At 59.7% G+C, this 57145-nt stretch carries 56 protein-coding genes and 1 pseudogene (1 of these 57 cut by a window edge); 35 read left to right on the top strand and 22 right to left on the bottom strand.

Going from position 1 to position 57145, the window contains the following annotated elements; genetic code table 11:
- Positions 1-350: 350 nt before the first annotated feature.
- From urtA to cho, 10 genes and pseudogenes are all read left to right on the top strand, one after another.
- A complete protein-coding gene (urtA, locus tag ACL2XG_RS21635; RefSeq protein ID WP_413721289.1) occupies positions 351-1619 on the top strand; it encodes an urea ABC transporter substrate-binding protein in 1269 nt (422 codons plus the stop codon).
- 145 nt (positions 1620-1764) lie between these two features.
- Positions 1765-3351: an urea ABC transporter permease subunit UrtB gene (gene urtB / locus ACL2XG_RS21630; RefSeq protein ID WP_413721290.1), complete on the top strand. Its 1587-nt coding sequence runs from the start codon at positions 1765-1767 to the stop codon at positions 3349-3351.
- On the top strand, positions 3351-4427 hold the full coding sequence (gene urtC / locus ACL2XG_RS21625; RefSeq protein WP_410013801.1) for an urea ABC transporter permease subunit UrtC: 1077 nt from the start codon (positions 3351-3353) through the stop codon (positions 4425-4427). The genes urtB and urtC overlap by 1 nt, the downstream gene beginning before the upstream one ends.
- On the top strand, positions 4424-5221 hold the full coding sequence (gene urtD, locus ACL2XG_RS21620) for an urea ABC transporter ATP-binding protein UrtD (protein ID WP_410013800.1): 798 nt from the start codon (positions 4424-4426) through the stop codon (positions 5219-5221). The genes urtC and urtD overlap by 4 nt, the downstream gene beginning before the upstream one ends.
- A gap of 85 nt (positions 5222-5306) precedes the next feature.
- Positions 5307-6005 carry an urea ABC transporter ATP-binding subunit UrtE gene (gene urtE, locus ACL2XG_RS21615; protein ID WP_410016740.1) on the top strand — a complete coding sequence of 233 codons (699 nt, stop codon included), beginning with the start codon at positions 5307-5309 and terminating at the stop codon, positions 6003-6005.
- A 78-nt stretch (positions 6006-6083) separates the two neighbouring features.
- Positions 6084-6482, top strand: a pseudogene (nikR, locus tag ACL2XG_RS21610) (nickel-responsive transcriptional regulator NikR); the annotation flags it as partial.
- Positions 6483-6807: 325 nt separating this feature from the next.
- Positions 6808-7887 (top strand): cobalt transporter CbiM, encoded by a 1080-nt coding sequence (cbiM, locus tag ACL2XG_RS21605; protein ID WP_413721291.1) that lies wholly within the window; start codon positions 6808-6810, stop codon positions 7885-7887.
- A gap of 3 nt (positions 7888-7890) precedes the next feature.
- Positions 7891-8754, top strand: a complete 864-nt coding sequence (gene cbiQ / locus ACL2XG_RS21600) for a cobalt ECF transporter T component CbiQ (RefSeq protein ID WP_413721292.1) — start codon at positions 7891-7893, stop codon at positions 8752-8754.
- Between the two features lie 29 nt (positions 8755-8783).
- Entirely contained in the window at positions 8784-9569 is a 786-nt protein-coding gene (locus ACL2XG_RS21595) for an energy-coupling factor ABC transporter ATP-binding protein (protein ID WP_413721293.1), read from the top strand.
- 105 nt (positions 9570-9674) lie between these two features.
- A complete protein-coding gene (cho, locus tag ACL2XG_RS21590; RefSeq protein ID WP_413721294.1) occupies positions 9675-10538 on the top strand; it encodes an excinuclease Cho in 864 nt (287 codons plus the stop codon).
- Here cho and ACL2XG_RS21585 read toward each other — a convergent pair.
- Positions 10535-11050, bottom strand: a complete 516-nt coding sequence (locus ACL2XG_RS21585) for a DUF1097 domain-containing protein (protein ID WP_413721295.1) — start codon at positions 11048-11050, stop codon at positions 10535-10537. The two genes, cho and ACL2XG_RS21585, sit on opposite strands and share 4 nt — an antisense overlap.
- A 433-nt stretch (positions 11051-11483) precedes the next feature.
- Positions 11484-11945 carry an Lrp/AsnC family transcriptional regulator gene (locus ACL2XG_RS21580; RefSeq protein ID WP_410013794.1) on the bottom strand — a complete coding sequence of 154 codons (462 nt, stop codon included), beginning with the start codon at positions 11943-11945 and terminating at the stop codon, positions 11484-11486.
- 150 nt (positions 11946-12095) lie between these two features.
- Here ACL2XG_RS21580 and yedA point away from each other — a divergent pair, with 150 nt between their 5' ends.
- Complete coding sequence (gene yedA / locus ACL2XG_RS21575; RefSeq protein WP_410013793.1) at positions 12096-13043, top strand: drug/metabolite exporter YedA; 948 nt, start codon at positions 12096-12098, stop codon at positions 13041-13043.
- A 143-nt stretch (positions 13044-13186) separates the two neighbouring features.
- On the opposite strand, the gene ACL2XG_RS21570 is transcribed toward yedA, so the two are convergent.
- On the bottom strand, positions 13187-14743 hold the full coding sequence (locus ACL2XG_RS21570) for a methyl-accepting chemotaxis protein (RefSeq protein ID WP_413721296.1): 1557 nt from the start codon (positions 14741-14743) through the stop codon (positions 13187-13189).
- A gap of 256 nt (positions 14744-14999) precedes the next feature.
- Here ACL2XG_RS21570 and ACL2XG_RS21565 point away from each other — a divergent pair, with 256 nt between their 5' ends.
- A complete protein-coding gene (locus ACL2XG_RS21565; RefSeq protein ID WP_410013791.1) occupies positions 15000-15761 on the top strand; it encodes a GntR family transcriptional regulator in 762 nt (253 codons plus the stop codon).
- Here the strand turns inward: ACL2XG_RS21565 and ACL2XG_RS21560 are convergent.
- Both ACL2XG_RS21560 and ACL2XG_RS21555 read right to left on the bottom strand, forming a co-directional pair.
- Positions 15719-16669, bottom strand: a complete 951-nt coding sequence (locus tag ACL2XG_RS21560) for an ROK family protein (protein ID WP_413721297.1) — start codon at positions 16667-16669, stop codon at positions 15719-15721. The two genes, ACL2XG_RS21565 and ACL2XG_RS21560, sit on opposite strands and share 43 nt — an antisense overlap.
- Before the next feature lie 2 nt (positions 16670-16671).
- A complete protein-coding gene (locus ACL2XG_RS21555) occupies positions 16672-17355 on the bottom strand; it encodes an N-acetylmannosamine-6-phosphate 2-epimerase (protein WP_413721298.1) in 684 nt (227 codons plus the stop codon).
- A gap of 372 nt (positions 17356-17727) precedes the next feature.
- Here ACL2XG_RS21555 and ACL2XG_RS21550 point away from each other — a divergent pair, with 372 nt between their 5' ends.
- The 7 genes from ACL2XG_RS21550 to speG all read left to right on the top strand — a co-directional run bounded on the left by ACL2XG_RS21550 (position 17728) and on the right by speG (position 24022).
- Positions 17728-18741, top strand: a complete 1014-nt coding sequence (locus ACL2XG_RS21550) for a Gfo/Idh/MocA family protein (RefSeq protein WP_410013788.1) — start codon at positions 17728-17730, stop codon at positions 18739-18741.
- 34 nt (positions 18742-18775) lie between these two features.
- Positions 18776-20041, top strand: a complete 1266-nt coding sequence (locus tag ACL2XG_RS21545; RefSeq protein WP_413721299.1) for an ABC transporter substrate-binding protein — start codon at positions 18776-18778, stop codon at positions 20039-20041.
- Between the two features lie 19 nt (positions 20042-20060).
- Positions 20061-20921: a carbohydrate ABC transporter permease gene (locus ACL2XG_RS21540; protein WP_410013786.1), complete on the top strand. Its 861-nt coding sequence runs from the start codon at positions 20061-20063 to the stop codon at positions 20919-20921.
- A complete protein-coding gene (locus tag ACL2XG_RS21535; protein WP_413721300.1) occupies positions 20914-21741 on the top strand; it encodes a carbohydrate ABC transporter permease in 828 nt (275 codons plus the stop codon). The genes ACL2XG_RS21540 and ACL2XG_RS21535 overlap by 8 nt, the downstream gene beginning before the upstream one ends.
- A 33-nt stretch (positions 21742-21774) precedes the next feature.
- Positions 21775-22890 (top strand): ABC transporter ATP-binding protein, encoded by a 1116-nt coding sequence (locus tag ACL2XG_RS21530; RefSeq protein ID WP_410013784.1) that lies wholly within the window; start codon positions 21775-21777, stop codon positions 22888-22890.
- A gap of 194 nt (positions 22891-23084) precedes the next feature.
- Positions 23085-23414 carry a DMT family transporter gene (locus ACL2XG_RS21525; protein ID WP_410013783.1) on the top strand — a complete coding sequence of 110 codons (330 nt, stop codon included), beginning with the start codon at positions 23085-23087 and terminating at the stop codon, positions 23412-23414.
- Between the two features lie 62 nt (positions 23415-23476).
- Complete coding sequence (gene speG, locus ACL2XG_RS21520; protein WP_410013782.1) at positions 23477-24022, top strand: spermidine N1-acetyltransferase; 546 nt, start codon at positions 23477-23479, stop codon at positions 24020-24022.
- Positions 24023-24114: 92 nt separating this feature from the next.
- On the opposite strand, the gene ACL2XG_RS21515 is transcribed toward speG, so the two are convergent.
- The 3 genes from ACL2XG_RS21515 to glgX all read right to left on the bottom strand — a co-directional run bounded on the left by ACL2XG_RS21515 (position 24115) and on the right by glgX (position 28011).
- Positions 24115-24585, bottom strand: a complete 471-nt coding sequence (locus ACL2XG_RS21515; RefSeq protein ID WP_413721301.1) for a GNAT family N-acetyltransferase — start codon at positions 24583-24585, stop codon at positions 24115-24117.
- A gap of 20 nt (positions 24586-24605) precedes the next feature.
- Complete coding sequence (locus tag ACL2XG_RS21510) at positions 24606-25439, bottom strand: hypothetical protein (RefSeq protein WP_413721302.1); 834 nt, start codon at positions 25437-25439, stop codon at positions 24606-24608.
- Between the two features lie 274 nt (positions 25440-25713).
- On the bottom strand, positions 25714-28011 hold the full coding sequence (glgX, locus tag ACL2XG_RS21505; RefSeq protein ID WP_413721303.1) for a glycogen debranching protein GlgX: 2298 nt from the start codon (positions 28009-28011) through the stop codon (positions 25714-25716).
- A 332-nt stretch (positions 28012-28343) separates the two neighbouring features.
- On the opposite strand from glgX, the gene ACL2XG_RS21500 reads away from it, so the two are divergent.
- The 3 genes from ACL2XG_RS21500 to ACL2XG_RS21490 all read left to right on the top strand — a co-directional run bounded on the left by ACL2XG_RS21500 (position 28344) and on the right by ACL2XG_RS21490 (position 30299).
- Positions 28344-29159, top strand: coding sequence for a shikimate 5-dehydrogenase (locus ACL2XG_RS21500; RefSeq protein WP_410013778.1), 816 nt, complete (start codon positions 28344-28346; stop codon positions 29157-29159).
- A gap of 193 nt (positions 29160-29352) precedes the next feature.
- Positions 29353-29829, top strand: coding sequence for a hypothetical protein (locus ACL2XG_RS21495; RefSeq protein ID WP_413721304.1), 477 nt, complete (start codon positions 29353-29355; stop codon positions 29827-29829).
- 44 nt (positions 29830-29873) lie between these two features.
- Positions 29874-30299, top strand: a complete 426-nt coding sequence (locus ACL2XG_RS21490; RefSeq protein WP_162366696.1) for a hypothetical protein — start codon at positions 29874-29876, stop codon at positions 30297-30299.
- Here ACL2XG_RS21490 and ACL2XG_RS21485 read toward each other — a convergent pair.
- Entirely contained in the window at positions 30289-31296 is a 1008-nt protein-coding gene (locus tag ACL2XG_RS21485; protein WP_410013776.1) for an alpha/beta fold hydrolase, read from the bottom strand. The genes ACL2XG_RS21490 and ACL2XG_RS21485 overlap by 11 nt on opposite strands.
- A 159-nt stretch (positions 31297-31455) precedes the next feature.
- Between ACL2XG_RS21485 and ACL2XG_RS21480 the strand changes: the two genes are divergently transcribed.
- Positions 31456-32091: a TetR/AcrR family transcriptional regulator gene (locus tag ACL2XG_RS21480; RefSeq protein ID WP_413721305.1), complete on the top strand. Its 636-nt coding sequence runs from the start codon at positions 31456-31458 to the stop codon at positions 32089-32091.
- A 73-nt stretch (positions 32092-32164) separates the two neighbouring features.
- Here the strand turns inward: ACL2XG_RS21480 and ACL2XG_RS21475 are convergent, their stop codons facing one another.
- The 12 genes from ACL2XG_RS21475 to ACL2XG_RS21420 all read right to left on the bottom strand — a co-directional run bounded on the left by ACL2XG_RS21475 (position 32165) and on the right by ACL2XG_RS21420 (position 44419).
- On the bottom strand, positions 32165-32590 hold the full coding sequence (locus tag ACL2XG_RS21475) for a VOC family protein (RefSeq protein WP_413721306.1): 426 nt from the start codon (positions 32588-32590) through the stop codon (positions 32165-32167).
- 21 nt (positions 32591-32611) lie between these two features.
- Positions 32612-33598 (bottom strand): PDR/VanB family oxidoreductase, encoded by a 987-nt coding sequence (locus ACL2XG_RS21470; RefSeq protein ID WP_413721307.1) that lies wholly within the window; start codon positions 33596-33598, stop codon positions 32612-32614.
- Between the two features lie 91 nt (positions 33599-33689).
- Positions 33690-35048: a type III glutamate--ammonia ligase gene (gene glnT / locus ACL2XG_RS21465; protein ID WP_410013772.1), complete on the bottom strand. Its 1359-nt coding sequence runs from the start codon at positions 35046-35048 to the stop codon at positions 33690-33692.
- 38 nt (positions 35049-35086) lie between these two features.
- Positions 35087-36073 (bottom strand): aldo/keto reductase, encoded by a 987-nt coding sequence (locus ACL2XG_RS21460; protein WP_413721308.1) that lies wholly within the window; start codon positions 36071-36073, stop codon positions 35087-35089.
- Positions 36074-36116: 43 nt separating this feature from the next.
- Entirely contained in the window at positions 36117-37280 is a 1164-nt protein-coding gene (locus ACL2XG_RS21455) for an aromatic ring-hydroxylating oxygenase subunit alpha (protein ID WP_413721309.1), read from the bottom strand.
- Between the two features lie 55 nt (positions 37281-37335).
- Positions 37336-38394 (bottom strand): LLM class flavin-dependent oxidoreductase, encoded by a 1059-nt coding sequence (locus ACL2XG_RS21450; RefSeq protein ID WP_413721310.1) that lies wholly within the window; start codon positions 38392-38394, stop codon positions 37336-37338.
- A 47-nt stretch (positions 38395-38441) separates the two neighbouring features.
- Positions 38442-39350, bottom strand: a complete 909-nt coding sequence (locus ACL2XG_RS21445) for an amino acid ABC transporter permease (RefSeq protein WP_410013768.1) — start codon at positions 39348-39350, stop codon at positions 38442-38444.
- A gap of 184 nt (positions 39351-39534) precedes the next feature.
- Positions 39535-40317 carry an amino acid ABC transporter ATP-binding protein gene (locus tag ACL2XG_RS21440; protein ID WP_410013767.1) on the bottom strand — a complete coding sequence of 261 codons (783 nt, stop codon included), beginning with the start codon at positions 40315-40317 and terminating at the stop codon, positions 39535-39537.
- Between the two features lie 13 nt (positions 40318-40330).
- Complete coding sequence (locus ACL2XG_RS21435; protein WP_410013766.1) at positions 40331-41104, bottom strand: SDR family NAD(P)-dependent oxidoreductase; 774 nt, start codon at positions 41102-41104, stop codon at positions 40331-40333.
- Positions 41101-42831, bottom strand: coding sequence for an FAD-dependent oxidoreductase (locus ACL2XG_RS21430; protein ID WP_413721311.1), 1731 nt, complete (start codon positions 42829-42831; stop codon positions 41101-41103). The genes ACL2XG_RS21435 and ACL2XG_RS21430 overlap by 4 nt, the downstream gene beginning before the upstream one ends.
- An 11-nt stretch (positions 42832-42842) precedes the next feature.
- Positions 42843-43739: an ABC transporter substrate-binding protein gene (locus tag ACL2XG_RS21425; RefSeq protein ID WP_413721312.1), complete on the bottom strand. Its 897-nt coding sequence runs from the start codon at positions 43737-43739 to the stop codon at positions 42843-42845.
- Between the two features lie 344 nt (positions 43740-44083).
- Complete coding sequence (locus ACL2XG_RS21420) at positions 44084-44419, bottom strand: DUF2002 family protein (RefSeq protein WP_410013763.1); 336 nt, start codon at positions 44417-44419, stop codon at positions 44084-44086.
- 272 nt (positions 44420-44691) lie between these two features.
- On the opposite strand from ACL2XG_RS21420, the gene ACL2XG_RS21415 reads away from it, so the two are divergent.
- From ACL2XG_RS21415 to mprA, 12 genes are all read left to right on the top strand, one after another.
- A complete protein-coding gene (locus ACL2XG_RS21415; RefSeq protein ID WP_410013762.1) occupies positions 44692-45006 on the top strand; it encodes a YqjD family protein in 315 nt (104 codons plus the stop codon).
- Between the two features lie 326 nt (positions 45007-45332).
- On the top strand, positions 45333-45572 hold the full coding sequence (nrdH, locus tag ACL2XG_RS21410) for a glutaredoxin-like protein NrdH (RefSeq protein WP_410013761.1): 240 nt from the start codon (positions 45333-45335) through the stop codon (positions 45570-45572).
- A gap of 6 nt (positions 45573-45578) precedes the next feature.
- Positions 45579-45992 (top strand): class Ib ribonucleoside-diphosphate reductase assembly flavoprotein NrdI, encoded by a 414-nt coding sequence (gene nrdI, locus ACL2XG_RS21405; RefSeq protein ID WP_410013760.1) that lies wholly within the window; start codon positions 45579-45581, stop codon positions 45990-45992.
- The gene (gene nrdE / locus ACL2XG_RS21400; RefSeq protein WP_410013759.1) at positions 45974-48124 is read left to right on the top strand and encodes a class 1b ribonucleoside-diphosphate reductase subunit alpha; all 2151 of its coding nucleotides are present in this window, start codon (positions 45974-45976) and stop codon (positions 48122-48124) included. Before nrdI ends, nrdE begins: the two co-directional genes overlap by 19 nt.
- A 20-nt stretch (positions 48125-48144) precedes the next feature.
- The gene (gene nrdF, locus ACL2XG_RS21395) at positions 48145-49116 is read left to right on the top strand and encodes a class 1b ribonucleoside-diphosphate reductase subunit beta (protein ID WP_410013758.1); all 972 of its coding nucleotides are present in this window, start codon (positions 48145-48147) and stop codon (positions 49114-49116) included.
- Positions 49117-49593: 477 nt separating this feature from the next.
- Positions 49594-50796 carry a glycine betaine/L-proline ABC transporter ATP-binding protein ProV gene (gene proV / locus ACL2XG_RS21390; RefSeq protein ID WP_413721313.1) on the top strand — a complete coding sequence of 401 codons (1203 nt, stop codon included), beginning with the start codon at positions 49594-49596 and terminating at the stop codon, positions 50794-50796.
- Positions 50789-51991, top strand: a complete 1203-nt coding sequence (gene proW, locus ACL2XG_RS21385; protein ID WP_413721314.1) for a glycine betaine/L-proline ABC transporter permease ProW — start codon at positions 50789-50791, stop codon at positions 51989-51991. The genes proV and proW overlap by 8 nt, the downstream gene beginning before the upstream one ends.
- An 80-nt stretch (positions 51992-52071) precedes the next feature.
- On the top strand, positions 52072-53073 hold the full coding sequence (gene proX, locus ACL2XG_RS21380) for a glycine betaine/L-proline ABC transporter substrate-binding protein ProX (protein ID WP_413721315.1): 1002 nt from the start codon (positions 52072-52074) through the stop codon (positions 53071-53073).
- A gap of 126 nt (positions 53074-53199) precedes the next feature.
- Positions 53200-54399: an MFS transporter gene (locus tag ACL2XG_RS21375; protein ID WP_413721316.1), complete on the top strand. Its 1200-nt coding sequence runs from the start codon at positions 53200-53202 to the stop codon at positions 54397-54399.
- Positions 54400-54479: 80 nt separating this feature from the next.
- Entirely contained in the window at positions 54480-55220 is a 741-nt protein-coding gene (locus ACL2XG_RS21370) for an AzlC family ABC transporter permease (RefSeq protein WP_413723490.1), read from the top strand.
- A 3-nt stretch (positions 55221-55223) separates the two neighbouring features.
- Positions 55224-55559, top strand: a complete 336-nt coding sequence (ygaH, locus tag ACL2XG_RS21365; protein WP_410013753.1) for an L-valine transporter subunit YgaH — start codon at positions 55224-55226, stop codon at positions 55557-55559.
- A 94-nt stretch (positions 55560-55653) separates the two neighbouring features.
- A complete protein-coding gene (mprA, locus tag ACL2XG_RS21360; protein WP_410013752.1) occupies positions 55654-56172 on the top strand; it encodes a transcriptional repressor MprA in 519 nt (172 codons plus the stop codon).
- Between the two features lie 118 nt (positions 56173-56290).
- Here the strand turns inward: mprA and ACL2XG_RS21355 are convergent, their stop codons facing one another.
- A protein-coding gene (locus tag ACL2XG_RS21355) for a tRNA/rRNA methyltransferase (protein ID WP_413721317.1) crosses the window boundary here: on the bottom strand, positions 56291-57145 show its 3' portion. It continues 261 nt past the right edge of the window; 855 of the gene's 1116 nt are visible here — the last part of the coding sequence; its start codon lies beyond the right edge, outside the window — the gene reads right to left on this strand; it ends in the stop codon at positions 56291-56293.

Here is a 57145-nt window from a genome sequence, read left to right as displayed (position 1 = left end):
AACGCGCCAGTGACATGGCTATAAATTGAGCGAAGCGCGCAAACCCCGCGCACGTCTTGCCTTCGCTCCGCGGCATGCGCGCGCAAGGTCGCTAAGAAAGGACTCTGCACGGTTTTGGCGATCCCTGCCGCCCTGAAATAATCCTGAACGTGCGTGATCAGCCTGAAAAGGCGCCAGGCGCCCCGCCATGCCGCACGCGCGCCCGTATTTGGTGCAAGGCGCCGCCGCCGGCGCGGGAAAAGCCGGGCAAACGCCGCCGGGCCGCGACGCCGCAACTGGCACGGGGATTGCTTTGAACCATTCTGTCCCGCCGGCCATTGTTAATCCTCATAAATTCAGGAGTGAATTGCATGCAACGACGTAAATTACTGAAAGCCTTCGCCCTCTCCGCCACGGTTATCGGCATGGGGATCAGCTGGGGGGCGCTGGCTGCCGACACGATTAAAGTCGGCGTGATGCATTCCTTATCCGGCACCATGGCTATCTCGGAAACGCCGTTAAAAGACGTGGCGCTGATGACCATTGACGAAATCAATGCCCAGGGTGGGGTGCTGGGTAAAAAGCTGGAGCCGGTCGTGGTTGATCCGGCGTCGAACTGGCCCTTGTTCGCGGAAAAGGCCCGGCAGTTGCTGACCCAGGACAAGGTGGCGGTGGTGTTCGGCTGCTGGACCTCGGTCTCGCGCAAATCGGTGTTGCCGGTATTTGAGGAGCTGAACGGCCTGCTGTTTTACCCGGTGCAATATGAAGGCGAGGAAATGTCGCCCAACGTGTTTTATACCGGCGCGGCCCCCAACCAACAGGCTATCCCGGCGGTGGAATACCTGATGAGCGATGACGGCGGCGGCGCCAAGCGCTTCTTCCTGCTCGGCACCGATTATGTTTATCCGCGTACGACCAATAAAATTCTGCGGGCCTTCCTGCATTCCAAGGGCGTGGCGGATAAAGATATCGAGGAAGTCTATACCCCGTTCGGATATAGCGATTACCAGACCATCGTGGCCAATATCAAGAAATTCTCCGCCGGCGGTAAAACCGCGGTGATTTCCACCATCAACGGCGATTCCAACGTTCCTTTTTATAAAGAGCTGGCCAACCAGGGCATCAAGGCGACCGATGTGCCGGTAATAGCCTTTTCGGTGGGCGAGGAGGAACTGCGCGGCATCGACACCAAACCGCTGGTCGGCAATCTGGCGGCCTGGAACTATTTCCAGTCGGTGGATAATCCCACCAATAAGAAATTCGTCGCGCAATGGAAAGCCTACGCCAAGTCCCACCATCTGCCCAACGCCGATACCGTGGTCACCAACGACCCGATGGAAGCCACCTATGTCGGCATCCATATGTGGGCGCAGGCGGTGGAGAAGGCCAAGTCCACCGATGTGGATAAGGTGCGCGCGGCGATGGCCGGGCAAACCTTCGCCGCACCGTCCGGCTTTACCCTGACCATGGATCAGACCAATCACCATCTGCATAAACCGGTGATGATTGGCGAGATCGAGTCCGACGGCCAGTTTAACGTGGTATGGCAAACCGAAGGGCCGGTGCGCGCGCAGCCCTGGAGTCCCTTTATCGCCGGCAACGATAAAAAACCCGATCATCCGGTCAAAAGCACCCAGTAAAAGGGCTTACGGATAGGGCGGGCCAGGTGTAAACACGGGAAACGGGGCCGGGCCGCGCTTTACTCTTCGCGCCCGCCCTACCCGCTTCAAACGCCTGGGCCGGCGAAGGCGCCCTCTGTTTTTGACGCAGCACGGGATGAAAAATATGCGCTATCTATCATTATTATTGCGAAGGTTCGGCCTCGGCGTGGCCTTATGCCTATGCCTGCCGGCCTGGGCTCTGGCCGGCCCAGCCGCCGATTTTGCGGCGGCCAGCCGCGCCGATCAGGCGAAATTACTCCAGGCGTGGTCAAGCGCGCCGGATGCCGCCCGTCTGCCGCTGCTGCAGGCATTGCGCCAGGAGACCATGGTGATCGACGCCGCCGGCAAACCCTTTATCCAGCAGGGCGCCACGCTGACGCCGATGGAAGGCGACGCCGCGCCCACCGGCGGCATCAAGAAAGTCTGGCTGAATAACCGCCTGCGCAACCTTATCGCCACCGCCTTGTCCGTTCACCAGTTGGTCAGCGACGATGCCCGCATACGGCTACAGGCCGCCACTGCGCTCCAGCGCGAAGCGCAGGCCGACCAGTTGCCGCTGCTGCAGGCCCGTTTACCTCTGGAAAAAGACCCGCGGGTGCATGACGCGCTGCAGATTGCCCTGGCCAATCTGCAACTGGCCGATCCCCGGCCCGAGGTGCGGCTGCAGGCGGTCACGCTGCTCGGCGAATCGGGCGATCCCGATGTCCAGGTACGTCTGCAGGCGCTGACGCAGGAGAGCGCCGAACCCGAGGCCCAAGTACGCGCGGCGGCGCTGAAAAGCCTCAAGCAGGTTCAGCGCCGGCTGATGATAGGCGACCTGCTCGGACAGGCGTTTACCGGCTTGTCCCTGGGCTCGATACTGCTGCTGGCGGCGCTGGGCCTGGCCATTACCTACGGCCTGCTGGGGGTGATTAACATGGCGCACGGCGAGATGCTGATGCTGGGCGCCTACGCCACTTATCTGGTGCAGCAGCTTATGGAGCACTACGCGCCGGGACTGCTGCCGCTCTACCCGCTGGCGGCCCTGCCGGCGGCCTTCGCCGTTACCGGCGTTATCGGCATGCTGCTTGAACGCACCGTAATCCGTCATTTATACGGTCGCCCGCTGGAAACGCTGCTGGCGACCTGGGGCATCAGCCTGGTGCTGATCCAGGGGGTGCGCATGCTGTTCGGCGCGCAAAACGTCAGCGTCGCCAACCCCGGCTGGCTCTCCGGCGGCATCCAGCTGCTGCCTAACCTGGTGCTGCCCTACAACCGCCTGGCGGTCATCTTGTTCGTGCTGTGCGTGCTGGCGCTGTGCTGGCTGCTGCTGAATACAACCCGGCTGGGCATGCATATCCGCGCGGTAACCCAGAACCGGGCCATGGCCGCCTGCTGCGGCGTGCCGACCGGCCGGGTGGATATGCTGGCCTTCGGCCTGGGTTCCGGCATTGCCGGCCTGGGCGGCGTGGCGTTGTCCCAGCTTGGCAACGTCGGCCCCGAGCTGGGCCAGGGATATATTATCGATTCGTTCCTGGTGGTGGTGCTGGGCGGGGTCGGCCAGTTGGCGGGCACCGTGGCGGCGGCGTTCGGGCTGGGCATCGTCAACAAAATCCTCGAACCCGAAATCGGCGCCGTGCTGGGCAAGATCCTGATCCTGGCGCTTATCGTGCTGTTTATCCAAAAACGTCCCCAGGGACTGTTCGCCGTCAAAGGCAGGGTCATTGACTGATGAGCCAACCCTTAACCCTCACCGGCCTGCAAAAGGCGCCCCGCACCGCCATGATCCTGGGCGCGCTGGTTTTTATCGCGCTGGTTATCCTGCCGCTGCTGGCCCTGCTGCCCGCGGCGCATCCGCTGAATATCTCCACCTATACCCTGACCCTGGTGGGCAAAATCCTGTGCTACGCCGTGGTGGCCATCGCGCTGGATCTGGTCTGGGGTTATGCCGGGCTGCTGTCCCTCGGGCATGGGCTGTTTTTTGCCCTCGGCGGTTACGCCATGGGCATGTACCTGATGCGCCAGGCCGCGGGAGACGGCCTGCCGGCGTTTATGTCCTTTTTATCGTGGAGCGAGCTGCCCTGGTTCTGGGCCGGCACCCAGCACTTTGCCTGGGCGTTGTGCCTGATTATGCTGGCCCCCGGCCTGCTGGCGTTGGTGTTCGGCTACTTTTCCTTTCGCTCCAAAATCAAAGGGGTCTATTTTTCCATTATGACCCAGGCGCTGACCTATGCCGCGATGCTGCTGTTTTTTCGCAACGAAACCGGCTTCGGCGGCAATAACGGTTTTACCGGTTTTACCACCTTATTGGGATTCCAGGTAACCGCCACCACCACCCGGGTGGGCCTGTTCCTGGTCACCGTGCTGCTACTGGCGGCGAGCCTGCTGCTGGGATTCGCCCTGGCGCGCAGTAAATTCGGCCGGGTGCTGACGGCGGTGCGCGATGCGGAAAACCGGCTGATATTCTGCGGCTACGACCCGAAGGGGTTCAAGCTGTTCGTCTGGACGCTGTCGGCGGTGCTGTGCGGCCTGGCGGGCGCCCTGTACGTGCCGCAGGTGGGTATCATCAACCCGGGTGAAATGTCGCCAACCAACTCCATCGAGGCGGCCATATGGGTGGCGCTGGGCGGCCGCGGCACGCTGGTGGGGCCGCTGCTCGGCGCCGGCATCGTCAACGGCGCCAAGAGCTGGTTTACCATGGCCATGCCGGAGTACTGGCAATTGTTCCTGGGGCTGATGTTTATCCTGGTGACGCTGCTGTTGCCGCAGGGCGTTATCGGCCTGCTGCGCAAAAGGCGGCCCGAATGAACGCGCCGGACGACCTGCTGACGCAGGCCTATCCCGCCGATATCCATCGCCTGCGGCGCGATCCGGTGTTGACGCTGGACAATATCAACGTCAGCTTCGACGGTTTCCGCGCCCTTACCGACCTGTCGCTGCAGATAGGCGTGGGCGAATTGCGCTGCATTATCGGCCCCAACGGCGCGGGAAAAACCACCCTGATGGATGTGATTACCGGTAAAACCCGTCCGCAGAGCGGCAGCGCCATTTACGATCAGCATATCGACCTGGCGCGGCTTAGCCCGGTGCAAATCGCCCAGGCCGGCATCGGCCGTAAATTCCAGAAGCCGACGGTATTCGAGGCGCTGACGGTATTTGAAAACCTGGAGCTGGCGCTGAAAACCGATAAATCGGTTTGGGCCTGCCTGCGCCATAAGCTGAGCGATGAACAGCGCGATCGCATCGACGCCATGCTCGCCACGCTGCGTCTCGCACCGCTGCGCCGGCGCCCGGCGGGCCTGCTGTCCCACGGCCAAAAACAGTTTCTTGAAATCGGCATGCTCTTGGTGCAAGACCCGCACCTGCTGCTGCTTGACGAGCCGGCCGCCGGCATGACCGATGCTGAAACCGCCTATACCGCCGAGCTGTTCCGCTCGCTTGCCGGTAAACATTCGCTCATGGTGGTGGAGCATGATATGGGTTTTGTGGAAACCATCGCCGATCATGTCACCGTGCTGCACCAGGGGCAGGTGCTGGCCGAGGGGTCGCTGCGCGAAGTGCAGGCCAACGAGCAGGTGATTGAAGTCTACCTGGGGCGGTGAGCTGATGAGCGTGATGATGCGCGGGAGGATATCGCGCATCGGCGCCGGTTATCAGGCCAGGGTTACTCATACGCAGGGGAACATAATGCTACAGGTGGAAGAGTTAAATCAGTTTTACGGCGGCAGCCATATCCTGCGCGGCCTGTCGTTCGAGGCGCAAATCGGTCAGGTAACCTGCCTGCTCGGGCGCAACGGCGTCGGCAAGACGACCCTGCTCAAATGCCTGATGGGCCTGCTGCCGGCCAAAACCGGCCGCATTCGCTGGCAGGGAGAGCTTATCAACCAGCGCCGCCCCCACCAGCGTGTGCAGGCCGGTATTGCCTATGTGCCGCAGGGACGGGAAATATTTCCGCGCATGACGGTGGAGGAAAATATCCTGCTCGGCCTGTCGCGTTTTTCCGGCGCGCGCGCCAAAGCGCCGCCGGCCTCGGTCTACGAGCTGTTCCCGGTGCTGGCGCAGATGAAAAACCGGCGCGGCGGCGATTTGTCCGGCGGCCAGCAGCAGCAGTTGGCGATTGCGCGCGCGCTGGCCTGCCAGCCGCAGTTGCTGATCCTCGACGAACCTACCGAAGGCATCCAGCCGTCGGTGATCAAGGAGATCGGCGTGGTGATCAAAACCCTTGCGGCGCGCGGCGATATGGCGATCCTGCTGGTGGAGCAGTTTTATGATTTCGCCGCCGCCCTGGCGGACAGCTACCTGGTGATGTCGCGTGGGCAGATCGTGCAGCGTGGCCTGGGCGCGGATATGGAAACCGACGGGGTGCGCGGGCTGGTGACTATCTGAGGCTAAACCTGCCGATATCCTTTGCCTGGCGGTAAAAATGTTCCACACTGTGGTTTTCCCCGATACCCGGAATGCCCTATGCAGCGATTAACCATTTCCCTCGACGACCGGCTGGCGGCCGAGCTGGACGAACTGATGCGGCTGCGCGGCTACAGCAGCCGCTCGGAGGCGTTCCGCGATATGCTGCGGCGCGACCTGGGCCAGCAGGCGGCCACCGCCAACCCCGGGGCGGCCTTTATCGCGGTGCTCAGTTACGTTTACGATCACCATGAGCGGCAACTGGCCACCCGCCTGACCGAACTGCAGCACGATCATCACGAACTGACCGTATCCACCATGCATGCCCATCTCAGCCACGACGAGTGCGTGGAGACCGCCATCCTGCGCGGGCCGCTGGGGGTATTAACCGATTTTGCCCAATCGGTGATCGCCCAGACCGGGGTGCGCCACGGCAGCATTAACCTGATACCGCTGGACGCCGCCGCCACGCAAAACGCCGCAATGATCCCGGCCGATGCCGTGACAACCGCCGATCACCGTCATGCAAGCGGCCATGATCATGATAAAGATCACCGGCATCCCCATAAACACGTTTAGGACAGCCTTCCGGTTTAGGGTAGGGAACCGTGGCGGGCGCTTAGCGGCCGGCGGGAAAGTTGACGGTTAATTGTGCTCGATCAATGAACCCGGTATGATTTTTTATGGAAAAGTATGAACGGCGGAGGCATACTGATTTCCACGAAAGTTTTGCCCCCCGGCCGCCCTGTTCGCTATGCGCGCGGCCTGAACACAGGGTTATCCGATGCATATTCCCGATGGTTATCTCAGCCCGTCCACCTGCGCCGTTGCCTTCCTGATCGCCGCCCCTTTCTGGTGGGTGGCGCAAAAACGCGTGCAACGCCTGCTGCATACCCGCCTGGTGCCATTGCTGGCGGTGGTATCGGCGTTTTGTTTTGTCATCATGATGTTTAACCTGCCGCTGCCGGGCGGCACCACCGGGCACGCGGTGGGCATGGCGGTGGCGGCCATCGTGCTGGGTCCGTGGGCGGCGGTACTGGCCGTCTCGATGGCGTTGTTTATCCAGGCGGTATTTTTCGGCGACGGCGGTATTACCGCGCTCGGCGCCAATTGCCTGAATATGGCCATCGTCGGTCCGCTGGCGGCCTACGGCCTTTACCGCCTGATTGCCGCCGGGTCGGCCATTACCGCCCGGCGGCGGGTGGTGGCGGCCACGGTGGCCGGCTACTGCGCCATTAATATCGCCGCGCTGCTGGCGGCGGTGGAGTTCGGCATCCAGCCCCTGCTGTTTACCGACGCCGCCGGAGCGCCGCTGTATGCGCCCTATCCGCTGTCGGTGGCGGTGCCGGCCATGCTGCTGGGTCACCTGACCTTTGCCGGTCTGGCGGAAGCCGTGGTGACCGGCGGTATTGTCGCTTATCTGCAAAAAGCCAACCCCGACCTGCTGCGCGCCACCGCCGGCGGCGCGTGCGTGCCCGCGCGCCTTTCCGGCTGGCGGCCGGTGCGCGCGCTGTGGCTGGGCATGGCGGTGGTGATGATCATCAGCCCGCTCGGCCTGCTGGCCGCCGGCACCGCCTGGGGGGAATGGGGCGCCGCCGACTTCCAGGATGCCGGCGCCAGGGCCGAAATCACCCGCGCCTCGGGCAATATCGCCCCGCCGCAGGGCGCGCCGGCCGGCATGCAGCGCCTGGAGGCGCTCTGGTCAGCGCCGATGCCGGACTATGCCCCGGCATTTATGCAAAACGCCCGCGTCGGGTATGTGCTGTCGGCCATTATGGGCAGCGGGCTTATCCTGCTGGCGTTTTATCTGCTGGCGCGCCTGACGCGCGCCGCGGCCTGGCGGCCGTCCTCGGGTCACCGTTAAACGGTGCGCGAACCCTCCTTCAGCCACCGGCGCGCGCCGGGAAGCCGGCATTTTATCGCGCGCCTGCTGGCGGGCCTGCTGGCGGCCATGGCGCATGCCGATGACGCCCAGACAATGGCCGACCGGCCGGGCTGGCTGCAACGACTGGACCCGCGCGTGAAGCTGATGGGCCTTGGCGCGCTGATTATCACCGCCGTCGCCGTGCATTCGCTGCTGGCCCTGGCCGGCCTGCTGCTGGCGGCGACGATCATGGCGCGGCTTTCGGCGCTATCGCTGGCCAGGCTGCTGCGCCAGGTATGGCTCGGCGTTTTGCTGTTTACCGGCGTGCTGGCGCTGCCGGCGCTGTTTATGGTACCCGGCGCGCCGCTCTTCGCCCTGCCCTTCACGTCGCTTACCGTCACCGCGCAAGGGCTGCGCGTGGCCCTGCTGCTGATCGGCCGGGCGGAAACGTCGGCCACCCTGGCGCTGCTGCTGGTATTGACCACCCCCTGGCCCCGCCTGCTCAAGGCCTTGCGATCGCTGCGGGTGCCAAAAGTGGCGGTGATGATCCTCGGCATGACCCATCGCTATATTTTTGTGCTGCTCAGCGGCGCGGTCGCCCTGTTTGAAGCGCGCGCCAGCCGGATGGTCGGCCCCCTGCCCGCCGGCGAGCGCCGCCGGCTGGCGGTCAATGCGGCCGGCAGCCTGCTGGAGCGCTCGTTGTATCTCAGCCAGGAGGTTCATCTGGCCATGCTGTCGCGCGGCTTTCGCGGTGAAATCAGGCTAATGGACGATTTGTGTCTGCAAAAACAGGACTGGCGCGCGGTGCCGGTGTTTATGCTGCTGGCGCTGGCCGGATTTAGCTGCCAGTGGCTGCGGCTACCCTGAATGACGCCCCGGGAACAGGAGCAATACGCATGAACCAGGCCCCATCGTTAACCACGCCGCCGGTCTATGATTTACAGCAGGTCAGCTATGCCTACCAGTCGCTGCCCGCGCTACGGGAGATCACGCTTCAGGTCCGGGCGGGCCAGCGTATCGCCCTGCTCGGCGCCAACGGCTCGGGCAAGTCCACCCTGCTGCGCCTGCTGGACGGGCTTTATTTCCCCAACGCGGGCAGCGTGCGCGCGTTCGGCCGGGCGCTCGATGAACCCGCCCTGCGCGGGGACGAGGAGGCTTACGCCTTCAGGCGCCGGGTGGGACTGGTGTTCCAGAATTCCGATGTGCAATTGTTTAACCCGACGGTCTATGACGAGCTGGCCTTCGGCCCGTTGCAACTGGGGTGGGATAAACCGCGCATCGCCGGGCGTATCGACGCCATGCTGGAGCAATTCGGCATCACGCATCTGCGCCACCGTTCGCCCCATCGGTTGTCCGGCGGCGAAAAAAAACGCGTCGCCCTGGCGTCGGTATTGATTATCGAACCCGAGGTGTTATTGCTCGACGAACCCTGCAGCGGCCTGGACCCGGCAAGCCAGGGCAATATGGTGCAATTCCTGCGCGAGAGCCGCGGGCGTACGCTTATCACCGCCACCCACGATCTGGCCATTGTCCCGGACATCGCCGATCGGTGTTTTGTGCTGCGCGAAGGGCGTCTTGCGGCCCAGGGGCCGACCGCGGACATTTTAGCCGACCGGCAACTGCTGCGGGAATGTCATTTGCTCCGTCACCGGCAGGAGGATGATCACCTTCACCGGTTATAACCCGCATAATGCCGCATAAAATAACGATCAGACGTTATTTTGCGCTGTCGTGTTAAAAAATAACCTGTTATGCTGTATAAAACAACAGTAATAAGAGTTCAGTCAGTGTATAAGCGTCTGTCCGCCACCCGCAGGGAGTTCGACCCCGCCGAGGCCTATCAGTATCCCGAACATTTGCGTCAGTATATCGACGGCCTGCCCGCCGCGCCCGGCGTGTATGTCTTTCATAGCGACAGCGACGTGATGCCGCTGTATATCGGCAAAAGCGTCAATATCCGCAGCCGGGTCATGTCGCATCTGCGCACCGCCGAAGAAGCGCGCATGCTGCGGCAATCGCGGCGCATCAGCTACCACCTCACCGCCGGGGAAATCGGCGCCCTGCTGCTTGAGGCCCAGATGATCAAGGCGCTCCAGCCGCTGCACAATAAACGGCTGCGGCGCAGTCGCCAGCTGTGCTCGATTCACCTGGCGCGCGGCATGCCCGTCATCGTCTCGGCCAAGGAGATCGATTTTGCCCGCACGCCGGATTTGTACGGCCTGTTTTCCAGCCGCCGCGCCGCCCAGCAAACCCTGCTGGATATCGGCGACAGCGAATTATTATGTTACAGCCTGCTCGGCCTGGAAAAACTCAGCCACGGACGCGCCTGCTTCCGGTTCCATCTCGGGCGCTGCGCGGGCGCCTGCTGCGGTAAAGAAAGCCCGGGGGAACACCAGCTGCGCCTGATGGACGCGCTGCAGCAGATGCGCATCGTGGCATGGCCTTACGCCGGCGCTATCGGCCTGGTGGAACACAGCGGCGATCGGCGGCAAATCCACGTGGTCAACAATTGGTTCTATCTCGGTTCGGTGGCAAGCCTTGGCGAAGCGGCGGGCCTGAGCACCGTGGCGCAGGGGTTCGACCGCGACGGCTATAAAATTCTCAGCGGGCCGATATTAAGCGGCCGCCATGAGATTATCGAACTGGGCTAAGGGATAAACCAGGCCGTGTTCCAACGCCGGTGCAGCGCCTGGCAAGCCCAACCGGCGAACCCGCCGATGGCGGATGCGCCGCACAGATCCCTAAACATGCCGGGCGCCGGTTCCAGCCCGGAGGCATAGAACGTGACCATGCCGAGGAACCAGGCCAGCGTGTTATCGACGATACGGGTCGCGCGCAGGCTTACGATAAGTATGGCCACCCAAAATACCACCAGCGGCAACGCCAGCGGATCCAGCGCCGGCGACAACGCCGGCAGTATTATCTGGGTAACGGCCCCCAGCCCAATTCCCAGCCACAGGCAGATCATGGCGCACAGCCCGGCGCGCCAGGACGTCGGGCGCGTGAACCAGGTGATAAGGCCCGCGAACATCACCCAGACCTCCAGCGCAAGCGTCGCGCTGCCCCAGGCGGCCAGGGACGCGCTCGCGGCGGCGATGACGGTGTAAAGAATAAACTGCCCGGGGGTTTGACGCTGGACAGGTTGCGTGCGGCGGGTGTTCACGGCCGGTCTCCTTACGCGCGATGACTCTTGCTTTCAAGATAGGCGCTGGGGGAGAGGCGGTCGATGTCGTAAAATCTATAGTATCTTTGCCTGCGTCGCCGGGCCGGTATGGCGGCAGGCGAAAGCGGCTATCTCAGGCGGGCGCTTGTCTGCCTGCAACGGCAGACGGCCCTGAAAAGGGCCGTCTGGGATAAAGAGGGCGGGCGGCGCATCGGCAACACCGGATGAGGCCCCCGGGGCATGCGCCACGCTTAATACAGGCTATATTTAGCCGCCTGTGCGTGGATATTGCCTTGTTCTTTCAAAAATTTGTTAAGTTTACGTATAATTTTCATTGCTGATTCCTCACATTGATCCGACATTAATGTGATGTTCATCACACTTTTCGCAGTTTAGCAAAATGAGCCGCCGTGTCAATTTTTTGTGAAGCCTATCACGCTTTTCTTAACGTCTCCGCAACCATCAGCGCCGGCGGCGCGATACGCTCCACCGGCGCCGAGAGAATGATCGACGTTTTGGTGGCGCCGAATTGGCTTACCCGCTCGATAAAGGCTTCCATCGCCGCCATATCCCCGACCGCGCCGCGGACAATCACACAGGCTTCGCCGGTTACCCGGTAGCATTGCAGGATTTCGGGGATCTGCGTCAGCATTTTCAGCGTATTTTGCCAGTGGTTATGGTTAAGGCGCAGCTCGACGATAAAGGTGATCGGCAAGCCGAGTTTTTCCAGGTTGACGTGGGCGTGGTAGCCGGTAATGACTTTTTTGGTCTCGAGCTTCGCCACCCGCTCCGCCACCGCCGGCGGCGAGAGATTAACCCGGCGCGCCAGCTCGGCATAGGTTAGCCTGCCGTTTTCCACCAGCGCCTGCAGTATCAGTTCATCATATTTATCCATAGCTTTCCCCGTTGCGCCCGCTGTTGAATCGAAGGTGTTATACGGCTATTTTCGTTGTTTAACTGGAGGATTACGACAAAAAGAATATATTAACAGCCATAAAAAAAGGTTTACTAATCATCCGAACGTTTAGGCTTAAAAGGCAGCTACATGCAATTACGCGATTCAAACGGACTGAAGCTGGTCCTGGCGCTGTTTACACTCTACATCATATGGGGTTCGACCTATTTTGTTATCCGCGTCGGGGTGGACAGCTGGCCGCCGCTGTTGATGGCCGGCGTACGGTTTTTAACGGCCGGCATTATCCTGTTCGCCGTGCTGCGCCTGAAAGGCGAGTCCCTGCCCTCGCCGCGCCAGGCGCTGAACGCGGGCATGATCGGCATCCTGCTGCTGGCGATTGGCAATGGCCTGGTAACGGTGGCCGAACATAGGCAGGTGCCGTCCGGCATTACCGCGGTGATTGTCGCCACGGTACCGCTGTTCGCCGCCTGTTTCGGCAGTATCTGGGGACTGCGCGCCACGCGCCTGGAGTGGTTCGGCATTGTTCTCGGCCTGGCCGGCATTATTTTACTCAATACCGGCGGTAACCTGACCGGCAACCCGCTCGGCGCCCTGCTGGTGATCGTGGCCTCCGTCAGTTGGGCGTTCGGCTCCATCTGGAGCTCAAGGCTTGATCTGCCCAAGGGCATGATGGTCGGGGCGGTGGAAATGATCGTGGCGGGTGCGGTGCTGCTTGTCGCCAGCCTGCTTACCGGCGAGCGCCTGACGCGGATGCCGGATACCGCGGGGCTGCTGGCCATCGGCTATCTGATCGTGTTTGGCTCGATTATCGCCATCAACGCCTATATGTTCCTGCTCTCCCACGCCCGTCCGGCACTGGCCACCAGCTATGCCTATGTCAATCCGGTGGTGGCGGTGCTGCTCGGCATGGGGTTTGCCGGCGAGCGCCTTAATCCCATCGAGTGGCTGGCATTGGGCATCATTATCCTGGCGGTGGTGATCGTCATGGTCGGCAAAACCTTCAGCGGTTCCGGCAAAGCCGGCGCGGCCGGCGCCGTTAAATCGCCCGCCGGGGCGGCCCGCTCCTCCGATGGATAAAGACGGGCGGTTTTATCCCATGACGATGTCTTACGCCAAAGCCGGCGAAAATAGGGAAAGCATGCCCAAGCGCCATAAAAAAACTCCCGCCGGCTAAAACCCTCTCCAGGTCTTAGCCGCGGGAGCGTGTTACGCCGACGGCATCAGGCGGTTTGGAAGAAACTCACCGCCCGGCGCAGCTCCTGGCCTTGTTCGGTCAGCGAACGGGCGGCGGCGGCGGCCTGCTCCACCAGCGCCGCATTTTGCTGCGTAACCTGGTCCATCTGGGCCACCGCCTGTCCCACTTCCTGGATGCCCATATGCTGTTCGTTACTGGCGGTGGCGATTTCGTGGATGATGGCGGCCACCTTGTCCACCGAGTCGACGATTTCGGTCATCGCCTTGCTGGCGTTATCCGCCCGTTCAGATCCGGCGCTGATTTTGTCCACCGTGCCCTCGATCAACGATTTGATTTCCTTGGCCGCGTCGGCGCTCTTCTGCGCCAGCGTGCGTACTTCGCTTGCCACCACGGCGAAGCCCTTGCCCTGGGTGCCGGCCCGCGCCGCCTCGACGGCGGCGTTAAGCGCCAGCAGGTTGGTCTGGAAAGCAATGCCCTCGATAACGGCAATGATATTGACGATTTTTTTCGAGCTTTGGGAAATATCGCGCATATGCGTCAGCATTTCCGCCACGATTTTACCGCCCTGGGTGGCGGTACGCGAGGTAGCGACCGCCAGTTCGCTGGCTTCCTTGGCGTTATCGGCGTTGTGGTGTACGGTCTGCGTGAGTTGCTGCATATTGGCCGAGGTCTGGATTAACGACGCCGCCTGCTCTTCGGTGCGCTGCGACAGGTCGGTATTGCCCTGGGCGATTTGACCGGAGGCCACCGAAATGGATTCGCTGCCGCTGATGATGCCGCTGATGGTATCGCGCAACTGTTGGCTCATGGCGTTGAGCGCGGCCAGCAGGCTGCTGCTGTCCTTGGCGCTCAGCTTAATGCCGGTGGTCAGGTTGCCGGCGGCGATTTTACGCATAATCGACGTGGCATAGGCCGGCTCGCCGCCCAGCTGGCGCCACAGATTACGGGAAATCACCGTGGCCAGCAGTCCGGAGATCAGCAGGGCGAACAGCGACAGGCCCATCAGGCTGTATTTGGCGATATCATAGCCCCGGGCCGCCTGTCTCGCCGCCTCCTGGCTACCGCCCACTTCCCGGTCGACCATGGTGGCCAGGTCGGCCATCAGCTGGGTGCGGTATTTGCGCGAGGTATCGCCGCTGATGCGGATGGCCCCGGTGACATCATTTTCCGACATGGCCGCGATCATCTTATCGTTCGCCAGGCTGAACTGATTGAAGTTGGCCATGATCTGACTGAATAACGGCGTGGAGCTTAAGGGCGTATTCAGCGCCAGGTAGGCATTCTGGGCGCGGAGGAAGTTCGCCACCGCCTGCATCAGTTCCAGCCGGTGTGACTCCCGATCCTGGTCCGTCGGAGAAGAAATATATTGTACCTGCTGCAAACGCAGTTCGGCTAGCGTACCGCGCATCTCCAGGGTATAGCGCACCCCGGGCAGCCAGTTATTGCGATAGGCGTCGATGTGGTCATTATTGGCGCTGAGCTGGTAGAGGGACACGCCGCCCAGGCAAAGCATCAACGCGATAATAATAGCGAAGCCGCTGAATAGCTGCACCATAAAGGGTAAATGGAGTAATTTTTTCATGACCTTAGCCATCTAAAAAGAGAAGTAAGGGTTTATCGGCACGCAGAGGACGATAATGAGACTGCGCAGCGGGTTTAGTTGCGTTTCGTGATCAACCTGTCATTTTTGAACGCAAAGCTATCGTACCAATTCGCCCCGGCCTTTCACCCCAGGGGATATTCGCCGGACAGGACAATGCCGGGTAAGGGTATGCGCCCGCGGCGGCTTCGATTACAATCAGTGAACATCGTTAAACACGCACCAGCGGCCCGCCCTTATGGATGATAAGTTAATCGAGTTACTGAAGACCTATTGCAACGAGCGCAACCAGAGCGGCGGAGCCTTGTACCAGCGGCTGGAAAAAGGTTTCAGGGAACTGGTGGCCGGCGGCCTGATCAAAGGCGGCTATACCATCCCCAGCGAACGCGAGCTGTCGGAATACCTGGCGGTATCCAGGGTGACGGTGCGGCGGGCATTAAGCCAGCTGGCCCAAGACGGGGTGATTATCCAGCGGCGCGGCGCCCGCAGCCAGGTTGCCGGCCGGCTGGAAAAACCCTTATCGTCGTTAACCAGCTTCAGCGAGGACATGCTGTCGCGCGGCCATCAGCCGGGAGCCATCTGGCTGGAGCGCGAGCTGATCCAGTCCTCGCCGTCGGAAACCATTGCGCTGAATCTCTCTCCCGGCGCGCTGGTCTACCGCCTTAAACGGCTGCGCACCGTGGACGGACGGCCGATGGCGGTGGAAATCGCCGTCATCCCCCAGGGTTTCCTGCCGTCGCTCGACGGGCTTGGCGACTCGCTGTACGCGGTGTTGCAACGCAGCGGCCATATGCCGAAACGGGCGTTGCAACGAATGCGCGCGGAACCGTTATCGGCCGAAAATGCGCTGCTGTTGGAGCTGCCGCCGCAAAGCGCGGCGCTGCATGTGGAACGCCACTGTTATCTTGAGGACGGACGCCCGATTGAATATACCCATACCTGGTATCGGGGCGACAGTTATGATTTTGTGGTGGAACTGCAGCGCGACGGCCTGTACTGACGGGCGGCAGACGCCGGGAACAGCCGGCGGGCATTAACCGGCGCCGCGCCGCGCCCAGCCGGCGGCGCCCATAAGCCCAGCGCGGCGCCTGATACCGCGACCCGGCCCAGCGGCGGCAACGCGTCCTGCGCCTGGCGGATCCTGTCCAGCATGCCCGCCGCCAGCCCGACGCTGCCGCCAATCACCACCTCATCAATATCCAGCAGCATATGCGTATTGGCGATGGCCTCGGCCACCGCCGCCGCCGCGTTGTCGATGATATCGTTTGCCCGCGCGCTCGTGGCAGCCAGCGCAAACAGCGCGCGACTGTCGATGGCCCGCCCGAACAGCGCCCCGGCCTGGCGCGCCAGCGCGGTGCCCGAGGCAACGGATTCCAGGCAACCGTAACGGCCGCATCCGCACGGCCCCCCGCGGCCGGGCATCACATCGGCCGGCGGGCGGCTCACCGTGGCATGGCCGAGATGTCCGGCCAATCCGTGCCCGCCGGTGCGCAGTTCGCCGTCAAGCACCAGGCCGCCGCCGACGCCGGTGGACAACGTCATAAACAGCAGGTTGCGCACCCGTCCCTGCCGGACGCTATACTCGCCCCAGGCGGCGGCCTGGGCATCGTTCATCAACACTACCGGACAGGAATACAGTTGGCGCAGCGCCGTTTCCAGCGGGAATCCGCGCCAAAAGGGGATGGTGTCCAGATTGACCGAATAAACCCGCCCGGCGCGCACGAAACCGGTGGCGGCTACCGCGATCATGCCGGGCGTGACGCCAAACGCGGTCACCTCGCGCAGGGCGGTGATAAACCCGGCCTCGTCAAAACGCATCGGCGTTTGCCGCCGTTCCACGCAGCGCCCCTGCTCCACCCTGGCGGCGGAGATTTTGGTGCCGCCGATATCCAGCGCGATAGTCGCCATAATCAGCTCCGGGTTGCGGCCTGTGCCAGCGCCTCGATAAACCATTGGGTAATATGCTCAACGCGCGTAACGGCCGAGCCGACGGTTACGGCGAACGCGCCCTGCGCCAGGGCGGCGGCGGCATGATCCTGCGTGCGGATGCGCCCTTCCGCCATCACGTTATAACCCCGCGCCGCCAGGGCGGCAATCAGTGCCAAATCGGGGCGCGCCATCGGCTGATCGGCGGTGCCGGCCGTATAGCCGGACAGCGTGGTGCCAATCAGATCGCAGCCCAGACCTGCCGCCGCCACGCCGTCCGCCAGGCAGGCGCAATCCGCCATGATAAGGCGTTGACACGCCCGCGCCGCCCGGTAGAGTTCCGCCACCGGCACGGGCCTGACCCGGTCGGTGGCGTCAAAGGCGATAATCGACGCGCCCGCCCGCGCCAGATCCTCCACATCCGCTATAAAAGGTGTGATACGCACCGGTGAATCGATTAAATCACGTTTTACGATGCCTATCACCGGGATGGTCAACGCGGCGGCCACCCGACGCACATTCTCCACGCCCTCGATCCTTACCGCGGCCGCGCCGGCCGACTGCGCGCTTTGCGCCATGGCGACGATAATCTCCGGCCGGTCCATCGGTCCGCCGGTCACCGGCTGGCAGGATACCACCAGGCGGTGCTTAAGTTCATTCAGGGTCATCTGCGTCGTTTTCCTTAAAAAATAACCTCGGCACCGCCAGCTAACCACAACAATACCAAATATGTAAACTGGTATTTTATTTTATCGAGCAACGCACAAAAAAGGTGCTTAAAGCTATTCAAATGCACAATAATTGTGCTAATAGTTATGCGTAGCGTGAGATTAACAGCCTGATACTCAGGAATAAAAACGCAACAGTTTCGTTAAGTTAATAATATAGAACCCTTTTAAGCATCTGGCTCTAATCTGGACTTAAACTGGCATGCTTATTGTATTGCTTATCCTATAAAAACCAATAGCGACAGCGGCGGACCGCGGCCCCGAAGCCACCCGGCCGGGCCGCCGCCCAACAAAAAACCAAGAGGCCAGTCGATGAAAGACGGAACACTGAAAGTCGCCGTGGTGGGCGCGGGATTTATGGGCACCATGCATGCCAGGGTGTTCAGCCAGCTCTACGGCGTGGAAGTGATCGCCATCGCCGATCCGGATCCGGCGCGCTGCGAGGCGGTAAAGGCGTTTATTCCCGGCATCCAATGTTTTAGCGATTATCAGGACATGCTGACGCTTGAGGGATTGGATATCGTCAGCATCTGCACCAAGGATGATTTCCATCTGGCGCCGGCCCTGGCCGCCGCCCGGGCCGGCAAGCATATCTTCCTGGAAAAACCCATCGCCGCCGCCCTGGCCGACGGCGAGGAGATTGTCGGCGCGGCCCATGCCGCCGGCGTCAAGCTCGGCATCGGCTTTTTGCTGCGTTTCGACCCGCGCTATTCACGGGCGCGGGACATCATTGAAGCCGGCGAGGCGGGAGAGATCAGCCATATCGCGGCGCGGCGCAATAGCCCGGCCATTGAGGGACCGGCGCGCTACGGCGGCAGCCTGCCGCTGCCGCTGCATGTCACCGTGCACGACGTGGATATGGTCCTCTGGCTGTTGCACCGCACCAAACCGGTGAGCGTTTACGCCCAGACCACCAATAAGCGCCTCGGGCATTTGGGGACCGAGGACGCGGTTTTCGCCATTATCCGCTTTGCCGACGGCGCGGTGGTCAATCTGGAAAGCGCCTGGGCGCTGCCGGCGGGTTCACGGACCCTGCTGGACGCCAAGATGGAAATATTGACCACCGCCGGCCTGTTTGAAATCGAGTGCGGCGAGTCCGGCCTTTATCATGCATCCGAAACCGCCAACCGCTATATCGATACCCAGCACTGGCCGCTGAGCCAGGGCGAAATCAAAGGCGACCTGCGCGAGGAACTGATGGCCTTTATCAGCGATATCCGCAGCAACCGTACCACGGTCGCCACGGGAGAAGAGGCCAACGAGGCGTTACGGATTACGCTTGCGATCATGGCATCCGCCCGTACCGGTCAGGTCGTTGCCGTCTGATCGCCTCATTTATCCACTGAATAAGGATTTACGCATGAAAACGACGCTCTCCCGGTTTACCGCGCTCGTCTGCGCCTGGCTGTTCTGCGCCGGCGGCGCCCACGCGCAGGATACCCTGCGCGTATTGCTGGAAGGCCATAGCACCAGCGACTCCATCAAGGCCATGCTGCCGGAATTTGAAAAGGCGACCGGCATCAAGGTACAGGCGGAAATCGTCCCCTACGCCGATCTGACGTCCAAGGCGCTGCTGGCCTTTTCCTCCAAAAGCGGCCGCTATGACGTCGTCATGGACGACTGGGTGCATGGGGTGGGCTACGCCTCGGCGGGTTACATCGCCCCGCTCGACCCGCTGATGAAAGCCGACGCGGGTTTTGATCGCGCGGACTTCGTCAAAAGCTATGCCGATACGCTGCGCTATAAAGACCGTTATTACGGCGTGCCGGTGTACGGCGAAAGCACGTTTCTGATGTACCGCAAGGACCTGTTCGCCCAATACGGCATCGCGGTGCCGACCACCTTTGACCAACTGCTGGCGGCGGCCAAAACCCTCAAGGAAAAAAGCGGCGGCCACATGGCCGGCATCACGCTGCGCGGCGGCCAGGGCATCCATAACACCTTCTCCTGGGCGGCATTCCTGTGGGGCTATGGCGGGCAATGGATCAAGGACGGCAAATCCGCCGTCGACAGTCCCGAAGCCATCGAGGCCACCAAGGCCTACGTTAATATCCTGAAGAATTACGGCCCCATCGGCGCGGCCAATTTCGGCTGGCAGGAAAACCGCCTGGTGTTCCAGCAGGGCAAAGCGGGCATGATTATCGATTCCACGGTCAACGGCGGCTATAACGAGGACGCCCGGGAATCGACGGTGGTCGGCAAGGTCGGCTACGCCCCGGTTCCGGCGCAGCCGGGCAGTCATCCCGGCGGCAGCTCGGCGCTGCAGGTGCATGGCCTGTACCTGGCCAGCGCCAGCAAGCACCAGCAGGCGGCATGGCAATTCATCAGTTGGGCCACCAACAAGCAAACGCAGATGAAATCGGTGGAGCTTAATCCCAACGCGGGCGTCAGCTCCCTGAGCGCCATTAACAGCGAGGCCTTCGTGCGTAAGTACGGCGCGTTTAAGGACGGCATGCTGGCGGCGCTGAAAAACGGCAATCCCAACTACCTGCCCACGGTGCCGCAGGCCACCATTCTGATCAATAACACCGGCATCGCGCTGTCCCAGGCCCTGGCCGGCACCCTGTCCGCCGAGGACGCCATGGCGGCGGCAAACCGCCAGAACGATAAAGCCCTCGCGCGGTGAAACCGGGACCGGAGTCAACATGAAAGCAACGTTTACACGTTGGGCGTTTACGGTGCCGCTGCTGGCGGCACTGATGGCGGTGTCGGTCTACACGCTGGGCTATTCGCTGTACCTGGCGCTGCACGATATCGACATGATGGCGCCGCCGCCGTTTGGGTTTGTCGGGCTGGCCAATTTTATCGACGTGCTGCAGCAGCCGCGCCTGTGGTTTTCGCTGTGGCATACGCTGGTGTACGTGGCGGCGGCAACGCTTATCGAGCTGGCGCTGGGATGCGCCGTCGCCCTGTTTATCAGCCGCGATTTTCCCGGCCGCAAACTGACGCGGGCGCTGCTGCTGCTGCCGATGATCGTCACGCCCATCGTCGGCGGCCTTATCTGGCGCATTTTTTACGATCCCAACGCCGGCTTGTTTAATTACCTGGCCGGCCTGCTGGGCATCGCCCCCGTCGACTGGCTCGGCAATCCGTCCTATGCCATGGCGTCGCTTATCGTCGCCGACGTCTGGCAATGGACGCCGTTTATCATCCTGCTGGTATCGGCCGGCCTGGACTCGTTGCCGCAAGAGCCGCTGGAGGCGGCGGAACTGGACGGCGCGCGCGGCTGGCGCCTGCTGGCCTATATCAAACTGCCGATGCTCAAGCCGATTATCCTCATCGCCCTGTTCCTGCGCATGATTGACGCCTTTAAGTCGTTCGATCTGATTTATGTCATGACGCGCGGCGGGCCGGCGCTGGCCACCGAAACCACCAACATGTTCGCCTACCTGACCGGCTTTCAGGATTTTCGCATCAGCGAAGCGGTGGTGATCGCCATCATCAACACGCTGCTGGTTATCCTGGTGCTCTCCATGGCAAGCAACCGGATTATGAAAGATGCCTGATTCTCTGAAACGCACCGGCCGCTGGGCGGGGTTTTATGCTCTATTAGTGCTTATCCTGGCATTTTTCCTGCTGCCGATTTTCTGGCTGGTGTCGATGTCGTTCAAAACCTATATCGACGCGTTCGCCATGCCGCCCAGGCTGTTTTTTACGCCCATCCTGGACAACTACGCCACCGTACTCGGTAACAGTGATTTTATCCGCGCCTTCTTTAACAGCGTGGTGATCTCCCTGGCCGCCACCTTGCTGTGCCTGCTGCTGGGGGCCTTGTTCTCCTACGGGCTGGTGTTTTTTGTCATCAAGAAGGCGCGCGCCAAGCAATTTATCATGAGCCTGCGTTTTGCCCCGGTGATCATGCTGGTGCTGCCGGCCTACTACCTGGTGACGTCCCTCGGCCTGACCGACAGCTACCTGGTGCTGATTGCGGTCTATACCCTCGCCAACGTGCCCTTCACCATCCTGATGATCACCACGTTTTTCGAGGATATTCCGCCGGAATTACGCGAGGCGGCGCTGGTGGACGGGGCCAGCGAATGGCAGGTCTTCGCCCGGATCATTCTTCCCCTGGCCCGTACCGGGCTGGCCGCGTCCGGGGTGCTGACGCTGTTTTTTATCTGGAATGAGTTCCAGATCGTGCTCACCCTGTCCGGCGAATCCACCCAGACCCTGCCGGTGGCCATCACCTCGTTCCTCACCTTCCAGGGCACCGAATGGGGGCCGCTCACCGCTGCCGGCACGCTGGTTATGCTGCCGATGCTGGTGCTGGGACTGCTGGTGCAAAAACATCTGGTCCGGGGTTTAACCATGGGCGGCGTGAAATAACGCCCGACCACCCTACAACAGGAGAGCCGGACGATGGCTGCCATACGCTTACGCAATGTCTTTAAAAGTTATCACAACACCCAGGTCATCAACGGGGTCAACCTGGATATCGAGCATGGGGAGTTCTGTGTGTTTGTCGGCCCCTCGGGCTGCGGCAAATCCACCTTGCTGCGCATGATAGCCGGGCTGGAAACCATCAGTTCGGGAGATATTATTATCGGCGACCGGGTAGTCAACCGCCTGCCGGCTTCGGAGCGCGGCGTGGCCATGGTGTTCCAGAGCTATGCCCTGTACCCCCATATGTCCATTTTCGACAATATGGCCTTCAGCCTGAAGCTGGCCAAGGTCGACAAGCGGGAGATAGCGCGGCGGGTGCACGACGCCGCCGGCATCCTTCAGCTTGACCCGCTGCTCGACCGCCTGCCGAAGGCCCTGTCCGGCGGCCAGCGCCAACGCGTGGCCATTGGCCGCGCCATCGTGCGCGACCCGGAGGTCTTTTTATTCGACGAGCCGTTATCCAACCTGGACGCGTCGCTGCGCGTCGCCACCCGGGTCCAGATTGCCAAACTGCATCATGAGCTGGGCAACAGCATGATTTATGTCACCCATGATCAGGTGGAGGCCATGACGCTGGCTGATAAAATCGTATTGCTCAACAGTGGCGCCGCCATGCTCAGCCAGGGTTCCATTGCCCAGGTCGGCCATCCGCTGGCGCTGTATCACCACCCGGTCAATCGCTTTGTCGCCGGTTTTATCGGGTCGCCCCAAATGAATTTCCTGGCGGCGAGGTTAACCGGCGCCGGGGCCGACCGGGCGACGGTCACCCTGGACGGAACCGACGCCGTCGAGCTTTGCGTCGACGCCAGGCTCGCCGACGGCGACGACGTCTGTGTGGGCATCCGTCCCGAGCACCTGCGACTGTGCGCGCCGCAGGACCGGCAGCTGTCGGGGCGTATCCAGCACATTGAACATCTGGGCGAAGCGGCTTATTTATACATTGCACTGCCGGACCGCGAGCCGGTGATACTCCGGCACGGGGAAGACCGGCGCCTGGCATTGGGCGATACGGTGGATCTCGCCATCCCCGCCGACAAGGCGCACCTGTTTGACGGCGCGGGCAACGCTTTCCGGCGCACCGTGGATATTTAGCCTGCGGCGGCGTGGGCGGCGGCGTGGGTGGCGGCTTCCCCCGCGCCCATCCGTTACCGTTGCCCGTAACACGTCCGCGTTAGAGCAATGATTACAGAGATTATTCACTGAATTTGTCATAATATTGCCAATTTTCTTCTGCAGGCGGGCTATGATAATATCAGTAGCCATTTAGAAACCGAAAGAATAATCTTATGACCTATCTGTACCTGTTAATAGCAATAATTTCTGAAGTCATAGCCACAAGTTCGTTAAAAGCCTCCGCGGGTTTTACCAAAATGTACCCTTCCATTATCGTTATTGTCGGGTATTGTATTTCTTTTATATTGCTTTCCCAAGTACTCAAAACCATGCCCGTGGGCGTCGCTTATGCGGCATGGGCAAGCTTAGGCATTGTATTTGTTGCCGTTTCAGGTTATTTCTTTTTTGACCAAAAGCTCGATATCTATGCCATACTCGGTATGTTCATGATCATTGGTGGTGTTTTGGTCATGAATGTTATTTCTAAAACCACTAATCATTAATTAGCTTATAATATCATTCTTTTTATTATGGGGAATATAATCAAGCATGCCTGGCAGCCATCATGATTGTGGAAAATGAAATATCGCATAGTTATAATATTAAGCTTCGTCCATTAGAACGGGAAGATCTGCATTTCGTTCATCAGCTGGATAATAATGAAACTGTCATGCGTTATTGGTTCGAGGAACCTTACGAGGCTTTTGTCGAACTTAACGACCTTTATGACAAGCATATCCATGACCAAAGCGAACGGCGGTTTATCATTGATAAAGAAGGTGTGGGCATCGGCCTGGTGGAACTGGTTGAAATCAATCATATCCATCGCCGCGCCGAGTTCCAGATCCTGGTCGACCCGGCCCATCAGGGGCACGGCTATGCCAGCATTGCCGCGCAGCTGGCCATGAACTATGGATTTATGGTGCTTAACCTGCATAAGCTGTATCTGATTGTCGATCAGGAAAACGAGAAGGCCATCCATATCTACGGCAAGCTGGGTTTCAAGGTCGAAGGCGTATTGCTGAAAGAATATTTTGTCAACGGCGAATACCGCAACACCATCCGGATGTGTATTTTCCAGAACGAATATCTGGCGAGTAAGAAAAGATAACAGGATGCTACCCGGCTGGCGCCGCCCGCGCCATGGGGAGCCGCCTGTCGCGGCAAGCGAACCCAAAATGCGGCGCCTGGCGCGAAGGGCGCTTAAAAGACATCATCCGCAATGGGCTTATGCATATAGAGGCTCAGGGGATCATCCGGGTAAGCGCCAAAACGGCCGACGCGGCTGAAGCCCTGTTTTTCATACAGCGCCACGGCATCCATCTGGTAAATGCCCGTTTCCAGATACAGGTCGCGAAATCCCTGGCCGCGCGCCCAACCCTCCAGCCGCGTCAGTAATGCCGAGGCAATACCGCAGCCGCGAAAAGCCGGATCGACATACAGGCGTTTGATCTCCGGCAGCTTATCCTCGCCCACAAACAGGCAGACGCAGCCGGCGGCCCGCATGCCCGCCCGCGCCAGCCAAACCCGCACCCCGGCTGCGCGCAGCGCGCCGATCGGCAGGCCATGATTGCTTTGCGCCGGGTACAGCGGTATTAAATACGCGTCGAGCGCGGCGACCAGGCGGGCAAACTCCGGGTCGCTGGCCTCAACCGGCATGATGCGCACGTCCATACCCTTCCTTGCGGTGACTTTTATATATTTATATTATAAAATTCCCTGGTATTGAACACCTCAGAACTGCAGTTAACGTAAAAATCATCCACCAAAGACATCGCGTTATCCAGATAAACTGAAATATCGCAACCGTAGTTAATTTTGCTTTTTTGCAGGGTATTGGTCGGCAGGGTCTTATTGATACAGGTGATCGCCGCCTTACAGCCGCATTTATCGGCGATAATCACCCGTTCCGGCGTAATAAGGTTTACATTCCAGCCCGCCTTGATCACCGTGGTCCGGATATCAACATCCTGGCCGGACACCGCCGCCACATCGCGCATGATGTCGACCTGCTCAAGAATAAAGGCCTTGACTGAATCGGCATCTAAAATAACCTTTTGATAAGGTTCAAGAATTTTACTCAGCACCCCTTTAACCATCAACGTGATTTCAGTATCTTTATTGAACTGGAAATAGGACCCGTAACCGTCGGTAAAGACCAGTTCCTGCCGTTTATCAAAAAAAATCGGCGCCAGGTCAATTAATTTATCATGGATCTGCGCATCAAGCTTCAACGCCGCGCCCTGATCCGAGCGGTGATGGTTAGACCAAAGCTTAACGGCATCGGCGATTCTGTTATTGGCAACATAAGACATGGCATAATAATTAGTCTTTAGGAACTTATTAACTTCAATCAATTTTTTGAATAAGACATCCGATTGGATAAAACTCAGATGGAATTCGCGCGCTAATGTCGCCTGCGTCAGAAAAGGATTGCGCAGCATCAAATAGACCGCGTCCAGCAGCAGATCGTCGCCAAAGTCAAACTGGCGGATAAATCTTAAGGCGCTGTGGGGGAACGTATTCATCTCATCTCAAGTCCCATGGCATGTTGCCGTTGTTCGGTAGCCACAACAGGGCAACGGTTATCCTTCTGATTAACTCGTTCCAAAGGGTTTGCGTTTAAGGAGTATCGGCAGCGGGGCGTGAATATTTAGCAAAAAAACGTGAAAAGAGTGCGCAGGGTTTACAGCAGAGGTCGTGATGGGGAAACGTGGCCAGGGGGGCGGGCGGGTTTCCCCCGCCCGACCGGGGCCCCGCGACGTGGCAGGCCCGCTAACACCTTACTTGCTTAAGGCCGGCTTAAGCCACCACCATCGTGGTCTTGGTATTCACCAGTTCAAACAGCACCACCGTTCGCGACGGACAGGTATAGGCATGGCCGAAACCAAAGCTATGCTCATTGATATCATCCGGCTGAAAGGTATCAAATATATGCCGCCAGCCGTACCCGTGCGCCACCTCCGGCAGGGTAAAGACCAGATTCTCGTGGGAGGCGCTGAACAACAACAGCACGGTACTCTGCGATCCCACCCGCAGCAGCCCGGTAGGCTGCGCGCGACCGTCCAGCAGCATGCCGATGCTCTTCAGATTGGCGTCGCCCCAGGCCTCCTCCGACATTTCCTCGCCGTTGGGCTGCACCCAGGTCACATCCTTAATATTGAGCTTCTCATTGAGCTTGCCGCTGAGAAAACGCCCGCGATGCAAAATCGGAAAACGGTTGCGCAGGGCAATCAGCCTGTAAGTAAATAAAATCAGCGATTCGCCCTTATCGTTGATCTCCCAGTTTACCCAGCTGATATCGCTATCCTGGCAATAGCCATTGTTATTACCCTGTTGGGTACGGGCAAACTCATCTCCCGCCAGCAGCATCGGCGTACCCTGCGAGAACATCAGCGTCGCCAGCATATTGCGCATCTGGCGCAGCCGCAGCTCGTTAATCGCCGGGTCGTCGGTGGGGCCTTCGACGCCATAGTTGGCTGAAATATTATCACTGTGGCCGTCGCGGTTATCCTCGCCGTTGGCGTCGTTATGCTTATGCTCGTAGGACACCAAATCGTTAAGCGTAAAACCATCGTGGGCGGTGATAAAGTTCACCGACGCATGGGGTTTACGGCCGCGATGATTGAAGATATCGGCGGATCCGGCCAAACGGGTGGTAAAGTCCGCCAGCTGGCCCTCGTCGCCGCGCCAGAATTTACGTACCGAATCGCGATATCTGTCGTTCCATTCCGACCAGCCCGGCGGAAAACCACCCACCTGGTATCCGCCCGGGCCGCAGTCCCAGGGTTCGGCAATCAGCTTGCACCGGCTCAGGATGGGGTCCTGGCGGCAGGTGTCCAGAAAGCCGCAACCTTCGTCAAAGCCGTACGCCTCACGCCCAAGGATAGTCGCCAGATCGAAACGGAAGCCATCCACCTGCATCTCGGTGGCCCAGTAGCGCAAGGAATCCGTCACCATCTGCAGTACCCGCGGGTGGCTCAGGTTAATGGTGTTGCCGGTGCCGGTATCGTTAATGTAATAACGTTTCTCCTCGGGGAACAGGCGATAGTAGCTGGCATTATCGATACCTTTGAGCGACAGCGTGGGCCCAAGCTCGTTGCCTTCGGCGGTGTGGTTGTACACCACATCCAGGATCACCTCGATGCCCGCGGCGTGCAGCGTGGCGATCATCTGTTTAAATTCATTGACCGTCGAGGTGGCCATATATTGCGGATGGGGCGCAAAAAAGCACAGGGTATTGTAGCCCCAGAAATTATGCAGTCCGTTTTCCTGCAAATGACGATCGTCGGCGAAGGCGTGGATCGGCATCAGTTCAATGGCGGTCACGCCGAGTGATTTAATGTAATCGACAATCTGCGGCGTGCTCAGGCCGGAGAAAGTGCCGCGCTGATGCTCCGGCACCGCCGGGTGGCGCATGGTATAGCCGCGCACATGGGTTTCATAAATAAGCGTTTTTTCCCAGGGGATAAAACTTTTGCCGTTGGACGGCCAGGAAAACGCCGGGTCGATCACCCGGCATTTCGGCATAAAAGGCGCGCTGTCGCGCTCATCCAGGCTCAGATCCTTATCTTCCGCCTCGAAATCGTAGGAAAACAGCGCGTCATCCCACTTCAGCTCGCCCCAGATCTGTTTGGCATAGGGATCGAGCAGCAGTTTGGCGGGGTTGAAACGATGTCCTTCCTCGGGGGCATAAGGACCGTGCACCCTATAGCCATACAGCAGGCCGGGACGCGCGTCGGGCAGGTAGCCATGCCAGACCTCGTCGGTATATTCCGGCAGCTCTATCCGGTCATACTCCTCCCCCTCCTCGGTGAACAGGCACAGCTCCACCTTGGTGGCGTGGGCGGAGAAAATGGCGAAATTGACGCCCAGTCCGTCCCAGGTTGCTCCCAGCGGTACCGGCATGCCTTCCCTGACGCGCGTTTTGCGATCCGCGTCCAGGCGGCTGATAATGTCATGATCGCTATTGGGATGGGCAATGCGCACCCCTTTATTATCAATGGTCACCACCACCTGATTATCCACTTTGCTCGCCATGGTGGTGGTAGTGGTCGGAATAACAATTTCGTTAACCTTCTTCGACGATCCCTTAGCCATCAAACTCGTCTCCTGCGCATAATTTTTAGTATATCCAGTCACAATGCCGACCGCCGCCCGCAAGGTCTGCCAGCATGCGATGGACAGTCAGATAATCAATATAGTTCCTGCCGGTGAAGGCATGAGGTAAACGGCACGACGGCCGGGGAAATTGGAGTGGTAAGACACGCCTTATTGGAGTGTAGTACCGGTTCGCGGTTATGCCAGAAGCGCACGGCAATGTTTCAGCCCGGCCATCCGCGCCGGTAACCACCGGATGACGGCGCCATGATGTGATATCCTTTTATCCACAGCGTAACGGCATTTGTTTACGACTCAGGCAATAGGACCCTATGATGAATATCAATAAAGATACCCTGTTATGCATGTCTCTGGCCGCCCGCCCCGGCAACTTCGGCACGCGTTTTCATAATTATCTCTATGAAAAGCTCGGTCTGAACTATATCTATAAAGCCTTTACCACCCGCGATCTTGCCGCCGCCATCGGCGGCGTCAGGGCGCTGGGCATCCGCGGCTGCGCGGTGTCGATGCCGTTTAAAGAGGACTGCATCCCCTACCTGGACGAGCTTGACTCCTCGGCGCGCGCCATCGAGTCGGTGAATACTATCGTTAACACCGACGGCTATCTGAAAGCCTATAACACCGACTTCATCGCCATTGAGCGCCTGCTGGCAAAGCATCAGGTCAGCCCGGACAGCGCCTTTGCCCTGCGCGGCAGCGGCGGCATGGCGAAAGCCGTGGCCGGCGCGCTGCATAATGCCGGGTTCCGCCAGGGGGTGATTATCGCCCGCAATGAAAAAACCGGCCGTCATCTGGCGGAACTCTACGGCTACCGCTGGCAGGCCGATGAAACCGGGCTGGACGCCGCGCTGCTGATCAACGTCACGCCGGTGGGCATGGCGGGCGGCGCCGGGGCCGAAGAGCTGTCCTTCAGCGAGCCGTATATCGCCCGGGCCGGGCGGGTGTTCGACGTGGTGGCGCTGCCGGCGGAAACCCCGCTGATTCAATATGCGCGCCTGCATGACAAAGCCGTGATTACCGGCGCCGAGGTGATTGCCATCCAGGCGCTGGAACAGTTTGTGCTGTATACCGGCGTGCGTCCCGACGACGCGTTGGTGGAACGCGCGGCCGCCTACGCCCGCGGCTAACGTGGTGCAACCCATGCACCACTATCGTTCGCGCTGAACGGCGGGGAAAGACGGTCAGCGCGGATCCTTTGCAACATATTGATTATTCTAGAGCTCATCGCTGTTTCTCTGTTGGCATATTACTTGCTTATTAATTAGTTAATTAATTAATAAGCTTTAGATAGCTTTATCAAGCCAACCGGAGAGTATCAGAATGACCGTCGACGAAGTAATCGCGCGTTTCGAGCAGGAACGCGAAAAAATATGGTTCGAGCAGCCGGACGAAGTGCGGGATCTGGGCAAGGGTATTGTGCCGCGCGGTACCGGCGCGCGCGGGCAATACCTGAGCACCATTATTTTCGCCGAGGGGGAAGCGCGCACCATGGCCGACGAAATGCTGTGGGGCCTGATCCGCGTGGCGGAGGATACCGACGCCGATTTGCCGACGCTGCAAGCCATCATTAAGGAAATCATCGGCTATAAAGCGGACTTTTTTGATTTTGTCAGCCTGCCCCACGCGGCCGCCATGATCCATCTGTATGTGGATACCGCCTGCCAATGCACCACCCTGCATGACCTGTGCCGGTTGTCGCATGCGGCGCTGTCCTACGCCAACCGCCTGCATATGTGGGTTGATTTTATTCTGCCATGGGGCCTTGGCGACGGCTTCCGCCGGGTTAAACCGGCCTGACCTCCCTTATCTTATTTCCTTTTACGCTATCATCAGGTGCCAGAATGAAACTCAGAATGAACGTTGCGGACGAACCTATTTGCATTATCGAGGTATGGGAAGATAAAGTGCCCAACCTGGTTAAAGAACTGCGGGCCAAATTGCCGATGAAAAGCGTCTTGCAGCACGGCAAGCTTATCGGCGATATGGTGTTTTTCACCATGCCCATCGTCGCCCCGTGGGAAAATAAATTCAAAACCGAAGAAGTGGGCAAAATGCGCCGGGAAAAATACGGCAAGGTTACCGGGTCGGTGTGTTTTTACAGCCCGCGCCAGCAATTTTGCGTCGTGTACGGCGATGATACCGCCGAAGAGCCTTTGCCTATTTCGTATATCGGCGAAGTTATCGAAGGCGACCTGCAGTTGCGCGTCACCGGCCTGGAAACCTGGTTTGACCAGGGCCGGGTGGTGGAACTGGAGATTATTGAGTAAGCAGTTCGCGTATCGCTTGCTCGATAACGGCGGTTTCCGCGGCAAAACGTCCGGGCGCGCCGGCGCAGTGGCCGTAGTCGGACGTAAGCGGCCGCCATTTCCCCTGTTTAAGCCATGAAAACTCCTTAAACGCCTCCTCCTGGGTGAAATACTGGTCGGTATTGCACGGCATCACAATGGTCCTGGCGGTAACCGCCGCCAGCGCCGCCTGAAGGCTGCCGCCATATCCCGGCGCCCGCCCCGCGTCGGCATCCTGCCAGGTGCGCAGCATGCACAGCAAGTCGTTGGCATCCCACGCCTGATGATCGCGCTCCCAGTCCCGCAGCAGATCCTCGCGCGTGGCGAAGTGGAGTCCCTGATACAGCGCGTCACGGTAAAAGGCCGCGCTATAGGCCCATCCGGCATAGACCCGGCCGAATGCCGCCAGCCCGGCCAGCGGCGGGGAGGCATAATGGCCGTCATTGAACGCCGGATCCGCGCGCAGCGCCGCCTTCACTCCTTCCAGAAACACATGATTCAGCGGCCAGCAGCGCGCGCTGCCGCAAATGGGCAATAGCGCCCGCACCGCCGCCGGATAGGCCGCGGCCCAGTGCCAGGCCTGCATCGCCCCCATCGACCAGCCGCATACCAGCGCCAGTTGCTCAATACCCAGAGAGTCGGTAATCAGCCGGTGCTGCGCCCGCACGTTATCCCCTACCGTCACCGCCGGAAACAGCGGTCCGCCCTGGCGCGGGGAGTTGCTGGGCGAGGTGGAAACGCCGTTGCCGAACATATTGACGGCGATAATGCAATGGCGCGCCGGGTCCAATGCCCGCCCCGCGCCGATAATCGCGCGGTAGGATCGGTGCGTGCCGGTGTACCACGACGGCAACAGCACGGCATTGTCGCGCCGCCGGTTAAGCCGGCCGTGGATTTCATAGGTCAATGTGGCGTCATAAAGCGTTGCGCCGCCTTCCAGCGCAAACGCGCCCAGGTCGCAGACGTGGTAATCCGGCATGATGCCTCCCTCCGGCGTAGCCGGTATGATAGATGTTAATTAATCAGCTAGTTAACTTGTTGCTGATTTCCCGCCTGTGGTAGTATTCACCTATTAAAACTGATTATCCCCATGCTGCAATAACGCCATTCAAAGAATTGGGCTGCCCGGACGCAATGTATGAAAACCAATGACATAAAAGAAAAAGTCGCGGCTAAAAATGGTAAGAATTTGCAAAACGATGTCGCTCATGCCCTGCAGGACTCCGCGCTGGAATTGTTTGCCAAACAAAATTACTCCTCGGTCCGCATCAAGGATATCGCCGAGGCGACCGGGCTTAATTCCGCTTTGATTTATTATTATTTTGGCTCCAAGGAAAACCTATTTCTCAAGGTCATCGAATCCACGGTGGAAAAGGCCTTCGAGCAATTTGATTCCATCAAAATGAATGCGGATAATCCCAAGGACGTACTGTTCCTGTGGATCCAAATCCACATTTTGCAATTCTACCTGCTGCAGAAATTAGCCAAGATTAGCCTTGATTACGCCGGCACCAACGGGCGTACGCCCGATATCGACAAAGCCGTGAAGAAATTTTATGAAAAAGAGTCGGTGATCCTGAAAAACACCATTAAGGACGGCATCGCCGCCGGCGTTTTCCGCGAGGTCAATCCGGTGGATATGGCGATGTTTATCTCCACCTTTCTCGATGGGGTGTTATTTCGCACCGTCATGTTCCCTACATTCAAATATAAACACGCCATTAACTGTATGCGGGACTTTGTCTTCGAGCATCTGGACATCAAGACGAAATAAATCCGGCGCGCCGCCGGCCACGCGGCGGCGCGGGGATAATCGGGTTATTAAAGAACGCCGGCGGCGCCGGACCTCAGTGCGCGAACAGCTGGCCGATATCCTTGAACGCCTTGAACTCCAGGGCATTCTGGCAGGGGTCGAGCAAAAACATCGTCGCCTGCTCGCCGATTTGCCCTTTGAAACGAATATAGGGTTCAATCACAAAGGCGGTGCCGTGGGCGGTCAGCCTGGCCGCCAGCGCTTCCCAGTCGTCCCAGGCCAGTACCACGCCAAAATGCGGCACCGGCACATCGTGGCCGTCCACCGGATTGGTATGCGCGTGCTCCTGGCTCGGGGTTTTAGGGTGCTCGTGGATAACCAGTTGGTGGCCGAAAAAGTTAAAATCCACCCACTGCTCGCTGCTGCGTCCTTCTTCAAGGCCAAAAATTTCACCATAAAAATGGCGCGCGGCGTTCAGGTCGTAAACAGGAATTGCCAGGTGAAAGGGTGCAACGGACATAGCTAGACTCCTCTGATGGTATTAAAGATCGATCACTAAACGTGTAGAGCGCGCCCGTGAGCAGCACAGCATGATTTTGTTGTTCGCGTCCTTCTGCGCGGCGCTAAGGTACTCATCCCGGTGATCCGGTATGCCCGCCTTGACCCCGGCCAGACAGGTGCCGCAAACCCCCAGTCCGCACGATACTTCCACCGCCACCCCCGCCTGGTTAAGCGCCTCGGCAATACTCAGATCGGCGGGTATCGGGATAACCGCGCCGGTGCTGAAAATCTCGACGTCAAACGTGGTCTCGCCGCGCACCTCCGGCGGGGTAAAGGACTCATAAAAACACGCCTCGGCGGGAATTTCCGCCGCGGCGCATTGATCGCGCACGCTTTGCATAAACGGCAGCGAGCCGCAGAAGTACAGGCTGAACCGGCCGTGCCGCCGTTGCCAGTCGCGGATCACCACCGCCAGGGACTGCTGATAATCCGCGTCGGCAGGGGCTGCGCCGTCCCGGCAATGGGGGACGATATGCCGCGCAAGCCGCGTATAATCCGGCTGTTCCATAAAGGCGCCGAGGGTGTCGGGCCTGCCGTAATAGTGCAACCCGAACTCCCGCCCCTGCGCCCTAAGCGTCAGCGCCATCGCCAGCAGCGGTGTAATGCCGATACCGCCCGCCAGCAGCAGCGCCGGCTCCCGCCGCTCCGCCAGCGGGAAATCATTGCGCGGCGCGGATATCCAAAGGCTATCCCCCCGCTGCAGGCTATCGCGGATATAGCTGCCGCCGCCACGGGAGCGGCGGGCGGCCAGGATCGCCAGCCGGTAGCTATCGCGCCGCGCCGGATCGCCGCATAACGAGTACTGCCGCAGCAGTCCGTCCGCCAGGCGCAGCTGGATATGCGCCCCGGCGGAAAACGGCGGCAGCGGCGCGCCGTCGGAACGGGCCAGGGTGAGAAACACCACCCCGTCGCCCCGGTGGCTTTTCGCCACCACCATGACCTCAAAAAAATGCTGTGATACGTTCATAAATCGCCGCCCTGCCGGCATCGCGACGGTGGAACGCATCCGCCGCCGCGTGGTTTAACGGTATCGCGTAACGGGCAATACAGGCCCCGCCTCAGAATATCGTGCTGTATTGATCGATTTCCCACTGGCTGACGTGCAGATGGTAGTTGTTCCATTCCTGGGTTTTATATTTCACGAACTCATCGCGCAGCGCAGTGCCGAGCGTGGCTTCGATAAAGGGATCGGCGGCGAACGCCTCCACCGCTTCCTGCAGGTTTTGCGGCAGGAAATCGATGCCGCGGGCGCGGCGCTCCTGTTCGCTGATGGCATACAGGTTGTCCTCGTTCGGCTCGCGCGGGTCGATTTTTTCGCGGATGCCTTCCAGGCCCGCCGCCAGCGCCAGGGTGGCCGCCAGATAAGGATTGACCGCGCCGTCCGCGTTGCGCGATTCGCAGCGGCCGCCGCCGGCGGGCACCCGTACCGAGTTGGTGCGGTTGTTGGATCCATAGGAGTTAAACACCGGCGCCCAGGAGAAATAGTTCATCGCGCCCTGGCGCACCAGGCGTTTATAGCTGTTGACGGTGGGGGCGAACGCCGCGCACAACGCCCGGCCGTGCTTGAGCAGGCCGCCGATAAAATAATAGCCGGTATCGGACAGGCCCAGGCCGCGCGGGTCGTCTTTGCTGGCAAAGATATTGGCGCCGCTGCCGATATCGTATAACGACATATTGAAATGGGCGCCGGTGCCGGTTTTATTGGCAAAGGGCTTGGGCATCATGGTCGCCACCAGGCCCAATTCCTTGGCGTAATGTTTGGCCATAAAGCGGAAAAAGATAAACCGGTCGCAGCTGGTCAGCGCATCGGCATAGTTGAAATCAAATTCGTATTGCGAATTTCCGTCCTCGTGATCCAGGGAATAGAGGTCCCAGCCCAGATCGTTGATGGTGGTGGAGACCTTATCCAGCCAGGCGAACTGATCGACAAAGCCGCGCAGGTCATAACAGGGCTTATTCAGCTTATTATCTTTTTCCGGCACCGACAGTCCGCCGTCCTCGCCGCGTTTGAGCAGATAGATTTCGCATTCGATGCCCAGGTTAAAACCAAATCCCATTTCTTTCGCCTGCGCCAGCACGTTTTTCAGCGCCACGCGGGTATTAAGGGCGTAGGGTTCGCCCTTAAAGGCGTTGTCCGCCGGCATCCAGGCGATTTTCGGCTCCCAGGGCAGCTGGATGATATGATCCAAATCCGGTATCGAGGTCAGCTCATCCTCATTGGGCAATTGGCCCAGTCCGTCCAGCGCATAGCCGGTGTAGCGCTCCGATCCGGCCGCCATCTGGCTGAAATGGCCGATGGGCACCACCTTGCCTTTGGGCACGCCGTGGATATCCACATAGGCGCCCATGCAATATTCCACCCCTTTCTGCTTTAACTGCTGGGCAATTTCCGCTATCTGCTGCTGACTTTTTTTCATAATAGGCTCTGCTCTGTAGGTAAATATCGCGTATCGGATCAGGTGTGCTCGACGATCGCATGGGGAATATAAGGGGCCTCGAGCGCCGCGATTTCATTAGGCGTCAGGGTCATTTCCGTGGCGCCGGCCGCGTCCTCAAGGTGACGGAAAGACGTGGCGCCGATAATGGGCGCCGCCACCTCGGGTTTGGTAAACAGCCATGCCAGCGCCACCTGGGCCTGGGGTACGCCGCGCGCGGCGGCCACCTGGGTGACCGCTTCAATCACCGCCCGGTCGGCCTGTTCGGTGGCCGAGTATAAAAAGCCGGCATACGCATCGTTGGCGCCGCGTCCGGTGGCGGCCGCCTGCTGCCATGGCCGGGTCAGGCGTCCGCGCGCCAGCGGGCTCCACGGCGTTACCCCGATGCCCTGCGCCCGGCACAGTCCCATCATTTCCCGCTCTTCCTCGCGATAGAGCAGGTTGAGATGGTTCTGCATGGCGATAAACGGCGTCCAGCCGTTTTCCCGCGCCACGTGCAGCGCCGTGCAAAATTGCCAGGCATACATGGAGGACGCGCCCAGATAACGCACCTTGCCCATCTTCACCAGGTCGTGCAGCGCCTCCAGCGTCTCCTCCAGCGGGGTGTCATAATCCCAACGGTGGATCTGGTAGAGATCGATATAATCCGTTCCCAGGCGTTTCAGGCTGGCATCGATTTCGGTCATGATGCATTTGCGCGACAGTCCTTTACTGTTCGGTCCCTGGCGCATGGGATTGAACACCTTGCTGGTGATCACCACATCCTCGCGCCGGGCGAGATCCCGCAGCGCGCGGCCGAGGATTTCCTCGCTGTCTCCTTTGGCATAGGCGTTGGCGGTGTCGAAAAAATTAATCCCCAGCTCCAGCGCCTTTTGGATAAACGGCCTGCTTTGCCGCTCATCCAGCGTCCAGGCGTAACCGCTTTTTTCCGGGCGGGCATAGGTCATGCAGCCCAGGCACAGTGCGGAGACCTCAAGCCCCGACCGGCCGAGTTTTACCATTTTCATGCAACGTCCTTTCGTTATCGTGCGGCGCCACGCGCCGTCCGCCCTAGATGCGGGTGCGGATATAATTGGCCAGATGCCAGACCGTGGTTTCCAAATGTCCCAGTCGTCCCGGCCGCGCCAGCGAAGACAGGCTGCCGCGCTGCTGGGCGGCGTTGATGGCCAGATCCTCATCGATAATCGACAGGCTGGACGCCTTCATGGCGGCGGCGGTGTCGGCAAAACCGGGTTGGCTGCTTGACGCTTTCGACACCAGCACCAGGCGGTGCCAAACGGTCATATGCTTATTGATGGGCAGCAGCTGGCTGATGCTCAGCCGGTCGGGATTGAGGCCGATAAGGCAGCTGGGGTAGATCAGCATCAGGTCGATTTGGCGCATATCCTGCTCGCTGAACCCCGGCAGCGGGATCAGTCCCTCGGTCAGCACCTCCGAGAGTTCGCCATTCTTGCGCAGCGGCTGGTGGCACAAGGTCCAGCCGGGACCGTCCTCGCCGATATAACTCAGGCGTCCGGGAAAGCTGTCTTCCAGGGTGGTGCGGTGAACGGCGGAATGGTGGTAGCACTCCATAAAAGTTTCCACCGCCATTTTCCAGTTGAACGGACAGTCGTAATCCAGGGTATAAGCGGTATCCAGCTCCGCCACCTGGTACTTGTCGAACATGGCGTTGAGCGGCTTGAGCCGTTGCGCTATCGATTCCACCTGATCCGAGAAGGTGATAAAAATCAGGCCGTGGAAAATCTCGTGCCTGATCCGCGGCAGCTTGCATTGCTTACGGTCGAATTCCGCCGCCTGGTTCATATAAGGCGCGCCGATCAGGTTGCCGGTCAGATCATAAGTCCAGTTATGGAACGGGCACACCAGGGCCTTGGCGTTGCCGCTGCCCGAGACGATAGGCGCCCAGCGGTGCAGGCAGACGGCGGACATCACGTTTATCCCTTCCGCGTCGCGCGTCACCACCAGCGGTTCGTTAACGATATCCAGGGTAAAATAATCTCCGGCATGGGGTATTTGCGATATATGGCCGGCAAAAATCCAATCCCCCCGATATATTTTTTCCATTTCATGGGAAAAGAACGCATCGCTATTATAGGCTTCCGGCGGCAGCGTCGATGATAAGGCGGCATCATCGGAACGCTGCTGTTTAATTTTTTCCACGATAGTGGCGCTGTCGTCAATTGCGCAGTCAATCCGCCGTGAATAGTCAGGCATGATTTATCCCCTCGATTAACAAATATTGTGGGTAAGAGGTTATACGGGATAGTCTTTAATGAATATCCACCGTGACCTTACCCAGCGCTTTTTCCAATAGCGGAATCACCTCACGCCCGAATTTCTCCAAAGATTGCCTGGCGGCCTCGATCGGCATATCGCCAAATTGGAAAAAACAGTTATAGTGCGAAGGATTAATATCCGTTACTTCGTTAATAATCCGCTCGGCGACATAATGCGCGTCGCCAATAATCAAATTATCACGCACCACCGATGCGTCCGGTTCATCGGGGAATTTAGGCGCGGTGATAAACGCGCCCTGGGTCTCCAGCGTCTTACCGTGCAGGGCGCTTATCATCCTGGCGACGAATAATGCGCGTTCCGCCGCGTCCAGCGCCGCTTTTTTACTGTCGGTGACGTGGATATACTGCTGCACCGCCAGCGGCGTGGACGCCATCAGGCCGGCCTCGCGCCATTGCCGCCTGGCGTCCAGGGCCATCTCCTTCAGGCGCGGCGAACCGCGCCAGCCGGCGGTGATAAACGCGGTGGCGCCCCAGCGTGTAAACCGCTGCAACAACGCCGGATTGGTGGTGGTGATAAACAGCGGCGGCAGCGGCTGCTGGAGAGGCGTCAGTAAAAAGTCCGTTTCCACCCGCTCGCCGTTATGGGATAAGGATGCCGCCTTGCCGCCGGTCAGCGCCGTCTCGATAAATTGCCAGTTATCCAGCAGGACGCGATTGCGCTGTTCAACATCAATATTGTAGCGTTCGAATTCATAGGCCTGGTAGCCGCTGCCGATGCCCAGCACCAGCCGCCCTTCGGTCAGGCGATCCACCAGGGCGATTTCCTGCGCCAGGCGCATCGGCTGGTATAACGGCAGGACGATAACCGCGGTGCCGAGCTTGATGCGCCGGCTATATCCCGCCATATGGGCCGCCATTAATAACGGCGAGACGCTGATGGAATAATTGGTAAAATGATGTTCGGCAAACCAGGCGGTTTCAAAACCCATTTCTTCAGCCAGCGCCACCATCACGCGCGTATCTTTAATCACCCCTTGTATTCCCTGGGGATTATCCTGGTAAGACATTAAATTAAACAGGCCTAATTTCATCACAATCCCCTGAAGATAATATCAACCGATGTCAACGCTATTTATGATCATGCCGGCGCACCCTGGCCCTTGCGGAAATATTTTTCAATCCGCCCCTGGAGCCAGCTCAGCACGGTGGTGGCGATCAGGTACCAAATACAGGCCACGATCAATAGCGGAATATTTTCAAACGTCCGCGAATAAATCGACTGCGCTGAATACAATAAATCCGATAATGAAATCACGCTCACCAGCGACGTGGTTTTCAGCATGCCGATCACCTGGTTGCCGGTGGGCGGAATAATAAAAGGTATCGCCTGGGGCAGAATTACCCGCCGCAGCCATTGCGCTTTATTCATGCCCAGGGCGCGGGCCGCTTCCTGCTGGCCGTTATCCACCGAGGACATGCCCGCGCGGATAATCTCCGCCATATACGCCGCTTCATTCAGCCCCAGCCCCAGGATGGCGGCGGTATAGGGGGTAATGATATCGTTCATGCTGCCCTGGTAGAGGGTAAACACATGAGGTATCCCGATATAGGCCTCTGGATACAGCGCCGCCAGGTTGTACCAGAAAATCAACTGCACCAGCACCGGCGTGCCGCGGAAAAACCAGATATAACCGGAGCTGAAGTGCGCCAGCAATGGGTTGGCGGACAGGCGCAGGGTAGCTATCACCACGCTCAGCACAATCGCCAGCAGCATAATCGTCAACGTCAGCCACAGGGTGACCCATAAGCCGGTCAGGATGGTCGGCGAAAACAGATAATGTCCGACGGTCGGCCAGCCGAAGTTCTCATTCATTACCATCGAATGCACCAGCATGATCAGCAGCAGCGTACAGACGGCCACTGAAATCCAGCGCCCCGGATAGCGGGTCGGCACCACGGTCAGGGCGTCGTGGGGAAAGGCCGGCGCGTCATGGCCCTTATCGCGCGGGTGTTGCCCCACGGCCTGATATTGCTGGTTATCTGTCATGTTATCTCTCATTCATGCTCGCTGACTTCTGTTAACACAGGCAGGATACGGCGCCGGCAACGGTATTAATTAATCAGTTAATTAATAATATGCACCTGCATTCTGATACTGTCAATAAAAAAACCGACGCAATTTAATTTTTTAATTAAAATTAAATCCATATAAAACAATTCGTTAGTTAAATTCATTTGCCGGCAAGATGTTTAGCCAGGAAAGCACGCGTCCGGGAGTGCTGTGGGCGCTGAAACATTTCCGCCGGCGGGCTTTTTTCGATGATCGCCCCGTTATCCATAAACGCCACGCTATCCCCGACTTCGCGGGCAAAGGCCATTTCGTGGGTCACCACCACCATGGTCATGCCCTCCTCGGCCAGGCCGCGCATGACATCCAGCACTTCGCCGACCAGCTCCGGATCCAGGGCGCTGGTCGGTTCGTCGAACAACATCAGCGCGGGTTTCATCGCCAATGCCCGTGCGATGGCGACGCGCTGCTGCTGGCCGCCGGAAAGCTGCGCGGGATAAGCATTCAGCCGATGCGACAATCCCACCCGCGCAAGCAGGCTCCTGCCCTGCTCCAGCGCCTCGGCGCGCGGCACTTTACGCACCCGCATCGGCGCTTCGATCACATTTTCCAGCGCGGTCATATGGCCGAACAGGTTAAAGCGCTGGAACACCATGCCGATGCCGGCGCGCTTGCGGGCGATTTCCGCCTCTTTCAGTTCATAGAGCTTATCGCCCACCCGGCGATAGCCCATCAATTCCCCGCCGACGTACAGCGCGCCGCCGTCAATTTTTTCCAGGTGATTGATACAGCGCAGAAAGGTCGATTTGCCGGAACCGGAAGGTCCGATCAGGCAGACCACTTCCCCCTGCCGTATTTGCAGATCCACGCCCTTGAGGATCTCCTGGCCGTGAAATCGTTTTACCACCTGATAAGCGGCCACCGCCGGCGTATCGTGTTCTGACATCGTTACCGCCTCTCTATCTCGTCATATACCAGGTACACAGCCCGCCGCCGTCCACCACCAGCATCTGGCCGGTGGTATAGGCGGCGCCGGGGGACAGCAGGTACCCCACCGCCGCGGCCACCTCCTCCGGCAAGCCGGCGCGCCGCAGCGGCAGGCGCGCCACCTCGGCGGCCAGCTGCGGTTCACGCCGTTGCCAGTCGCCGGCCGCGGATCGTATCGGCCCGGGACTGACGCCATTGACCCGGATGCCATAGTCCGCCCATTCCACGGCCATCTGCCGGGTCAGATTGACCACCGCCGCCTTGCTCGGGCCGAAGGCCCCGGCGCCGGGATAGCAGCGATGGGCCGACGCCCCGGCAATATTCACGATGCCGCCCCCGCCCCGGGCGCGCATGATCTTCGCCACTTCGGTGCCCACCACAAAACACCCGGTCAGGTTGATATTCACCACCTGCAGCCAGGCGTCATCGTCCAGGCTGAGCAACTCGCCGGCGGCGGTGGCGCCGGCGTTATTCACCAGCATATCGATCCCGCCGAACTCGGCGGCGATCGCGGCCACCTGAGAACCAACCGCGCCGCGATCGGTGATGTCGCCATAATAGGCGCGCGCCTGGCGCCCGGTTTGGCGGATCTCCGCCACCAGCCGATCGGCTGAATCCCGATCCCGCCTGAGCAGCAATGCAATATTGGCGCCAGATCGGGCGAGCGCCAGGGAAACGGCGCGGCCGATGCCTTTGGATCCGCCGGTTACCAGGGCGGTTGGCGCGGGTTTGATATCAGGTATCATGACAACTCCGTGGTGATGGCCGGGGAAGCGACGCCCGCGGCCGGTAAAACATCATCCCCGCCTCCAGACGCCGGGCCGGCGGCCAGGGTCCGCCCGCAGATATAGCCCCAGGTCAGGTTAGGTCCAAGCGTGGTGCCGGCGCCGACGCCGCGGGTGCCGATGGGATTGGCCATGGCCACGCCGGCGCAGAACAGCCCGGGGATCACATGGCCGTCAAGGTGGATCACGCGGCCGAACTCATCGGTGCGCGGGCCGCCTTTGGTGGCGGTGAAGCTGCGGTTAAACGGCACGGCGATAAACGGCGCCCGCTGGATAGGCCGCAGGCCGCCGTGAAAACGCCGATCGCCCCGCCCATGGCCCGCGGCCAGATGCCGCTGGAAATCCTCATCCACGCCGCGGGCGCAAAAATCGTTAAAACGCGCAACGGTTTCCTCCAGGGATGCCCGCGGCAAACCAAGCTGGTCCGCCAGGGCGCCGATGCTGCCGGCCCTGCGCATCCATCCCCGGCTGCGCAGGGCGCAGGCCAGCAAAAACGGCGCGCGCCACAGCAGGCGGGCATCGGCAATCAGCCAGGCGGGAAGATGCCGCGGTAATCCGCCCTGCCCATCACGCGCATCCAGCGCTTCGCCGAGGTTAAAGGCAAACTCGTTGGTAAAACGCCGGCCCTCTCGGTTAACCAGGATGGCGTTGGGTTCGTATTGAAAAAACACCGACAGGCCATAGGGACGCCCTTCGTAGCGGGTCGGCAGCGATCCGCTCATATTCGCCTGATCCATGTGCGCCAGCCGCGCGCCCACGGCCTGGGCCATGCGGTGGCCGTCGCCCTCGTTGGTGCGCGGGCTGGAAATGGCGTCAAACGGCCCGGGAAAATGCGCCGCGCGCCGCAGCGCATCCCATTCAAAACCACCGCTGGCCAGCACCACGCCGCGCTGGGCCGTAATCCGGGTCAGACGGCCGTCGCGGCTGAACCAGGCGCCCGTGACCGCCCCCGCGGCGTCGGTGATGAGATCAACGACCCTGGCCGACATTTCGATCCGGCAGCCATGGGCCAGGCAGCCGGCCAGCAGCCCGGTAATCAGCGCCGCGCCCTTGGTGCGGGTGCGGGTGATGGCGCGCCATAGCAGCCGTGGCGCCAGCTTGAGCGCTACCCTGACCGGATGATGATAGATATCCTCGCCGATGACTTCCTGGTAGGTATAGACCTGAGGCAGGGGGGAACGCCTGACCGGACAGCGTCTTTTGCCCAGCACCCCGGCCCGCAGCGGATCGGGCGTCAGCATACGGCCGAAGGCCTTGGCGCCGGCGCAGTCCATCAGCGGATCGGCCTCCGGCGTCAGGCTGAAACGCAATGGCGTATGGGTTTCCAGAAAACGCAGCATCTCGGGCGCGGAACGCGCAAACTGTGCCCACAGCCGGTCTTCGCCGGCGCGCCAACCCGCGGGCGCGGCGGCGCGCAGGTATTCCAGCGCCTGCGCGGGGCTATCCTCGACCCCGCGGGCCAGGGCGTGATGATTGGCGGGCACCCATACCGCGCCGCCCGACATGGCCGAGGTGCCGCCCAGGACAGCGGCTTTTTCCACGATCAGCACCGCCAGTCCCGCCGCCGCCGCGCTCAGCGCCGCGCTTAACGCGGCGCTGCCCGACCCCACCACCAGCACATCGCACCGCAGCTGGCTGTCGGCAATCGGGACAGGGGCTGTCCCGGTCTGTTTATCCGCCCGCATCATCGGTTGCGCGCTTATTGCATCGGGCGGGTGGTGAACAGATTAATACCCGGCTGTTCCAGCATCACGGGTTCCAAATCCCATTTTTTCATGATGCGGGCGTATTCGCCGTTGGACCACAGTACCTTCAGCGCGTCAAGCAGGGCCTGGGCCAGTTGCTGGTTATCGGGCTTGACCACGATGCCAAGATAATATTTCGGCATCAGCGGCATGGTCACGGTGCGAATCGGCCGGGGCGCCACTTTTTTGATTTCGGCGGCGGCGGCGGCGTCGTTGAGCACAAAATCGATACGTCCCGCGTACAGCGCCAGCAGCACGGCGTCCGCCGACGGCAGGGTGGTCACCTTAATGGCCGGTTTATTATTCTTCGTGCAGTTAGGTGAAAAAATTTCGCTGATGGCATGTTCAAAATCGGTGCCTGACTGCACGCCGACCTTCAGGCCGCACAGCGATAACGGATCGTTGACGATGCTTTTATTACTGGCCAGGGTATAAACTTCATTGGTGGCATAGGCATAGTTCACGAAGGTCACCTGCTTTTCACGCTCCAGGCTGTCGGAAATGCATTCCATCGCCATATCGTAACGTCCGCTTTTTACGCCGGGGATCAGGCCGGCGAAATCGATGGAGACCGGATTGATGCCCACCCCCAGCACTTTGCCGATGGCGTTCCACAGATCCGGCTCAAACCCCACCATGGTTTTATTATCATCGGCGAACACCTCGCACGGCGGGTAATGGGCATCGGTCACCAGATTGATAACGCCCTGGGTTTTGATCTTGTCCGGCAATAGCGCGTGCAGGGCGTTGTCCATGGCGATCGGCGCCGGGTCCTCGGCGCTCGCCGCGCCGCACAGAGTCAGGCCGGCGCACAACAACACAGCGTGGAGCAGGGATGGTGTCATTCTCATGCTTGCAATACTCCCGAAAGGTCTTTATCTGGTTTACCCGATGATCTGGGCGTAAACACCGGCAGACACGTCATGACGCCTGCGGCGATGGCCGGCCGTGGTAGCGTACCGATAAAGGGGAAGTAGCAACTAGCGTGCCATCAGTTAACTAATCAATTAATTAACTGATTAATGGCTCAATCCCGCCGTGCGAATCGATCCGCCCGCCGGGATCATGCTGGAAAAATGACCTATGAAAGTGCAGATGTTGCAATTTTTCATCATAGTAGTGCGCGTCCACCGGCGATTGATGGCATGACCAAACGCCGGTATAGCATGATGAATCCACCGTGGAGGGGATCGGGTTAATTGAACATTTTCTGCAAATAGCGGGTTAACGAGGCGCGGGAAGAAAAACCATGGGGGATGCCGTAATGGCTGTCGGGCTTGCCGTCCGGATCGGAAGGAAAGACTTGATAGTTGTCGCTGGAGCGTACCGGCGACGTCGGGGCGGCAAACAGGCTGCTTTTATCGCGCAGCGAAGGATGAACGACCAGGGCGGTTCGGCCCAGTTTAGCCTCCCGATTCACATAGACATAGTGGTGACCTTTACGGTAACCGTAACATTGTCGGGTGATATAATCTCTTTCGAATCCGGAGTTTTCCAGTTCGCGAGCGACTTCATCGGGTCTTAAATACATTATTTGTCCTCTCTTCAGTCACAGTGAAGTGATCCCAGCTAATGTAATCAGTTAAGCGTCCGGTCAGTAGACGCAGCGCGTGATTTCGGATTAATCCAAAAACCGGCTCCGGCCGGGTTCCGGCAACGCGCCAGACCGCGCCAAGCCGCCCGTCGCGCTTGTTCCGGCCCCGCCGACGCCTGTCCCGACGACGGCAGGCGGCCTTACCGCCGCGGCAGGAATGGCGTGGATAGTCTACAGTTAAACTATCATTAGCCAAAAGGGAGAAACAAATGTTTACGAAAGCTGAAAAAAATGATCTGCAAAGAGATATTAAAGACGATGTTTCTCTGTTAGCCGATACACTGGATGAATTGCTTAGTACGTCTGAAAAAACCACCAAAGAACAGCTGGACGCGCTGCGCAGTAAAGCTAAAGACGTCTTGAAAGACGCGCGCGCGCGCGCCGGCGGCACCAGCCGTATCGGACAGTACGCCCGCGACACCGCGGTCCAGACCAAAAATTACGTGGTCGAGAAACCGTGGCAGAGCCTTGGCATCACTACCGCGGTCGGTATCGTGCTCGGCGTGTTGCTCTCGCGCCGTTAAGGCCGATGGGCAATAAGAGACGCGGGGGTGATGCAGGACCTCCTACCTGGTAACCGTGCCGGGTGATTTTCAAGACATCACTATTTTCTTGCACCGCCAGCCGTATCCTTTGCAGTACCGCAGCCCGCGCTCCCCAAGGAGCGCGGGCTTTTTTGTCGCCTGTTCCCCCGACCTCAGTGAAAAATTGTCGCATCATCCCATATATTGTGTGGTTGATAAAAATAATATCTACATATAGTATTAGTTTCAGGCAAGCCACCCTACCGGCTAGCACCGCCTGGGCGATATTACCACTATAATGTTAACGCGTAAGGGGAATGCGAATCATGACTATTACTATTTACACTAAACCGGATTGCGTCCAATGTCACGCCACCTGCCGCGCGCTGGACAGAAAAGGCATCAGCTATCGGTTAGTGGATCTGGTGGCAGACGGCCAGGCGCTGGCCCATGTGAAATCGTTGGGGTATCAGCAGGTTCCGGTGGTGCAGACGCCCAGCGAGCACTGGAGCGGCTTCAGGCCGGATAAAATCAATCTGCTTGCCGCCACCGCCCTGGCGTCGTGAGCCATCATGTTATCTGCGCAACCGCTGCTGGTGTACTTTTCCAGCAGCTCGGAAAATACGCATCGGTTTGTCGGCAAGTTAACGCTGCCGGCGCTGCGCATTCCCCTGGCGACCAGCCAGAAACTGCAGGTGGACCGGCCCTATATTCTGATAGTGCCGAGCTATGGCGGCGGCAGCCAGCACGGCGCCGTGCCGCCCCAGGCCGTCCGCTTTCTTAACGATGCAACTAACCGTTCCTGGCTCCGCGGCGTCATCGGTGCCGGTAACCGTAACTTTGGCGCAGCCTTCTGTCTGGCGGGCGATATTATCGCCAGGAAATGCCAGGTGCCGTTCCTTGATCGCATTGAGCTATTGGGTACGGCGGAAGACGTGGCGCGGGTACGTATGGGAGTAACCACATTTTGGCAACAGCAGAACTGAACATCACTCAACCCGGTCCGGCGCTGGCGGATTATCATGCCCTGAACGCCATGCTCAATCTCTATGACGAGCACGGCAATATTCAGTTCGATAAGGACCGGCAGGCCGTCGAGCGCTATTTCGAGCAGCACGTGGTGCCCAACACCCGGCGGTTTCCCTCCCTGGCCGCCCGGCTGCGCTATCTGGTGGATGAGGGTTACTACGAGGCGCAGGTACTGGCCCCCTACTCCCAGGACACCCTGGAGGCCTTGTTCCGGCAGGCCGACGCGCGCCAGTTCCGTTTCCAGACGTTTATGGGCGCGCTGAAATTCTATACCAGCTATACCCTGAAATCATTTGACGGCAAACAGTATCTGGAGCGCTTCGAGGACCGGGTATGCATGGTGGCGCTGACGCTTGCCGCCGGCGACGGCGCCCTGGCGTCCAGGCTGGTGGATGAAATGCTGTCGGGACGTTTCCAGCCCGCGACCCCCACCTTTCTCAACTGCGGCAAACAGCAACGCGGGGAGTATGTCTCCTGTTTCCTGCTGCGCATCGAGGATAATATGGAATCCATCGGCCGCTCGGTCAACGCGGCGCTGCAGTTGTCCAAACGCGGCGGCGGCGTAGCCTTTATGCTCACCAACCTGCGCGAGGCCGGGGCGCCGATCAAGCGTATCGAAAACCAGTCGTCCGGCGTTATTCCGGTGATGAAAATGCTGGAGGACGCCTTTTCCTACGCCAACCAGCTTGGCGCGCGCCAGGGCGCCGGCGCCGTCTACCTGCATGCCCATCATCCGGACATCATGCGTTTTCTCGATACCAAACGGGAAAACGCCGATGAAAAAATCCGTATCAAAACCCTGTCGCTGGGCGTGGTCATTCCGGATGTCACCTTCGAGCTGGCGCGCGACAATAAGCCGATGTACCTGTTCTCGCCCTACGACGTCGAGCGGATTTACGGCCAGCCTTTTTCGCAACTCAGCATCAGTGAAAAATACCATGAGATGGCGGCCGACCCCCGCATCCGCAAGACCAGCATCGACGCCCGGCAGTTTTTCCAGACGCTGGCGGAAATCCAGTTTGAGTCGGGTTATCCCTATATGGTGTTCGAGGATACGGTAAACCGCGCCAATCCCATCAAAGGCCGCATCAATATGAGCAATCTGTGCTCGGAGATCCTGCAGGTCAACAGCGCGACTGAATATAACGAGGATCTCAGCTACCGGCAGGTCGGCCATGATATCTCCTGCAACCTGGGCTCGCTGAATATCGCCCGCGCCATGGACGAACCGGATCTGGGCAATACGGTGGAAACCGCCGTGCGAGCCCTGACCGCCGTATCCGACATGAGCCGGATAAATTCTGTGCCCTCCATCGTCAAAGGCAACGACGCCTCCCATGCCATCGGCCTTGGGCAAATGAACCTGCACGGCTTTCTGGCGCGCGAGCATATTTACTACGGCTCGGAGGAAGGCGTGGATTTTACCGATATGTACTTTTACGCCGTCACCTACCATGCGGTGCGGGCGTCAAACCGCCTGGCCATCGAACGGGGTGTGACCTTCGCGGGTTTTGCCGACTCCCGTTATGCCAGCGGAGACTACTTTACGCCCTATGTCGAACGGCAATGGCGGCCTAAAACCGAACGGGTGCGGGCGCTGTTCGCCCGGGCCGGCATCGCCCTGCCCACCCGCGAGGATTGGCTGGCGCTGCGCGCGTCGGTGATGGCGCATGGACTCTACAACCAGAACCTGCAGGCGGTGCCGCCGACCGGCTCCATTTCCTATATCAATCATTCCACATCCAGCATCCATCCGATTGTCTCGCGCATCGAGATCCGCAAAGAGGGTAAAACCGGCCGGGTCTATTATCCGGCGCCCTTTATGGACAACGATAACCTGCACTATTACCAGGACGCATATGAAATCGGGCCGGAAAAAATCATCGATACCTACGCCGCCGCCACGCGCCATGTCGATCAGGGCCTGTCGCTGACGCTGTTTTTCCGGGATACCGCCACTACCCGCGATATCAACAAGGCGCAAATCTACGCCTGGAAAAAAGGCATCAAGACGCTGTACTACATACGTATCCGCCAGTTGGCGCTGGAAGGCACTGAAGTCGCCGGCTGCGTCTCGTGCGCGCTGTAACGGTAAAGGAGACTATCACCATGACCACCGCTCAACCGATCTCCCGCGTCCAGGCGGTAAACTGGAACCGGATTGAAGACGATAAGGATCTGGAGGTGTGGAACCGCCTGACCGCGAATTTCTGGCTGCCGGAAAAATTACCGCTGTCCAATGATATCCCCTCGTGGTCGACATTATCCGCGCAGGAACAGGAACTGACCATCCGGGTATTTACCGGGCTGACATTGCTGGATACAGTGCAAAATACCGTCGGCGCGCCGGCATTAATGGCCGATGCGGTAACGCCGCACGAGGAAGCGGTATTCTCCAATATCAGCTTTATGGAGGCGGTGCATGCGCGCTCCTACAGTTCGATATTTTCCACGCTGTGCGCCATGCCGGAGGTGGATGCGGCATACCGCTGGAGCGAGCAGAACGAAGCCTTGCAAAATAAAGCGGCCATTATTCTGCGTCATTACCGCCATGACGATCCGCTGACGAAAAAAGTCGCCAGCGTCTTTCTGGAGTCCTTTCTATTTTATTCCGGTTTTTACCTGCCGATGTATTATTCCAGCCGGGCAAAACTCACTAATACCGCCGACCTGATCCGGTTAATTATCCGTGATGAAGCGGTGCACGGTTATTATATCGGCTATAAATTCCAGCGTGCGCTGGAACGGGCCACGCCCGAGCGGCGCGAGCAGATCAAGACCTTTACCTACGACCTGCTGCAGGACCTGTATGAGAACGAACTGCTTTACAGCGCGCAGCTGTATGACGGGGTCGGCTGGACAGCGGACGTTACGGCATTTTTGCATTACAATGCCAATAAAGCCTTGATGAACCTGGGTTATGAAGCATTATTCCCGGCATCGATGACCAACGTCAATCCGGAAATCCTATCCGCGCTGTCGCCCAACGCCGACGAAAACCACGATTTTTTCTCCGGTTCCGGGTCGTCTTATGTGATGGGCCGCGCGGTCAATACCGAGGACGAGGACTGGGCCTTTTAATCTCCCCGGCGCGCAGGAGCTATTTTTCCGCGCCCGGTAAGAGACTATTTCCGCTGATAACGGCTTACCCATGCCGTTATTTATTATAAATTCCGCCATCCCGATTTAATTGTTTCCCTCCCATGGGAGGGAATTATATATCCAGGGTTCATCCCCGCGGTTCCCTGCGTATCACCTGCCCCACACGACCTATCGTCTTTTCTGCCGTAAAATTATTCACTCTTAGCCCTTGACGCATGAAATTCACGCCAAAACCGTGCCTGTGCATTAAAAAAATTCGCAAGACTGTTTATTTCCCTAAGCCCTTGTCACGTTTAGCCGAAATGGCTGAAACGATAGCGGCTCAAGGACGGGATATTCAACTGGATAAGGCCTTGGGGGTTGTCTCAAATGCTCAGTATGTTAGGGTATACAGCGTTTTTATATTGGCAGGACCCTTAAATATATTAGAAAACCATACGGGAACTTGATAATTGCATGGCTGTTAAACTTGAAGTAAAAAACCTCTATAAAATATTCGGCGAACATCCCGAACGGGCATTTAAGCTGATTCAGGCAGGGCACGATAAGGATACCCTATTCGCCAAGACCGGTCTGACGGTGGGCGTAAAAGATGCCAGTCTGGCCATTGAAGAAGGCGAGATATTCGTCATCATGGGATTATCCGGTTCCGGTAAATCCACCATGGTACGCCTTCTCAATCGTCTGATAGAACCGACCCGCGGCGAGGTGCTGATCGACGGCGTCGATATCGCCCGGATATCCGACAACGCCCTGCGCGAGGTGCGGCGTAAAAAAATCAGCATGGTGTTCCAGTCCTTTGCGCTGATGCCGCATCTGAACGTGCTGGACAATACCGCGTTTGGCATGATGCTGGCCGGCATACCGGCGCAGGAACGCCACGCCAAGGCGCTGGAAGCCTTGACGCAGGTGGGGCTGGATAAGCATGCGTTGTCCTGGCCCGACGAGCTGTCGGGCGGCATGCGCCAACGCGTCGGCCTGGCGCGGGCGCTGGCGAACGACCCCGATATCCTGCTGATGGATGAGGCTTTTTCGGCGCTCGACCCGTTAATCCGCGCCGAAATGCAGGACGAATTGGTGAAGCTGCAATCCCGCCATCAGCGCACCATCGTATTTATCTCCCATGATCTCGACGAAGCGATGCGCATCGGCGACCGCATCGCCATCATGCAGGGCGGCGTGGTGGTGCAGGTGGGCACGCCGGATGAAATTCTCAACAATCCGGCCAACGACTATGTGCGCACGTTCTTTCGCGGCGTAGACGTCAGCCATGTTTTCAGCGCCAAGGATATCGCGCGCCGTCGTCCGGTAACGCTTATCCGCAAGACGCCGGGGTTCGGCCCCCGCTCCGCCCTTAAGCTGCTGCAGGATGAAGACCGCGATTTCGGTTATGTCCTGGAGCGCGGCCAGAAATTTATCGGCGTGGTGTCCATCGATTCGCTGAAAGCCGCCCTTGCGGACAATCTTCCCCTGGAACAGGCGCTGCTCGAGAGCCCCGTGCCCGTGCCGGGAGATATGCCGCTCAGCGAGCTGATCTCCACCGTCGCCCAGGCGCCTTGCGCCGTACCGGTGGTCGGCGAGGAGAATCAATATATCGGCATTATTTCCAAGGGCATGTTGCTACAGGCATTAGACAAAGAAGGGGCGACCAATGAGTAAGCCAACCACCGATCCATGGGGCGGCGCGCAGGCCGCGCCCGCAGCCGACGCCAGCCAGACCCAGTCCGCCGCGCCGCAGTCCGCCGATCCCTGGGGCGGGGCCGCCGCGCAGCAGCATGACGCCGTCGCGCAGACCGCCCCCGCCAACGGAGCGGGCAGCGCCGCCGACGCCTGGGGCAATACCGCCACGCCTCCCGCCGACGGCGCCGGGGCGCACACCGCCCAGCAGGGCGCCGACTGGCTCAACAGCGGGCCGGCTCCCGCGCCTGAGCATTTTAATCTGCTGGATCCGTTTCACACTACCCTGATCCCGCTCGATACCTGGGTCACCCACGGCATCGATTGGGTGGTGCTGCATTTCCGGCCGTTGTTCCAGGGTATCCGCGTGCCGGTGGATATCATCCTCGGCGGCTTCCAGCATCTGTTGCTGGGCATGCCCGCCCCGGTGGCCATCCTGGTGTTCGCCCTGCTGGCCTGGCAGATGTCGAGCCTGGGCATGGGCATCGCCACCCTGGTCTCGCTGGCGATTATCGGCGCCATCGGCGCCTGGGCGCAGGCCATGGTCACGCTGGCGCTGGTGCTCACCTCGCTGTTTTTCTGCGTGGTGATAGGCCTGCCGCTGGGCATTTGGCTGGCGCGCAGTGATGGCGCGGCCAAAATCATCCGCCCATTGCTGGACGCCATGCAGACCACGCCGGCGTTCGTCTACCTGGTGCCCATCGTCATGCTGTTCGGCATCGGCAATGTGCCGGGGGTGGTGGTGACCATTATCTTCGCCCTGCCGCCGGTGGTGCGCCTGACCATCCTGGGTATCAAACAGGTGCCGGAAGACCTGATAGAAGCCGCCGAATCGTTCGGCGCCAGCCCCGGCCAGCTGCTGTTCAAAGTGCAGTTGCCGCTGGCGATGCCGACCATCATGGCCGGGATTAACCAGACGCTGATGCTGGCGCTCTCGATGGTGGTCATCGCCTCGATGATTGCCGTCGGCGGCCTGGGCCAGATGGTCCTGCGCGGCATCGGCCGCCTGGATATGGGGCTTGCCACCATCGGCGGGGTCGGCATCGTGATACTGGCCATAATCCTCGATCGTCTGACGCAATCCCTGGGACGCGACAGCCGCAGCCGCGGCAACCGCCGCTGGTACGCCGCCGGTCCCCTGGGCCTGTTCACCCGCCCGTTTGCCAAAAAAGCCTGACCCTTTGCCGGGCGCGGGCTCCCCGCCCCCGGCGTCTGAAAGTTAAAATACATGATGAAAATCAACGAGAAGGATATTCCATGCATCACACCGGAATCTGGGCGCTAGCGCTCACCGCGGCGCTTGCCGCGCCACTCTCTTTTGCCGCCGATCTGCCGGGCAAGGGCGTGCAGGTGCAGCCCCTGCAAAGCACGATATCCGAAGAGACGTTCCAAACGCTGCTGGTCAACAAAGCGCTGGAAAAGCTGGGCTACGATGTCAAATCGAGCCGTGAGGTGGATTATAACGTCGCCTATACTTCCATCGCCTCCGGCGACGCTACCTTTATGGCGGTTAACTGGGATCCCCTGCACGCGGACCAGTATCAGGCGGCCGGCGGCGACGCCAGGTTCTATCGCCAGGGCAACTATGTCGAGGGCGCGGCCCAGGGCTACCTGATCGACAAAAAGACCGCCGATCAATACCATATCAAAACCATCGATCAGCTTAAGGATCCCAAGCTGGCTAAACTGTTCGACGCCAACGGCGACGGCAAGGCCGATTTGACCGGCTGCACCCCAGGCTGGGGCTGCGAGGCGGTGATCAACCACCAGATCCAGGCCTACGGCCTGGCCGATACCGTGGAGCACAACCAGGGCAACTACGCGGCCATCATTGCCGACACCATGGCGCGCTTCAAGGAAGGCAAGCCGATCCTGTATTATACCTGGACGCCCTATTGGGTCAGCGACGTGCTGGTTCCGGGCCGGGACGTGGTATGGCTGCAGGTGCCGTTCTCTTCCCTGCCCGGCAAGCAGAAGGACATCAGTACCAAACTGCCTAACGGCGCCGACTATGGCTTCCCGGTAAACACCATGCGTATCGTCGCCAATAAAGAGTGGGCCAAGGCCAATCCCGCGGCGGCGAAACTGTTCGCCATCATGCGTCTGCCCATTAGCGATGTGAACGCGCAGAACCTGCGTATGCATGAGGGCCAGGCCTCGGAGGCGGATATCGAACGCCACGCCAACGGCTGGATTGCCGCGCACCAGGCGGTATTCGACGGCTGGATAAGCGCCGCCACGGCCGCCGCCGCTAAATGATACGGCGTCTTCGCGCCCGTTTATGGCGCGAAAACAGGTCACGTTAACCGACGGGGGGCATTCGCCCCTCGTTTTTTTGGCGCTTATGGGGAATAATAGCCCCCCGATTGGTAAACAGACTCACCAATGAAAACAAAAACAGATCACCCAAGTTTAAGTCCGGCGCTGATTATTATCATGGCTATCGCCACCGGATTGTCGGTCGCGAGTAATTATTACGCGCAACCCCTGCTGGACACCATTGCCCAGTCGTATCACCTGTCGGTGAACCAGGCCGGGTTTATCGTCACCGCCGCCCAGCTGGGTTATGCCTGCGGCCTGATGTTTATCGTGCCGCTGGGGGATAAGTTCGAACGGCGCGGCATGATAGTGGTCATGACGCTGCTGGCCGCCGCCGGTATGCTGGTCACCGCCTCGGCCGGCAGCCTGTGGCTGATGATAGCCGGCACGGCGCTGACCGGTCTATTCTCGGTAGTGGCGCAGATCCTGGTGCCGCTGGCGGCGACGCTTGCCGATCCGGCGAAGCGGGGCAAAGTGGTCGGTATGATCATGACCGGTCTGCTGCTGGGTATCCTGCTGGCGCGTACCGTCGCCGGCGCCCTGGCAAGCTTCGGCGGCTGGCGCACCGTGTACTGGTTCGCCAGCGCGCTGATGGTGGTCATGGCGCTGATACTGTGGTTCGCCCTGCCGCGTTATAAACAGTATTCCGATCTGAATTACCCGCAGCTGCTGGCCTCCATCCTGCGCATGTATGTCACCACGCCGGTGCTGCGCACCCGCGCGCTGATCGGCTGCGTGACCTTTGCCAGCTTCAGCAACCTGTGGACTTCCATGGCGTTCCTGCTGGCCGCGCCGCCGTTTTTTTACTCCGAGGCTAAAATCGGCCTGTTCGGCCTGGCGGGCGCCGCCGGCGCCCTGGCCGCATCCAGGGCCGGGCATCTGGCCGACCGGGGCAAGGCAAAAATCACCACCCGCTATGGCCTGCTGCTGCTCCTGGTCTCCTGGGCCTTTATCTGGTACGGCCAGCATCAGGTGATGGCGCTTATCGCCGGCATCGTCGTGCTGGATCTGGCGGTGCAGGGCGTGCATATCACCAACCAGAGCGTCATTTACCGCCGCATGCCGCAAGCGCGTAACCGTCTCACCTCCGGCTATATGACCAGCTATTTTATCGGCGGCGCCCTGGGCTCGCTGATTTCCGCCTCGGCCTACCAGATGGCCGGCTGGACCGGCGTATGCGTCGCCGGCGGGGCGCTGGGCGTGCTCAACCTGCTGTTATGGTGGCGTGGCCAGCATCATGAGGATAGCGGCGTAGCGGCCGCCTGAGGGCGTCGCACGGCGGGATGACTGTCGCGGCGTTCCGGCGGGCGATAGTCGCCGGAAGTGTCGCCATGGGAGATACGCACATGGACGCAAGCCAGGATCACCTGCCGGCGGCCCCAGGGACGCCGGCCACCTTTCGCGAGGGCATCAAGGACAGCCTGCCCATCGTCATCGGCTACCTGCCGGTGGCGTTCGCTTTTGGCCTGAACGCGGTTAAGCTGGGCTTTACGCCGCTCGAAAGCCTCTTCATTTCCTGCGTTATCTATGCCGGCGCCAGCCAGTTCGTGATAACCACCCTGCTCAGCGCCGGGATATCGCTGTGGGTCGCGGCGTTGACCGTCATGGCCATGGATGTGCGCCATCTGCTGTACGGCCCGGCGCTGCGTCACCGTATTCCCGGCGCCCTGTCGCGGCGCGCCACGGCGCTATGGGCCTTCGGCCTGACCGATGAGGTGTTTGCCGCGGCCATCGCCAAACTGATTAAGGATAACCGCCGCTGGTCGGAACGCTGGATGATAAGCGTCGCGGTCTGTTCGTGGCTATCCTGGGTCGTCGGCACCGCCGTCGGCGCGCTGTCGGGCAACGGCCCGCTGAACGACTATCCGGCGGTTGAGGCCGCGCTGTCCTTCATGCTGCCGGCGCTGTTCCTCAGTTTCCTGTTGGCGTCATTTCAGCGCCGGCAAAGCCTGGTATTGGCCGCGGCGCTGGCCGGCGCGCTGGCCGGGCTGCTGCTGCTGTCGATTCCGATGGCGATCCTGGCCGGCATCGGCGGCGGGTGCCTGGGTGCCTTGCTGGGCCCGGCGCGCGCCGCCAGGGAGGAATAATAAATGCATACCAGCGTGATTATCATCGGTTTGGTGGTCGGCGCGGCGAATTATCTGTTCCGTTACCTGCCGCTGCGTTTTGGCGGCGGGCGTAAATCAGCCGGCCCCGCCGGCGCCTGGGCCGGACGTCTTTTGGACGGCATAGGTTTGGCCTCCATCTGCGCGCTACTGGTGGTCTCCAGTGTGCCGGAGGTGCTGCGCGCGCCGGCGAAACTACTGCCTACCCTGGCGGGTTTCGCGGTATTGGCGGCCTGTTTTTACCGCACCCGCAGCATCGTCATCGCCACCCTGGCCGGGGCGCTGTGCTTTGGCTTGGTATATAAATTAGTCATGCCCTAATCTATAGCTCTCTAAACTTTTCAGGACGACAATATTTACTTGAGTGATTACATTAGTTATTATATCCATAGAAACTAATGAGGCATAAATCATCATGGACAGTTCCTTCACCCCCATTGAGCAAATGTTGGCGCAACGCGCTAAGCAGCGTCCCGAGTTTCCCTACCAGGAAATCCTGCTGACCCGGCTATGCATGCATATGCAGGGTAAATTGCTGGAAAACAGAAACCGCATGCTGAAAGCCCAGGGCATCAATGAAACGTTGTTTATGGCCCTGCTGACCCTGGAGTCCCAGGAAAATCACAGTATCCAGCCCTCTGAACTCAGTTCCGCCCTGGGATCGTCGCGCACCAACGCCACCCGCATCGCGGATGAGCTGGAAAAACGGGGCTGGATTGTGCGTAAAGAGAGTGAGAACGATCGCCGCTGCCTGCATTTGCAGCTGACCGACGCCGGCGAAAACTTTCTTAATAATCTCTTGCCGCCGCAGCATAAGTGCCTGGTAACGCTCTGGTCTACCCTCAATACCGACGAGCAGAAGCAGCTTGAAACGCTCACGCGCAAGCTGCTGACCAAACTGGACGAATTAATTGTCGAAGACGAAATAGCCTGACCTGCGCGCGCGATTATGGCTCACTTCCCTGTGAGCCTCCCTGCGCGTCAATGAGTGCGGCGTTTTTGTCCCTGCGCGCTACGCGTTATTCTTTTTGCCCGGCAAACCCGCCGCACACTCAAGCGTGGTTTTGCCGCCACCACTCCGCCAGCAGTATGCCGGTAGCCACCGACACGTTCAGGCTTTCCACCCGCCCGGTACCGCCGATGGAAATCGCCAGATCCGCCTGTTCCACGATGGCGTCGGACAACCCTGCCCGCTCCTGGCCTATCACCAGCACCATCTTCGCCGGCATATTGACCCGGCCAAGCGACGCGCCTTTGTGGCTCGATGTGGTGACGATGGTATAACCCGCCTGGCGGAAACGGTCCAAATCGCCGAATAAATCATCGGTATGTATGGCGCTGATATGCTCCGCGCCACCTTCGGCGGTACGTACCGCGGCGCCGGACTCCAGCGCCGCGCTGTCGCTGGTCATGACGCCTTTCACGCCAAAATGCGCGCAGCTGCGCAACATTGCGCCGAGGTTATGGGGATTGGAGACATCCTCAAGCGCCAGCACGCAATCTTTATCCAGGGCTTTATCAAGATAGGTAACGGCATCCAGGCCGATGCGCTTTTTAATCAGGAAACAGACGCCGCCGTGATGATCGGTGCCGGATGCCAGCGCCAGCTCGTCCTCTTCCACCACATGGTAGGCTTTGCGATTGGCGGCCATCCAGCGCAGGGCGTCGCGAAAGCGCGGCGTAACGGATTGCACGAACCAGGCGCGCACGATGGAATCGGGACGGCTTTTGAATAAGGCCTGGCAGGCATTTTCGCCGTAAACCCGGGTTTCTTCCGCCCGCTGGCGCCGCAGCTGTTCGGGGTCGATCAGGCTTTTACCGCTGATGCCGCCGTGATCGGCCACCGCGGGGGTCTCATCGTTTTGGTACAGGGTCTTCCAGGGGGAGTCCGGCGCGGTGGACGGTCT

This window comes from Sodalis sp. RH24, assembly GCF_047324145.1.
Lineage (GTDB): Bacteria > Pseudomonadota > Gammaproteobacteria > Enterobacterales > Enterobacteriaceae > Acerihabitans.
The sequence above is the reverse complement of the archived record's forward strand: the minus strand, read 5'-3'. Positions and strand labels throughout refer to the sequence as shown.

Coding starts and splice junctions, on each gene's coding strand:
- urtA (WP_413721289.1), top strand. CDS start 351: ATGCAACGACGTAAATTACTGAAAGCCTTCGCCCTCTCCGCCACGGTT.
- urtB (WP_413721290.1), top strand. CDS start 1,765: ATGCGCTATCTATCATTATTATTGCGAAGGTTCGGCCTCGGCGTGGCC.
- urtC (WP_410013801.1), top strand. CDS start 3,351: ATGAGCCAACCCTTAACCCTCACCGGCCTGCAAAAGGCGCCCCGCACC.
- urtD (WP_410013800.1), top strand. CDS start 4,424: ATGAACGCGCCGGACGACCTGCTGACGCAGGCCTATCCCGCCGATATC.
- urtE (WP_410016740.1), top strand. CDS start 5,307: ATGCTACAGGTGGAAGAGTTAAATCAGTTTTACGGCGGCAGCCATATC.
- cbiM (WP_413721291.1), top strand. CDS start 6,808: ATGCATATTCCCGATGGTTATCTCAGCCCGTCCACCTGCGCCGTTGCC.
- ACL2XG_RS21595 (WP_413721293.1), top strand. CDS start 8,784: ATGAACCAGGCCCCATCGTTAACCACGCCGCCGGTCTATGATTTACAG.
- ACL2XG_RS21580 (WP_410013794.1), bottom strand. CDS start 11,945: ATGGATAAATATGATGAACTGATACTGCAGGCGCTGGTGGAAAACGGC.
- yedA (WP_410013793.1), top strand. CDS start 12,096: ATGCAATTACGCGATTCAAACGGACTGAAGCTGGTCCTGGCGCTGTTT.
- ACL2XG_RS21570 (WP_413721296.1), bottom strand. CDS start 14,743: ATGAAAAAATTACTCCATTTACCCTTTATGGTGCAGCTATTCAGCGGC.
- ACL2XG_RS21565 (WP_410013791.1), top strand. CDS start 15,000: ATGGATGATAAGTTAATCGAGTTACTGAAGACCTATTGCAACGAGCGC.
- ACL2XG_RS21560 (WP_413721297.1), bottom strand. CDS start 16,669: ATGGCGACTATCGCGCTGGATATCGGCGGCACCAAAATCTCCGCCGCC.
- ACL2XG_RS21555 (WP_413721298.1), bottom strand. CDS start 17,355: ATGACCCTGAATGAACTTAAGCACCGCCTGGTGGTATCCTGCCAGCCG.
- ACL2XG_RS21550 (WP_410013788.1), top strand. CDS start 17,728: ATGAAAGACGGAACACTGAAAGTCGCCGTGGTGGGCGCGGGATTTATG.
- ACL2XG_RS21545 (WP_413721299.1), top strand. CDS start 18,776: ATGAAAACGACGCTCTCCCGGTTTACCGCGCTCGTCTGCGCCTGGCTG.
- ACL2XG_RS21540 (WP_410013786.1), top strand. CDS start 20,061: ATGAAAGCAACGTTTACACGTTGGGCGTTTACGGTGCCGCTGCTGGCG.
- ACL2XG_RS21535 (WP_413721300.1), top strand. CDS start 20,914: ATGCCTGATTCTCTGAAACGCACCGGCCGCTGGGCGGGGTTTTATGCT.
- ACL2XG_RS21530 (WP_410013784.1), top strand. CDS start 21,775: ATGGCTGCCATACGCTTACGCAATGTCTTTAAAAGTTATCACAACACC.
- ACL2XG_RS21525 (WP_410013783.1), top strand. CDS start 23,085: ATGACCTATCTGTACCTGTTAATAGCAATAATTTCTGAAGTCATAGCC.
- speG (WP_410013782.1), top strand. CDS start 23,477: ATGATTGTGGAAAATGAAATATCGCATAGTTATAATATTAAGCTTCGT.
- ACL2XG_RS21515 (WP_413721301.1), bottom strand. CDS start 24,585: ATGGACGTGCGCATCATGCCGGTTGAGGCCAGCGACCCGGAGTTTGCC.
- ACL2XG_RS21510 (WP_413721302.1), bottom strand. CDS start 25,439: ATGAATACGTTCCCCCACAGCGCCTTAAGATTTATCCGCCAGTTTGAC.
- glgX (WP_413721303.1), bottom strand. CDS start 28,011: ATGGCTAAGGGATCGTCGAAGAAGGTTAACGAAATTGTTATTCCGACC.
- ACL2XG_RS21500 (WP_410013778.1), top strand. CDS start 28,344: ATGATGAATATCAATAAAGATACCCTGTTATGCATGTCTCTGGCCGCC.
- ACL2XG_RS21495 (WP_413721304.1), top strand. CDS start 29,353: ATGACCGTCGACGAAGTAATCGCGCGTTTCGAGCAGGAACGCGAAAAA.
- ACL2XG_RS21490 (WP_162366696.1), top strand. CDS start 29,874: ATGAAACTCAGAATGAACGTTGCGGACGAACCTATTTGCATTATCGAG.
- ACL2XG_RS21485 (WP_410013776.1), bottom strand. CDS start 31,296: ATGCCGGATTACCACGTCTGCGACCTGGGCGCGTTTGCGCTGGAAGGC.
- ACL2XG_RS21480 (WP_413721305.1), top strand. CDS start 31,456: ATGAAAACCAATGACATAAAAGAAAAAGTCGCGGCTAAAAATGGTAAG.
- ACL2XG_RS21475 (WP_413721306.1), bottom strand. CDS start 32,590: ATGTCCGTTGCACCCTTTCACCTGGCAATTCCTGTTTACGACCTGAAC.
- ACL2XG_RS21470 (WP_413721307.1), bottom strand. CDS start 33,598: ATGAACGTATCACAGCATTTTTTTGAGGTCATGGTGGTGGCGAAAAGC.
- glnT (WP_410013772.1), bottom strand. CDS start 35,048: ATGAAAAAAAGTCAGCAGCAGATAGCGGAAATTGCCCAGCAGTTAAAG.
- ACL2XG_RS21460 (WP_413721308.1), bottom strand. CDS start 36,073: ATGAAAATGGTAAAACTCGGCCGGTCGGGGCTTGAGGTCTCCGCACTG.
- ACL2XG_RS21455 (WP_413721309.1), bottom strand. CDS start 37,280: ATGCCTGACTATTCACGGCGGATTGACTGCGCAATTGACGACAGCGCC.
- ACL2XG_RS21450 (WP_413721310.1), bottom strand. CDS start 38,394: ATGAAATTAGGCCTGTTTAATTTAATGTCTTACCAGGATAATCCCCAG.
- ACL2XG_RS21445 (WP_410013768.1), bottom strand. CDS start 39,350: ATGACAGATAACCAGCAATATCAGGCCGTGGGGCAACACCCGCGCGAT.
- ACL2XG_RS21440 (WP_410013767.1), bottom strand. CDS start 40,317: ATGTCAGAACACGATACGCCGGCGGTGGCCGCTTATCAGGTGGTAAAA.
- ACL2XG_RS21435 (WP_410013766.1), bottom strand. CDS start 41,104: ATGATACCTGATATCAAACCCGCGCCAACCGCCCTGGTAACCGGCGGA.
- ACL2XG_RS21430 (WP_413721311.1), bottom strand. CDS start 42,831: ATGATGCGGGCGGATAAACAGACCGGGACAGCCCCTGTCCCGATTGCC.
- ACL2XG_RS21425 (WP_413721312.1), bottom strand. CDS start 43,739: ATGAGAATGACACCATCCCTGCTCCACGCTGTGTTGTTGTGCGCCGGC.
- ACL2XG_RS21420 (WP_410013763.1), bottom strand. CDS start 44,419: ATGTATTTAAGACCCGATGAAGTCGCTCGCGAACTGGAAAACTCCGGA.
- ACL2XG_RS21415 (WP_410013762.1), top strand. CDS start 44,692: ATGTTTACGAAAGCTGAAAAAAATGATCTGCAAAGAGATATTAAAGAC.
- nrdH (WP_410013761.1), top strand. CDS start 45,333: ATGACTATTACTATTTACACTAAACCGGATTGCGTCCAATGTCACGCC.
- nrdI (WP_410013760.1), top strand. CDS start 45,579: ATGTTATCTGCGCAACCGCTGCTGGTGTACTTTTCCAGCAGCTCGGAA.
- nrdF (WP_410013758.1), top strand. CDS start 48,145: ATGACCACCGCTCAACCGATCTCCCGCGTCCAGGCGGTAAACTGGAAC.
- proV (WP_413721313.1), top strand. CDS start 49,594: ATGGCTGTTAAACTTGAAGTAAAAAACCTCTATAAAATATTCGGCGAA.
- proW (WP_413721314.1), top strand. CDS start 50,789: ATGAGTAAGCCAACCACCGATCCATGGGGCGGCGCGCAGGCCGCGCCC.
- proX (WP_413721315.1), top strand. CDS start 52,072: ATGCATCACACCGGAATCTGGGCGCTAGCGCTCACCGCGGCGCTTGCC.
- ACL2XG_RS21375 (WP_413721316.1), top strand. CDS start 53,200: ATGAAAACAAAAACAGATCACCCAAGTTTAAGTCCGGCGCTGATTATT.
- ACL2XG_RS21370 (WP_413723490.1), top strand. CDS start 54,480: ATGGACGCAAGCCAGGATCACCTGCCGGCGGCCCCAGGGACGCCGGCC.
- ygaH (WP_410013753.1), top strand. CDS start 55,224: ATGCATACCAGCGTGATTATCATCGGTTTGGTGGTCGGCGCGGCGAAT.
- mprA (WP_410013752.1), top strand. CDS start 55,654: ATGGACAGTTCCTTCACCCCCATTGAGCAAATGTTGGCGCAACGCGCT.